Annotated in this window: 52 protein-coding genes and 1 other annotated feature (1 of these 53 running past the window's edge); of the genes, 16 read left to right on the forward strand and 36 right to left on the reverse strand. The window is 53.9% G+C overall.

Translation table 11 applies throughout. From position 1 onward, the window contains the following. The 3 genes from ABLU88_RS24270 to ABLU88_RS24280 all read left to right on the forward strand — a co-directional run. On the forward strand, window positions 1-248 hold a 248-nt coding region (locus tag ABLU88_RS24270; protein WP_348838252.1), incomplete at its 5' end, for a hypothetical protein. Window positions 249-284: 36 nt separating this feature from the next. After that, window positions 285-1,913 (forward strand): sensor histidine kinase, encoded by a 1,629-nt coding sequence (locus tag ABLU88_RS24275; protein ID WP_014227876.1) that lies wholly within the window; start codon window positions 285-287, stop codon window positions 1,911-1,913. Next, on the forward strand, window positions 1,906-2,604 hold the full coding sequence (locus ABLU88_RS24280; protein ID WP_047724537.1) for a response regulator: 699 nt from the start codon (window positions 1,906-1,908) through the stop codon (window positions 2,602-2,604). The genes ABLU88_RS24275 and ABLU88_RS24280 overlap by 8 nt, the downstream gene beginning before the upstream one ends. Before the next feature lie 45 nt (window positions 2,605-2,649). On the opposite strand, the gene ABLU88_RS24285 is transcribed toward ABLU88_RS24280, so the two are convergent. Continuing rightward, window positions 2,650-3,279, reverse strand: coding sequence for an alanyl-tRNA synthetase (locus tag ABLU88_RS24285; RefSeq protein WP_049079152.1), 630 nt, complete (start codon window positions 3,277-3,279; stop codon window positions 2,650-2,652). 92 nt (window positions 3,280-3,371) lie between these two features. Between ABLU88_RS24285 and ABLU88_RS24290 the strand changes: the two genes are divergently transcribed. Further along, on the forward strand, window positions 3,372-4,316 hold the full coding sequence (locus ABLU88_RS24290; RefSeq protein ID WP_048263811.1) for a LysR family transcriptional regulator: 945 nt from the start codon (window positions 3,372-3,374) through the stop codon (window positions 4,314-4,316). A gap of 66 nt (window positions 4,317-4,382) precedes the next feature. Here ABLU88_RS24290 and ABLU88_RS24295 read toward each other — a convergent pair whose 3' ends face one another. The 4 genes from ABLU88_RS24295 to ABLU88_RS24310 form a co-directional block, all read right to left on the reverse strand. Continuing rightward, window positions 4,383-6,671, reverse strand: a complete 2,289-nt coding sequence (locus ABLU88_RS24295) for a hydratase (RefSeq protein WP_348838255.1) — start codon at window positions 6,669-6,671, stop codon at window positions 4,383-4,385. Between the two features lie 69 nt (window positions 6,672-6,740). Next, the gene (locus tag ABLU88_RS24300; RefSeq protein ID WP_025108502.1) at window positions 6,741-8,000 is read right to left on the reverse strand and encodes an SLC13 family permease; all 1,260 of its coding nucleotides are present in this window, start codon (window positions 7,998-8,000) and stop codon (window positions 6,741-6,743) included. 108 nt (window positions 8,001-8,108) lie between these two features. After that, window positions 8,109-9,542, reverse strand: a complete 1,434-nt coding sequence (locus ABLU88_RS24305; RefSeq protein WP_004098491.1) for an anion permease — start codon at window positions 9,540-9,542, stop codon at window positions 8,109-8,111. Between the two features lie 108 nt (window positions 9,543-9,650). Then, entirely contained in the window at window positions 9,651-10,706 is a 1,056-nt protein-coding gene (locus ABLU88_RS24310) for a 4-oxalomesaconate tautomerase (RefSeq protein ID WP_265810918.1), read from the reverse strand. 280 nt (window positions 10,707-10,986) lie between these two features. On the opposite strand from ABLU88_RS24310, the gene ABLU88_RS24315 reads away from it, so the two are divergent. After that, window positions 10,987-11,925: a LysR family transcriptional regulator gene (locus ABLU88_RS24315; protein ID WP_014227868.1), complete on the forward strand. Its 939-nt coding sequence runs from the start codon at window positions 10,987-10,989 to the stop codon at window positions 11,923-11,925. Window positions 11,926-11,953: 28 nt separating this feature from the next. Here the strand turns inward: ABLU88_RS24315 and rihC are convergent, their stop codons facing one another. The 6 genes from rihC to ribF form a co-directional block, all read right to left on the reverse strand. After that, the gene (rihC, locus tag ABLU88_RS24320; protein ID WP_348838259.1) at window positions 11,954-12,868 is read right to left on the reverse strand and encodes a ribonucleoside hydrolase RihC; all 915 of its coding nucleotides are present in this window, start codon (window positions 12,866-12,868) and stop codon (window positions 11,954-11,956) included. A gap of 65 nt (window positions 12,869-12,933) precedes the next feature. Beyond that, window positions 12,934-13,884, reverse strand: coding sequence for a 4-hydroxy-3-methylbut-2-enyl diphosphate reductase (gene ispH, locus ABLU88_RS24325; protein ID WP_014227866.1), 951 nt, complete (start codon window positions 13,882-13,884; stop codon window positions 12,934-12,936). Between the two features lies 1 nt (window position 13,885). Beyond that, entirely contained in the window at window positions 13,886-14,335 is a 450-nt protein-coding gene (gene fkpB / locus ABLU88_RS24330) for an FKBP-type peptidyl-prolyl cis-trans isomerase (protein WP_004098486.1), read from the reverse strand. 51 nt (window positions 14,336-14,386) lie between these two features. Beyond that, window positions 14,387-14,887, reverse strand: a complete 501-nt coding sequence (gene lspA, locus ABLU88_RS24335) for a signal peptidase II (RefSeq protein WP_004098485.1) — start codon at window positions 14,885-14,887, stop codon at window positions 14,387-14,389. Next, entirely contained in the window at window positions 14,887-17,703 is a 2,817-nt protein-coding gene (gene ileS / locus ABLU88_RS24340) for an isoleucine--tRNA ligase (RefSeq protein ID WP_014227864.1), read from the reverse strand. The genes lspA and ileS overlap by 1 nt, the downstream gene beginning before the upstream one ends. A 44-nt stretch (window positions 17,704-17,747) precedes the next feature. Further along, on the reverse strand, window positions 17,748-18,686 hold the full coding sequence (ribF, locus tag ABLU88_RS24345; RefSeq protein WP_004098483.1) for a bifunctional riboflavin kinase/FAD synthetase: 939 nt from the start codon (window positions 18,684-18,686) through the stop codon (window positions 17,748-17,750). A 330-nt stretch (window positions 18,687-19,016) separates the two neighbouring features. Between ribF and rpsT the strand changes: the two genes are divergently transcribed. Then, on the forward strand, window positions 19,017-19,280 hold the full coding sequence (rpsT, locus tag ABLU88_RS24350) for a 30S ribosomal protein S20 (protein ID WP_003018940.1): 264 nt from the start codon (window positions 19,017-19,019) through the stop codon (window positions 19,278-19,280). Between the two features lie 167 nt (window positions 19,281-19,447). On the opposite strand, the gene nhaR is transcribed toward rpsT, so the two are convergent. The 5 genes from nhaR to ABLU88_RS24375 form a co-directional block, all read right to left on the reverse strand. Beyond that, on the reverse strand, window positions 19,448-20,347 hold the full coding sequence (gene nhaR, locus ABLU88_RS24355; protein ID WP_014227863.1) for a transcriptional activator NhaR: 900 nt from the start codon (window positions 20,345-20,347) through the stop codon (window positions 19,448-19,450). A gap of 52 nt (window positions 20,348-20,399) precedes the next feature. Beyond that, window positions 20,400-21,575: a Na+/H+ antiporter NhaA gene (gene nhaA / locus ABLU88_RS24360; protein WP_025108497.1), complete on the reverse strand. Its 1,176-nt coding sequence runs from the start codon at window positions 21,573-21,575 to the stop codon at window positions 20,400-20,402. 466 nt (window positions 21,576-22,041) lie between these two features. Continuing rightward, window positions 22,042-22,734 carry a winged helix-turn-helix transcriptional regulator gene (locus tag ABLU88_RS24365; protein WP_025108496.1) on the reverse strand — a complete coding sequence of 231 codons (693 nt, stop codon included), beginning with the start codon at window positions 22,732-22,734 and terminating at the stop codon, window positions 22,042-22,044. A gap of 328 nt (window positions 22,735-23,062) precedes the next feature. After that, window positions 23,063-26,122, reverse strand: coding sequence for a chitinase (locus ABLU88_RS24370; protein ID WP_348838268.1), 3,060 nt, complete (start codon window positions 26,120-26,122; stop codon window positions 23,063-23,065). A 90-nt stretch (window positions 26,123-26,212) separates the two neighbouring features. Then, the gene (locus ABLU88_RS24375) at window positions 26,213-28,312 is read right to left on the reverse strand and encodes a glycosyl hydrolase family 18 protein (protein ID WP_154916567.1); all 2,100 of its coding nucleotides are present in this window, start codon (window positions 28,310-28,312) and stop codon (window positions 26,213-26,215) included. 385 nt (window positions 28,313-28,697) lie between these two features. On the opposite strand from ABLU88_RS24375, the gene ABLU88_RS24380 reads away from it, so the two are divergent. Further along, window positions 28,698-29,141: a transcriptional regulator gene (locus tag ABLU88_RS24380; RefSeq protein ID WP_014227858.1), complete on the forward strand. Its 444-nt coding sequence runs from the start codon at window positions 28,698-28,700 to the stop codon at window positions 29,139-29,141. A gap of 16 nt (window positions 29,142-29,157) precedes the next feature. Next, the gene (locus ABLU88_RS24385; protein ID WP_032747870.1) at window positions 29,158-29,691 is read left to right on the forward strand and encodes a glycoside hydrolase family 108 protein; all 534 of its coding nucleotides are present in this window, start codon (window positions 29,158-29,160) and stop codon (window positions 29,689-29,691) included. A 77-nt stretch (window positions 29,692-29,768) separates the two neighbouring features. Here ABLU88_RS24385 and ABLU88_RS24390 read toward each other — a convergent pair whose 3' ends face one another. From ABLU88_RS24390 to dnaK, 4 genes are all read right to left on the reverse strand, one after another. Further along, complete coding sequence (locus ABLU88_RS24390) at window positions 29,769-30,116, reverse strand: phage holin family protein (protein ID WP_014227856.1); 348 nt, start codon at window positions 30,114-30,116, stop codon at window positions 29,769-29,771. A gap of 124 nt (window positions 30,117-30,240) precedes the next feature. Beyond that, a complete protein-coding gene (locus ABLU88_RS24395) occupies window positions 30,241-31,188 on the reverse strand; it encodes a LysR family transcriptional regulator (protein ID WP_025106854.1) in 948 nt (315 codons plus the stop codon). Window positions 31,189-31,355: 167 nt separating this feature from the next. Continuing rightward, a complete protein-coding gene (gene dnaJ, locus ABLU88_RS24400) occupies window positions 31,356-32,492 on the reverse strand; it encodes a molecular chaperone DnaJ (protein ID WP_014837364.1) in 1,137 nt (378 codons plus the stop codon). Window positions 32,493-32,579: 87 nt separating this feature from the next. Continuing rightward, a complete protein-coding gene (dnaK, locus tag ABLU88_RS24405; protein ID WP_004128758.1) occupies window positions 32,580-34,496 on the reverse strand; it encodes a molecular chaperone DnaK in 1,917 nt (638 codons plus the stop codon). A 386-nt stretch (window positions 34,497-34,882) separates the two neighbouring features. Between dnaK and ABLU88_RS24410 the strand changes: the two genes are divergently transcribed. From ABLU88_RS24410 to satP, 3 genes are all read left to right on the forward strand, one after another. After that, entirely contained in the window at window positions 34,883-35,287 is a 405-nt protein-coding gene (locus ABLU88_RS24410) for a DUF2541 family protein (RefSeq protein ID WP_348838274.1), read from the forward strand. Window positions 35,288-35,314: 27 nt separating this feature from the next. Next, window positions 35,315-36,064 (forward strand): acidic protein MsyB, encoded by a 750-nt coding sequence (gene msyB, locus ABLU88_RS24415; protein ID WP_049082063.1) that lies wholly within the window; start codon window positions 35,315-35,317, stop codon window positions 36,062-36,064. Between the two features lie 87 nt (window positions 36,065-36,151). Then, complete coding sequence (gene satP / locus ABLU88_RS24420; RefSeq protein ID WP_014227851.1) at window positions 36,152-36,718, forward strand: acetate uptake transporter; 567 nt, start codon at window positions 36,152-36,154, stop codon at window positions 36,716-36,718. Window positions 36,719-36,760: 42 nt separating this feature from the next. Here satP and ABLU88_RS24425 read toward each other — a convergent pair whose 3' ends face one another. The 3 genes from ABLU88_RS24425 to tal form a co-directional block, all read right to left on the reverse strand. Beyond that, a complete protein-coding gene (locus ABLU88_RS24425; RefSeq protein WP_014227850.1) occupies window positions 36,761-38,071 on the reverse strand; it encodes an MFS transporter in 1,311 nt (436 codons plus the stop codon). A 120-nt stretch (window positions 38,072-38,191) separates the two neighbouring features. After that, window positions 38,192-38,779: a molybdopterin adenylyltransferase gene (gene mog, locus ABLU88_RS24430; protein ID WP_004098459.1), complete on the reverse strand. Its 588-nt coding sequence runs from the start codon at window positions 38,777-38,779 to the stop codon at window positions 38,192-38,194. Between the two features lie 99 nt (window positions 38,780-38,878). Then, entirely contained in the window at window positions 38,879-39,832 is a 954-nt protein-coding gene (gene tal / locus ABLU88_RS24435) for a transaldolase (RefSeq protein ID WP_004098458.1), read from the reverse strand. A 203-nt stretch (window positions 39,833-40,035) separates the two neighbouring features. Here tal and ABLU88_RS24440 point away from each other — a divergent pair, with 203 nt between their 5' ends. Both ABLU88_RS24440 and yaaA read left to right on the forward strand, forming a co-directional pair. Next, the gene (locus ABLU88_RS24440) at window positions 40,036-41,466 is read left to right on the forward strand and encodes a sodium:alanine symporter family protein (protein ID WP_032692978.1); all 1,431 of its coding nucleotides are present in this window, start codon (window positions 40,036-40,038) and stop codon (window positions 41,464-41,466) included. A gap of 77 nt (window positions 41,467-41,543) precedes the next feature. Beyond that, entirely contained in the window at window positions 41,544-42,317 is a 774-nt protein-coding gene (yaaA, locus tag ABLU88_RS24445) for a peroxide stress protein YaaA (RefSeq protein WP_004098454.1), read from the forward strand. A gap of 52 nt (window positions 42,318-42,369) precedes the next feature. Here the strand turns inward: yaaA and thrC are convergent, their stop codons facing one another. The 6 genes from thrC to yjjY form a co-directional block, all read right to left on the reverse strand. Next, entirely contained in the window at window positions 42,370-43,650 is a 1,281-nt protein-coding gene (gene thrC, locus ABLU88_RS24450; RefSeq protein ID WP_348838279.1) for a threonine synthase, read from the reverse strand. Window positions 43,651-43,653: 3 nt separating this feature from the next. After that, entirely contained in the window at window positions 43,654-44,583 is a 930-nt protein-coding gene (gene thrB / locus ABLU88_RS24455) for a homoserine kinase (protein WP_348838281.1), read from the reverse strand. A 1-nt stretch (window position 44,584) separates the two neighbouring features. Then, window positions 44,585-47,047, reverse strand: coding sequence for a bifunctional aspartate kinase/homoserine dehydrogenase I (thrA, locus tag ABLU88_RS24460; RefSeq protein WP_014227847.1), 2,463 nt, complete (start codon window positions 47,045-47,047; stop codon window positions 44,585-44,587). 25 nt (window positions 47,048-47,072) lie between these two features. Continuing rightward, window positions 47,073-47,190, reverse strand: a sequence feature (Thr leader region). Beyond that, complete coding sequence (gene thrL / locus ABLU88_RS24465) at window positions 47,129-47,197, reverse strand: thr operon leader peptide (RefSeq protein ID WP_004222578.1); 69 nt, start codon at window positions 47,195-47,197, stop codon at window positions 47,129-47,131. It overlaps the preceding feature by 62 nt. Window positions 47,198-47,409: 212 nt before the next feature. After that, on the reverse strand, window positions 47,410-48,096 hold the full coding sequence (locus ABLU88_RS24470) for a tRNA/rRNA methyltransferase (RefSeq protein WP_032747866.1): 687 nt from the start codon (window positions 48,094-48,096) through the stop codon (window positions 47,410-47,412). Between the two features lie 398 nt (window positions 48,097-48,494). Then, window positions 48,495-48,635 (reverse strand): protein YjjY, encoded by a 141-nt coding sequence (yjjY, locus tag ABLU88_RS24475; RefSeq protein WP_001541509.1) that lies wholly within the window; start codon window positions 48,633-48,635, stop codon window positions 48,495-48,497. Between the two features lie 95 nt (window positions 48,636-48,730). Here yjjY and arcA point away from each other — a divergent pair, with 95 nt between their 5' ends. Further along, entirely contained in the window at window positions 48,731-49,447 is a 717-nt protein-coding gene (gene arcA / locus ABLU88_RS24480; RefSeq protein WP_002887843.1) for a two-component system response regulator ArcA, read from the forward strand. A gap of 54 nt (window positions 49,448-49,501) precedes the next feature. Here the strand turns inward: arcA and creD are convergent, their stop codons facing one another. The 4 genes from creD to creA are packed head-to-tail and all read right to left on the reverse strand — an operon-like array spanning window position 49,502 to window position 53,517. Then, window positions 49,502-50,860: a cell envelope integrity protein CreD gene (gene creD / locus ABLU88_RS24485; protein ID WP_049069365.1), complete on the reverse strand. Its 1,359-nt coding sequence runs from the start codon at window positions 50,858-50,860 to the stop codon at window positions 49,502-49,504. A gap of 57 nt (window positions 50,861-50,917) precedes the next feature. Continuing rightward, entirely contained in the window at window positions 50,918-52,342 is a 1,425-nt protein-coding gene (gene creC, locus ABLU88_RS24490; RefSeq protein ID WP_025106862.1) for a two-component system sensor histidine kinase CreC, read from the reverse strand. After that, a complete protein-coding gene (gene creB / locus ABLU88_RS24495; RefSeq protein WP_004098427.1) occupies window positions 52,342-53,031 on the reverse strand; it encodes a two-component system response regulator CreB in 690 nt (229 codons plus the stop codon). The genes creC and creB overlap by 1 nt, the downstream gene beginning before the upstream one ends. 12 nt (window positions 53,032-53,043) lie before the next feature. Then, complete coding sequence (gene creA / locus ABLU88_RS24500; protein ID WP_004098425.1) at window positions 53,044-53,517, reverse strand: protein CreA; 474 nt, start codon at window positions 53,515-53,517, stop codon at window positions 53,044-53,046. Window positions 53,518-53,726: 209 nt separating this feature from the next. Between creA and robA the strand changes: the two genes are divergently transcribed. Beyond that, window positions 53,727-54,596 carry an MDR efflux pump AcrAB transcriptional activator RobA gene (gene robA / locus ABLU88_RS24505; protein ID WP_181251245.1) on the forward strand — a complete coding sequence of 290 codons (870 nt, stop codon included), beginning with the start codon at window positions 53,727-53,729 and terminating at the stop codon, window positions 54,594-54,596. Here robA and gpmB read toward each other — a convergent pair. Continuing rightward, a complete protein-coding gene (gene gpmB / locus ABLU88_RS24510) occupies window positions 54,593-55,240 on the reverse strand; it encodes a 2,3-diphosphoglycerate-dependent phosphoglycerate mutase GpmB (RefSeq protein ID WP_014227840.1) in 648 nt (215 codons plus the stop codon). The genes robA and gpmB overlap by 4 nt on opposite strands. A gap of 114 nt (window positions 55,241-55,354) precedes the next feature. Between gpmB and yjjX the strand changes: the two genes are divergently transcribed. Then, window positions 55,355-55,870, forward strand: coding sequence for an inosine/xanthosine triphosphatase (yjjX, locus tag ABLU88_RS24515; protein WP_014837357.1), 516 nt, complete (start codon window positions 55,355-55,357; stop codon window positions 55,868-55,870). On the opposite strand, the gene trpR is transcribed toward yjjX, so the two are convergent. Both trpR and sltY read right to left on the reverse strand, forming a co-directional pair. Further along, window positions 55,857-56,189, reverse strand: coding sequence for a trp operon repressor (trpR, locus tag ABLU88_RS24520; RefSeq protein WP_004098417.1), 333 nt, complete (start codon window positions 56,187-56,189; stop codon window positions 55,857-55,859). The two genes, yjjX and trpR, sit on opposite strands and share 14 nt — an antisense overlap. Before the next feature lie 117 nt (window positions 56,190-56,306). Further along, window positions 56,307-57,671, reverse strand: partial view of a murein transglycosylase gene (gene sltY / locus ABLU88_RS24525; RefSeq protein WP_057173130.1) — the 3' portion only. The gene runs 573 nt beyond the window's last position; 1,365 of the gene's 1,938 nt are visible here — the last part of the coding sequence; its start codon lies off the right edge, out of view; it ends in the stop codon at window positions 56,307-56,309.

Raw genomic sequence — 57,671 nt, forward strand, 5'->3', positions numbered from 1 at the left:
ATTGGCTCGGCGATTGCCGCCGGGGTGATGCTCAAGTACGTGCTGGCGATGTAAAAACGTGTTGTTCCCGGCTCGCGCTGCGCTTAGCCGGGCTACCCGCCCGGACGGGCGCCGCGCGCCGCTTCCGGGAAATACCCCAGGCTACGGCGCAAAAGCCCGATCGGGTGGTACGTAAAACGTCGTATTCCTACTGGATGCGTTCTGAAATCAGTAAATCTGTGGGCCGATTCAGCGCCGTCGGCCCCTAAAAAAGAGAAAATGGCCTTTTGATGTCAATTCGCCCAATGTTTGCCCGAAAAATCACGCACTGGTTTGCCCGACGTTCGTTTCAGAACCGCATCTTCCTGTTGATCCTGTTTACCTCGACAATCGTGATGCTGGCCATGTCATGGTATCTCACCAGCATTACGGAGGAACGCCTGCATTACCAGGTGGGACAGCGCGCGCTGATTCAGGCCATGCAGATCTCCGCCATGCCTGAACTGGTTGACGCGGTAGAAAAGCACGATTTACCGCGCATTAAAGAACTTATCGACCCGATGCGATCGTTTTCCGACGCCACCTATATCACCGTCGGAGACGCGAAAGGTCGGCGCCTGTATCACGTGAATCCAGAGGAAATCGGTAAATCGATGGAAGGCGGAGACAGCGACGAGGCGCTGTATAACGCCAAAAGCTACGTGTCGGTGCGTAAAGGATCGCTCGGTTCGTCATTACGCGGCAAGTCGCCGATCCAGGACAGCACCGGGAAGGTGATCGGTATTGTATCGGTGGGCTACACCATCGAACAGTTAGAAAACTGGCTGAGTCTGCAAATCGGATCGCTGATGATCCCGATGGCGATCATGCTACTTCTGCTGCTCTACTGCGCCCGGCGCTTCTCGCTGCATATCAAAAAACAGATGCTGAATATGGAACCACAGCAGCTCTCACAGCTGCTTATCCAGCAGAGCGTCCTGTTTGAATCGGTCTTTGAGGGGCTGATAGCCATTGACTCCCACTACCGAATTACCGCCATCAATCAAACCGCAAGGAGGCTATTAAACCTGAGCCAGCCGGAAACCATTCTGATTGGCAAAAGCATCAGCAGCGTGATCTCTCAGGAGGCATTCTTCTATGACGCGCCGCAGACAAATAAAAAAGACGAAATCGTCACTTTTAATCAGATTAAAGTGATCGCCAGCCGTATGGCCGTCACGCTTAATAACGAGCCCCAGGGCTGGGTCATTAGCTTTCGCAGTAAAGACGATATCAACACTCTGAGCCTGCAGCTCAGCCAGGTCCAGCAGTACGCGGATAACCTGCGCGCCGTACAGCACGAGCATCGCAATCTGATCTCCACCATTGCCGGGCTGCTGTTTTTAAAACGCTACGATAACGCGCTGGATCTTATTCAGCAGCAGTCTGAGAGCCACCAGAAAGTGCTCGATTTTATTGCCCGCAATTTTAAAGTGAACCACCTTGCCGGGCTGCTGATCGGCAAATATTACCGCGCCAAAGAGCTCGGATTAGAGCTGGTCTTCGATCCCGCCTGCCACGTTGAAACTCTCCCCTCTTCGCTGTCGCATAATGAATGGATCTCGATCGTCGGCAATTTGCTGGATAACGCCTACAACGCCGCCCTACGTCAGCCGGCAGGTTCAAAGCAGATCGAATGCCTGATCAACAGCGAGGGCGGCGAAGCGATCGTCGAGATCGCCGACCAGGGCTGCGGGATTGAGGAATCGCTGCGCGATCGTATTTTTGAGCGCGGCGTGACCAGCAGCGACAGCGGCGATCACGGCATCGGACTCTGGCTGGTTCGCAGCTACGTTGAGCAGGCGGGCGGCAATATCGTCGTCGATGACAACATCCCTTTTGGCACTATTTTTACCCTTTATATCCCCCTGACCCGAGATGAACACCATGGATAGCATCACCACTCTCATCGTTGAAGACGAACCTATGCTGGCGGAAATTCTGGTGGATACCATCAAGCAATTTCCCCAGTTCGAAGTCATTGGCATTGCGGATAAACTGGAAAGCGCAAAAAAGATGCTTCGCCTCTATCAGCCCCAGCTCACCCTGCTGGATAACTTCTTACCCGATGGCAAAGGACTCGATTTGATCCGCCACGCCGTCAATACTCATTATAAAGGGCGCATCATTTTCATCACCGCCGACAACCATATGGATACCATCAGCGAAGCCCTGCGGATGGGCGTTTTTGATTACCTGATTAAACCCGTTCACTATCAGCGCCTGCAGCATACGCTTGAGCGTTTTGCCCGCTATCGCAGCTCTCTTCGCTCAAGCGAGCAGGCAAGCCAGACCCATGTTGACGCCCTGTTCAATATCCAGGCAAAAGAGCAGGCGGAAGCCGCAGGCTCTCCGCTGCGGGGTATTGATGAGAGCACTTTTAATCGGGTATTACAGCTCTTTGCCGATCCGGAAACGGTCCATACCGCAGACACCCTGGCCCGTATTCTCGGCAGTAGTAAAACCACCGCCCGCCGCTACCTTGAGCAGGGCGTTAAAAACGATTTCCTTGAGGCTGAAATCAGCTATGGCAAAGTCGGCAGACCGGAGCGGATTTATCACGGTAAACATCCTGCGCATATTTAAGCACCGGGAGATGCCCTGTTGAGTGTGCATCTCCTTTTCACTCGCTTATTCCACCGTGTAGCTGACAATAATTTGCCCTTTTTTCATCTTCACCTGGGAAATGACGACTTTACCCAGTTCGGACAGGCTGGCCACGTGCGTCCCGCCGCAGGGATAGCTCTGCATGTCGCCGAACCCGACCTTGCGCAGGCCATCGGCAAAAGTAAACTGACGCGGTAAATTGTCTGCCTGCCAGGCCTCGACTTTTTCCAGCAGCGCGCTGGCCTCGGGCAGCCCGCCATGCGCGCCTGGGGCAAAAATAATACGGCTTTCTCCCGGCCAGTGATGTCCTTTGATCGGCTGCCAGCCCGACAGCTCCCCGGCCTGGGCAAGCGCGTGCCCGGCGGAGTGCAGACGCGCGTGCAGCCGCCGGCTCTCTGGATCGATGCGGATCGTGACCTCGCCGGCCGGCAGCGGCTGTGAAACGATATGCGCCACGCTATCGCCGCGGCTAACCACGCCCTCGACGGCGAGGCCGGCAATCCAGCCGCGATCCGCCGGCTGCCCGCCGCCCTGCGGGTGAAACAGCGTGCGATCCAGCTCAATGGCATAGCGGCCATCGGCTTCGCTCAGGCAGTTGACGACTTGCGCAAGGCATTCCTCGGCGTCGCTGGTGTAATAAAGGCGTTCAGTCATGGTTGTCCTCCTCTCTGTCAGGACAGTATATTGATATTGCTGGCGGCGATAATCCCGCCTGACATCAACGCAATTTTGCTCCGGAAGCACAAATGAATCTGAGCCTACTGCCCGACCTCGCCCTGTTCGTACAGATTGTGGAACAGGGCAGCTTCTCCGCCGTCGCACGCCAGGCCGGCGCAACGCCTTCGGCGATCAGCCGCAGCGTCTCGCGCCTGGAGCAGGAGATGGGCTGCAAGCTGCTGCACCGCACCACGCGCAAGCTGCGCCTCAGCGATGCCGGGAAAATGGTGTATGAACATGCGCTGGAGATGCTGGAATCGGCGCGTATGGCCATGGACTCCGCCAGCAGTACCCAGGCGGTGGCGCAGGGCAAGCTCACGCTCAGCGTGCCGAAAGCCGTGGGACGGTTTGCCATTCACCCGCTGATGCTGGAATTTTTTAACCGCTACCCGAAGATCGACGTCTGTCTGCGGCTTGAGGATCGGGTTCTCGATTTTATTGATGACGGCATCGATCTGGCGCTGCGTATCACCCCTACCCCCTCGCCGGGGCTGCACGGTAAGCCTTTGATGACCATCAGCCACGTCATCTGCGCGACGCCCGGCTATCTGGAGCACTATGGAACGCCGCAAACGCCGCAGGATCTGCGCGAACATAGCTGTATCAGCCTTGGCGAGACGCCCGCCGATTCGCGCTGGAAGTTCCGCCGCGGGGGGAAAACGGAAACAATTCAGACTCACGGCCGCTACGCCGCCAACCATACGGCCGTGCGCCTCGATGCCGTGAAGCAGAATCTGGGCATCGGCAGCCTGCCGCTGTTTACCGCCCGTGAGGCGCTGGCGCGCGGCGAGATTGTGCAGGTTTTACCGGAGTGGGAGTTTATCAGCCGCTATTCCGGCCAGCTCTGGCTACTGTGGTCGGGCAATAAGCATATGCCCGCCAGAATGCGGGCGATGATTGATTATCTTAGCGAGAAGATGAAGCCGGCTTCAGGTAGCCCAGCTCTAACGCCGCGATCGAAAACCACGGAATAAGCGGCTATGAATAAAAACGGGGATGCAATATCACCCCCGTTGATTCATCTTGATGATCAATATCGTTTACTGATGGTGGGTTGTTAAGCGTAATTTATTATAATTAATCAGGCTTCCCGCCTTAATTATCTCCCGCTCTGCTGAGGTGAGCCCCTCCATGTAAAGAGAGATCTCTTTAATGGGGCGATCGTGGCCGATTACGAACGCGGTAATCTGACGCAGATCGGTTTCCAGGGCTGACCTGATCCCCGGGATATAGATGAAGTCGCCGACCTCAAACTCCGGCAGCGCCTTCATCTGCAATGGCAGCATTCCCCAGTTAATCACGTTCGAACGATAGCGCTTCGTGGCATACTGCTGGGCAATATTTGCCAGGCCACCAAGGACTCTCTGGCAGCTGGCGGCTTGCTCTCGTGCGGAACCATCGCCGGGTTTGACCGCATAAACCATGCTGCCAATCTCCGTCTGCTCAAGCGTGACATTTTCCTGCCCCGGCAGTTGGCGGATCCGGGAAAAAACCGCCTCAAGCTGCGGATCCAGGCGACAAGGATCGTCCCCCTCGATCCGTAATTTTTCCAGCGCCGCAATCTTCTTACTACGGCCGACATAGCCCGGGTCGCGTCGCGAAAGGGTAAACTCAGCCAGCCCTAACGGATTGGAGCGAAATGATGAGGTTTCGCCTGATGGAATCAGTTCATCGGTAGTGGTCACCGGATCCATGATTTTTGAGGTCACGTTTAACAAAATATTGTCCGTCAGCTCACTCATCTCCGGCCAGTCTTTTATATTGGGGCCGTAGATCAGCGATTGCCGGGTCGCTCCTTTAATAAACCCTTGATAAACACGACTCCGATAAGGTGAAGCATCAAATTCATACTGCGGAATGTCTTCCCAGCAATCAAGCGCGGAAGCCGATGTCAGCACGCCCCCATTGGCAGCCGTCGCCGCTATGGAGCGGGCATCCATCAGCGCAACGGCCGACATTTGCCCATTCCCGGGTTTGGACCCTTCCCGGTTGGGAAAATTACGCGTCGTGTGGCGAATGCTCAGTCCATTATGCATGGGCGTGTCGCCCGCACCGAAGCAGGGGCCGCAAAATGCGGTACGCATAATTGCGCCGGCGCTTAATAAATCGGTCGTTATCCCTTTTTTGGTCAGATCCATCAGCACCGGCTGGGATGAGGGATATATCGAGAGAGAGAAAACGTTGTCACCGCAGGCGTGATTTTTTAAGGCATGAGCCGCTTCGACCACGTTAACATAATTTCCGCCAGCGCAGCCGGCGATGATCCCCTGCTGAATCCGCAGCTTCCCATGTTCGACTTTATCCAGCAGGGAGAGCCTGGCGCGTCCCTGGGAAATGTTATCCGCCGCAATCTCAACCTCGTGCAAAATATCCTGCAAATTGTCATTAAGCGTATCAATTTCATATACGTTGGCAGGGTGAAAAGGCAAGGCGATCATCGGCTTGATGGTGCTTAAATTCACTTCTATGCAGCCATCATAGTAGGCCATCTCTTTTGCTGAGAGCGGACAATAGTCTTGTTCCCTGCCGTGAATACGCAGGTAGTTTTTTGTCTCTTCATCCGTTTGCCAGATGGACGATAAACAGGTGGTCTCCGTGGTCATCACATCTACGCTATTCCTGAAGTCGGTAGACATTGTCGCCACCCCAGGCCCCACAAACTCCATAACTTTATTTTTCACATAACCGCGCTCGAACACCGCGCCAATTATCGCCAGGGCAATATCCTGAGGGCCAACGCCGGGCGAGGGTTTCCCTGTCAAATACACGGCGACAATCTCAGGATAATCAATATCCCAGGTCTCTCCGAGCAGTTGCTTAACCAACTCGCCGCCCCCCTCGCCAACCGCCATGGTCCCTAAAGCGCCATAGCGCGTATGGCTGTCTGAGCCCAGGATCATTTTCCCACCGCCGGCCATCATCTCGCGCATATATTGATGAATAACTGAGATATGGGGCGGGACATAAATACCGCCATATTTTTGTGCTGAGGACAAACCAAATATATGATCGTCGCTGTTGATAGTGCCGCCGACAGCGCAAAGCGAATTATGGCAATTCGTCAGAACATAGGGTAATGGAAAACGTTCCATTCCCGAGGCCTTAGCAGTCTGGATGATGCCCACAAAAGTAATATCGTGGGAGGCCATTGAATCAAATTTAATTTTTAACTGCTGTTCATTCCCTGAAGTATTATGGGCGGAGAGGATCGACCACGAGATCGTTCCCTTGCGTGCCTCATGCTTCTCTAACGCGACTGACCCCTTATCAGCAGCAATAATACCGTGCTGATGTGATATATAGACTCCGTGGTCATACAATTTAATCATCACATATATCCTTAGATGTTGAAAAAACACGCCTGACATTAGCCATTCGGTAAAAATGACTGGCCGCGATTAATAAAATGGGAAGAAAACAGGCAGCAAGATAAAGCTGACAATGACCGATATCAAAATAAGCGGCAATCCAACCTTAACGTAATCGACAAACTTATATCCGCCGGCAGAAAAAATCATCATATTAGCCGGGGTGCCCACCGGCGTTGCGTAAGCACATGAACAGCCGATAACAATCGCCATTAACACCGCCCGAGGATCGGCGCCCATAGAATGAGCAATAGACAGGCCAATCGGCATTAATAAAGCGGCGGTTGCCGTATTCGACATGAAATTGGTTAACACGCAGGAGATTATCAATACGGCGCTCAAAAGTAAGAAAGGCGACGCCTGCTGGCCTAATAACGCGATAATTGAGCGCGCCATAATGGCGCCAGCGCCGGTGGTTTCCAGCGCTTTTGCTAATGCCAGAGTGCCGCCGAAGAGGAAAATCGTCTGCGAGTCGATAGCCTGGTAAGCCTGTTTTTCCGTAATGACCCGGGTCACAATCAACGACAATGCGCCAATTGAACCGACGATCGCAATCGGCAAACCTAGCTGTTTTTCAAAAATCATGCCCAGTACGGTCAGGATTAATACCGATAGCGCAATCACCTGCTTATATTTCGGGCATGCCTGCGCTTTAATATTATTAACACTTTGATGCTGGGCCGCATTCGTTTTTGGCAATATGCGATAGCCGATCGTCACAAAATAGAGTATGCCGCAGGCCAGCATCGGAATGCCTAACTTAGCATATTCAAAAAACCCGAAGCGTTGACCAACCTGCTCCAGCGCCGACTGCGCGATCAGATTCCCGGGTGAGCCGATCAGCGATAAATTTCCCCCCAGCGCCGAGGCAAAAGCCAGCGGCATAAGCAAGCGCGACCGGGCATATCCTGATTTCATCGCTGCGCCAATCACCACAGGAATGAGGACCGCCGCCGTGCCGGTATTGGATAGCAGCCCGGAAAGCGTTCCGCAGACCAGCATAATGACGACTATCAGCTGCTTTTCTGTCCTGGCGTAGCGTGTAACCATACTACCAATTTTATCCGTCACCCCGGTTTCGAATAAGGCGCCGCCAACCACAAACATAGCCACAAACAAAATCACATTTTGATTAATAAAACCGGCAAAAGCCGTTTTGACATCAAAAACCCCGGTCACCACCAGAGTAATACAAACAATCATGGCCGTTACCGCTAAAGGTATTTTTTCCCAAACAAACATGACAATAGAAAAAACCAATAACGACAACGTAATCGTAACTGGAGACATAAATATATCGCACCTCACCTTGCTAAAAGGCTATGTTTTCTTAATAAGAGGACTTCCCCCCGGGCATCAGAGGATGCCCGGGCAAACCTTCATCTCCTTAAAGATTATTTAAATTACTCCCCAGGCGATTAACATCTCCCACCACCATACCCCGAGGGTGATTTGCAGAATAAAAGTCAGCAATGCTAATATCCCACCAATAATCCACCATGATTTGATATCATTATAGCCAACGCCAAAAATAACTGGCCCTGCCGCACCGCCGTAGTGGGTTACCATGCCACCATAAGAGTTGCTGAATAATAGCGCGAGCGCGGTGAGCATTATCGGTGCGCCAGAAACATTCGCCAGCATGGCAAAGACCGGTACCATCGCGACAATATAAGCACTCCCTGACGCGAAGAAATAACGAACCAATATGCTCAGTGCGACAATCACAATAAAAGCGACATTGCCGTGGCCATCAAAGGAAATATTATTTTTAAGCGCCTCTGCTAGCCATACGAAAAATCCAACCTTAGAGAGCAATGAGCTTAAACCAATAATGCCCCCGTACCAGATGAGCGTATTCCATCCTCCTTTATTCTTAATCACGTCATCCCAGGTGACGATTTTCAATACCAGCATCAGCGCCATTACGCAGATCGCAACGGTAGACTCATTGACCCCCAGGGCGCTGCTGAATACCCAACCGCCGAGCGCAAGAACAAAAAGGCAAGAGAGCATCTTTTCCCGCACCGTCATGGGCCCCAAAGCGTCTATGCCTGTCTGAGCAATCTTTTTATTATCAACCCGCTTTAATTCTGGCGGATACAGCTTGTAGGTAATCAGCGGCGTCAGCAGCAACATAATAATGCCAGGTAGTCCTGCGGCCAGCGCCCATCCTCCCCAGCTCAATTTTATGTGGCAAATATCTTCGATCATTTTCAGCGCGAGGATATTCCCGGCCATGGCGGTGAAGAACATGTAGCTGGTCGTTTTAGTGACCATATAGATGTTCAGCATGAGGTAGTGGCCCACGCGCTTCGCGCTCCGCTCCGGCTCTGACCCTAAGGCGACGGCGACGCTATTGATTATGGGTAAGACGATGCCGCCGGCGCGGGCCGTATTCGACGGCGTGGCGGGCGCCAGAATCAGGTCAAGAAAAGCGGTAACATAGCCAAGGCCCAACGTCGTGCTGCCAATCTTGCCGATAAGTATATAAGCAATTCTTTTACCCAATCCGGTAATCACAAATGCCGCGCTCAGGGTAAATGCAGAAAAGACTAACCAGGTGGTACCTGATGAATATCCGCTTAATACGCTGGCGGCTTTTATCGAACCGTCACCCAAATTGCCCACAATCACCATTGATGCCGCAACGGCGATCAGCAATACCACGGGTTCAGAAAACGGTTTAATTACTAAACCTACAATCGCTGCCAGATAGATACCGGATAATACCCAGGCAAGTGTTGATAATCCTTCCGGCGCCGGGCATAAACTGATGAGTAACGGTATTGCTATAATAACAAGCAGCTTCCATAATTTATTATTTTGCATTTCCATTCCTTACCTGCACTCAATATTTGAGGATGCTTGCTGAACGTATTCACATGCCTCCCCTCTCCTCTTCTACGGTGGATTGATAGATAATCGGAGGGTGGATATTTATTCGGGGATGTAAACCGTTCCTGAAAGAATTTTCCGCGCGGTACGTATAACCGATGCCCGAATATCCTCCGGGCGCTCAGCTGTATGACTTAAATCGACGTCGATCCCCCCGCTGGGATGTTCGACTGTAATAACGCCATCGCCCGATAGCTTCGTCAGTTCATTCGCAATAGTGCCTGGAATAACACATGCGCTTGCCAGACCGATAGCGCCGGTAATCGCCAGCGATTTATGACAGTTATGCGGCATAAAATAACGTACATTTATCGTTCCGCCGCTTAGCCCCGGAGAAATCAGAACCGGTTTAGGGATAACCATATTGCTCACATCCCCAAACCCCATCGCCTTCCCGGCCTGACGGCGAATAGATTCCAGCGATTTGAGTAAGGCTGTATCCCGATCTAATTCGCTGGCAGATTCATATCCGGTTTTTCCCAGACTCTGGGCCGGGATCACCACCATAGGCATCGCCATATCAATACAGGTCACTCGTACATTATCAAAGACTTCCATACGATTGCCCGTTGGGAAAAGCTGGCCGGATTTTGCGCCCGCGGCATTCAGAAAAGTCAGCGCAACCGGCGCGGCATGGCCTGGAACGCCATCGATTTGCGTATTGCCTTCATAAATAACCTTTCCATCTGGTGTTTGAACGTCAGCGTCAACAAAGGTATTGGTGTTCACATTTCTTATACGCACTCGCGTAACCGGCGACAGCGCCTTAACCAACCCATGTTCAATGGCAAAGCCGCCAACCGCGCACAGCATATTGCCGCAGTTTGGCGTCGTATCCACCCGCCGTTCATTGACGATGACCTGAACAAACAGATAATCGATATCCGCTTTGTCGCTAAGGGATTGGCTAATAATGGCCACTTTACTGGTTTGCGGGCTCCCTCCGCCAATACCGTCAATCTCCAGCTCGTGACCGGATCCCATTATGGTTAACAAGCACTCATCACGTTTCTGAATATCCTTGGGTAAATCATCTGCTAATAGAAAGACACCTTTTGATGTCCCTCCACGCATTAATACACAGGGAATGCTCTTCATAGCATGTTCCTTATCCGCCAGAAATAAATAGAAGAATTGAATAAAACGCCGCGTGAATTTAATTGGTTTTATGTTCTTTAAGGTTTTTATTTACTTAATTAACGGCCAGATAAATCACGCCAGGTATTTTACCAATGCATTCTACTTGCAAGAATTTCGCTGGTTGATAAAATTTTGCCATAAGAGTTATTCCTGCTAAGTATTAATAAAAAAGCATGCCTGCTTAATAATGACTTGTCGTCTACTTAGAACAACGCTTATTAAACCCTACGGAGCAATAATGAAAAATGAACTATCCGGTATGAAAGCTTTCGTCACGGTGGCAGAGCTTGGCTCATTTAGCAAAGCCGCCGAGCAGCTCAGCCTCTCGCAGCCGGCACTCACCAAAAAGATAAAAAAAATAGAGAGTCATCTGAATATTGCGCTGTTCGAACGAACCACGCGAAAACTTGCGCTTACCCAGGCCGGGAAAATACTGCTCCCCAAGGCCAAAGCGTTGATTTCCAGTCTTGATGCGGCAATATTTAACCTCAACGATTCAACGTCTCAATTACATGATACCGTTACGCTATCTTGCATTCCGACCGCCGTATTTTACTTTTTACCGCGCGCTATCGTGCAATTTAATAAAAACTACCCCAACATCAAAGTACGAATTTATGAACAAGGTATAGAAACGTGCATGAACTCGGTACGAAAAGGCGAAGTTGATTTTGGAATAAACATGAACTTCATCACATATCCAGACATCGATTTTATCCCCCTGGTGAATGAACCTTTTGTTCTGGCCTGTCGGCAAGACCACCCTCTGGCGTGTCGAAAATTAGTCGAATGGCGGGAACTGGTGAGCCAGACCTTAATCGGCGTCAGGAAATCAAGCGGCAACCGACAGTTAATAGAGAAATGCCTGGCGGATAAGCCCTGGCGACTGGATTGGTTTTATGAAGTCAGGCATTTGTCGACCTCGCTCGGCCTTGTCGAAGCCGGACTGGGCGTCTCGGCGCTTCCCTGTCTGGCAATGCCCCATAGCGGCAATAGCACCGTCGTGAGCGTTCCGCTCGTGGAGCCGGTTATCCGGCGGACGCTTGGTATGATCCGCGTAAAGAACAGGCCTCTCTCCGCGGCGGCAGAACGATTAGCTTCGCTCTTACTGCTTATGTGGACGGATGAAGCGGGCGCGCTATGGCGCAACGTCGTTGATGCCACTCACAATACCTGAGCGCCGCGCCGGCCGCTTCGTCCCCCGGTTAAGGCGCCAGGGCAATCACCTCGGCCGCCCAGCGCTGAAATCCTTCGACGTCCAGCCCCAGCGCCACCCGTGCATTTGCCGGCTGGCCCAGCCTGCCCTCGATATCAACCACCGTGGTGCCTGAGGTCCATGTGCCCTGGTTTTCTACCGCCACAAAGCACGGTTCAAGGGTAAAGAGCTGCGGGCGAACCAACCACGCAATCGCGCACAGGTCGTGCATACGCAGCCCGCTGCTCATGCTGCCGCTACGGTAGTGGCTAAACAGCGCGTGCAGCATTTTCCCGGTCTGATTCAACGTTGGCAGAGTGGCGAGGTAATCCGGCGCCAGCATCGCCTGATTGGTGACGTCCAGCCCGCACATGACGATATCCAGCCCGCTGTTGAACACTTTAGCCGCCGCTTCCGGGTCGATGGCGATGTTAAATTCCGCATTCGGCGTAAAGTTGCCGCGCCCGGCGGAGCCGCCCATGATAACCAGGCGACGGATGTTAAAGCGGCATTCCGGGTACTGGGTCAGCAGAAGCGCAATGTTGGTTAACGGGCCGATCGCCACCAGCGTCATCGGCTCCGGGGCGTGCATCAGCGCATCGCGGATCGCCTGAAATGCCGGTTTCGCCAGCGGCTGGCGGTGATGTTCAACGAAATCGTAGCCTTCCATACCGGACTCGCCGTGCACCGAGGCGGCGTCGCGCAGAGGGCGAACCAGCGGCATCGACGCGCCCTGGGCCAGGGGAACATCGGCGTTCCAGAAATGCAGAAGCTGAAGGGCGTTGCGGGTCGTTTTCTCCACCGACACGTTGCCCGCCACCGTGGTCATCAGCTGCAGATCAAGCTCGGGGGCGAACAGCGCGGCGGCAATCGCCGCGGCGTCATCAATGCCGGGATCGGTATCCAGAATGATAGGTAAGCGCATCGTTTCTCCATAAAAAATGCCAGACGTTAAGTCTGGCATCTTCTCATACTGCGGCGAAAAAGAACTTACTCTACTTCACGGACATCTACGCGCAGCTCTTTCGGCACCTCGAAAACGATGTTCTCTTCGCGGCCTTCCAGCGGCACCGCTTCGCCGCCGCCCAGCTCCTGCAAACGCGAAATCACGTTCTGTACCAGGATATCCGGCGCCGATGCGCCCGCGGTCACGCCGACGCAATCCGCTTCTTTGACCCAGGCTTCCTGGATATCGGTCGCGTCGTCAATCAGATAGGCCGCTTTCCCCATCCGCTGCGCCAGCTCGGCCAGGCGGTTAGAGTTAGAGGAGTTCTTCGACCCCACCACCAGCACCACGTCGGCCTGCCCGGCCAGCGCGCGGACGGCTTCCTGGCGGTTAGTCGTGGCGTAGCAGATATCATCTTTACGCGGCCCGACGATTTTCGGGAAACGCTCGCGCAGAGCGTCAATCACGTCGGAGGTATCGTCGACGGAGAGCGTCGTCTGGGTCATAAACGACAGCTTAGCGTCGTTTTTCACGTCCAGCGTCCAGACATCGTCCGGCGATTCCACCAGGTACATCCCCCCCTGCGGGTTGCTGTACTGCCCCATGGTGCCTTCAACTTCCGGGTGACCGGCGTGGCCAATCAGAATGGACTCTTCGCCGCGGCGGCTGGCGCGGGCGACTTCCATATGCACTTTAGTCACCAGCGGGCAGGTGGCGTCAAAAACCGTCAAATCGCGGCTTTTCGCCTCGTTGCGAACGGCCTGAGAGACGCCGTGGGCGGAGAAAATCAGGATGGCGCCGTCCGGCACTTCGCTAATCTGCTCGATAAAAATAGCGCCGCGTTGACGCAGGCTGTCGACAACATAGCGGTTGTGCACGACTTCATGACGCACGTAGATCGGCGCGCCGTATAGCGTCAGCGCGTTTTCAACAATGCTGATAGCGCGGTCAACGCCTGCGCAGAAGCCGCGCGGGTTAGCCAACAGAATCTGCATCTTACCCCTCCAGCGCCGGATCGATCTCCAGCACTTCAACATCAAAATGAACGGTACGCCCGGCCAGCGGATGATTGAAATCAACGGTGATCGAATCGCCGTTCACTTCGCGGATCACGCCGGGCATTTCGCTGCCATCCATTGCGGTAAAAAGCATAATCGCGCCGACTTCCGGCTCGCCCGCGTCGATAAACTCCCGGCGCGAGAAATATTGAATCAGGTCCGGGCTCGGTACGCCAAACGCGGCGTCCGGCTCCAGCGAAAAGGTGGTTTTATCCCCTTCTTTCAGCCCCAGCAGATGCTGTTCCAGACCTTCAGAAAGCGAGGTATCGCCCAGGCGAAAGAGCGCGGGTTTACCGTTATTGCGGGTTGACTCTGCGGTGGAGCCATCGTCGAGCTTTAAGGTGAAGTGCACCAGCACCGCACTGTTGCTCTGTACTGATTTAGACATGCAGGTTGCTCACTTGTTTTGCCCGGCGGCGGCGCCGCCGGGCGAGTTTTGTTACGCCTGTTTCTTCGCAGCCGCGTTCGGTAAGAAGCCTTCCAGCACAATCAGCGCCGCGCCGATGCAGATAGCGGTATCGGCGAGGTTGAAGGTGGCGAAGTGCCAGTTCCCAACGTAGAAATCGATCATATCGACGACAAAACCATGCCACAGCCTGTCGAATAAATTCCCCAGCGCGCCGCCAATAATCAGGGCGTAGGCAATATTATTCAGCTTTTGCGTCGCCTTAGAACGATACATCAGCACCGCAAGGATCACGCAGATACCGATAGCGATACCGGCGAAGAACCAGCGCTGCCAGCCGCCGCTGTCGGCGAGGAAGCTAAAAGCCGCGCCATAGTTGCGCGCATAGTGCAGATTAAGCGATGGGAACAGCGATACCGTATCCCCCAGAGCGAAGTTCTGGAGGATCAGGAATTTACTGCCTAAATCGATAATCAGCACGGCTACGACGACCCACAGCCAGCGTAGCCCCGTTGAACAAATCGGTTTACTCATCAGGCAAACTTACGTTTTTCGCCGTCACCGGCGATGTTGCTGACACAGCGTCCGCAGATATCCGCGTGTTCCGCCACCTTGCCGATATCCGTGGTGTAATGCCAGCAGCGCGGGCACTTGTCACCTTCGGCTTTACTCAGCACGACTTTCAGACCTTTGAGCAGTTCACTCTGCCAGGCGTCGGCCGGAGCCTGCGCATAATCGGCAACGTTCGCCCCTGAGGTCAACAGGACAAATCGCAATTCATCGCCCAGCGCGTTCAGCTTCGCCGCGAGATCGGCATCGGCGTACAGCGTTACCGCCGCTTCCAGAGAGCCGCCCACCTGCTTGTCCGTACGAGCCTGTTCGATAACCTTGTTGACTTCGCCACGCACCTTCAGCAGCGCGTCCCAGAAGCCGTCGTTCATCGCTTCGTCAGCGTCCAGGCCAAACAGGCCGGTATACCATTCGCCGGTAAAGACGTATTTCTCGCGGTCGCCCGGCAGGTAACCCCAGATTTCGTCAGCGGTGAAGGACATGATCGGCGCCATCCAGCGCACCAGCGCCTCGGCAATATGGTACAGCGCGGTCTGGCAGCTACGACGCGCGATGCTGTCAGCCTTGGTGGTGTACTGGCGATCTTTAATGATATCGAGCCAGAACGAGCCCATTTCGATGGAGCAGAAGCGCATCAGGCGCTGCACCACTTCGTGGAAGTCATAGGATTCGTAGGCTTTGACGATATCGTCCTGCGCCGCTTGCGCGCAGCCTACTGCCCAGCGGTCCAGCACGACCATCTCTTCCGGTTTCACCATATCTTTTGCCGGATCGAAACCGTTGAGGTTCGCCAGCAGGAAGCGCGCGGTGTTACGGATACGACGATAGCTGTCAGCGGCGCGTTTGAGGATCTCGTCAGAGACCGCCATTTCGCCGGTGTAATCGGTGGAAGCCACCCACAGGCGCAGAATATCCGCGCCCAGCTTGTTCATCACGTCCTGCGGAGAAACGGTGTTGCCGATAGACTTGGACATCTTGCGGCCCTGGCCATCAACGGTAAAGCCGTGGGTCAGTACCTGGCGATAAGGCGCTTTGCCCTTCATCGCGGTAGAGATCATCAGGGATGACATAAACCAGCCGCGGTGCTGGTCGGAGCCTTCCAGATACATATCGGCGGCGTGACCGGCGAATTCAGGACGCACGTCAACGACGGAAGAGTGGGTCGAGCCGGAGTCAAACCAGACGTCCAGCGTATCCGGCACCTTCTCGTAGCTATCCGCGTCGGCGCCGAGGATGTCGCGGGAATCGAGATCCCACCACGCCTGGATGCCGTCGACTTCTACGCGTTTCGCCACTTCTTCCATCAGTTCCAGCGTGCGCGGATGCAGCTCCTGCGTCTCTTTATGCACGAACAGCGACATCGGTACGCCCCAGGTGCGCTGACGGGAGATACACCAGTCAGGGCGGTTGGCGACCATCGATTCGATACGCGCCTGGCCCCAGTCTGGGATCCACTGCACGCCTTTGATTTCGGAAAGCGACTGTTTGCGCAGACCTTTTTGATCCATGCTCACGAACCACTGCGGCGTGGCGCGGAAGATGATCGGCGTTTTGTGACGCCAGCAGCACGGGTAGCTGTGCTGCATTTTTTCAACGTGCAGCAGCGCGCCTTTTTCTGACAGCAGCGCAACGACAACATCGTTGGCTTTAAAGACGTTTACGCCGTCCAGCGTTGGATAGGTTCCCGGCAGATAGGCGCCGTCCGGGCCAACCGGGTTCGCCACTTCCAGGCCATATTTTTGACCGATGACATAGTCATCTGGACCGTGGCCTGGCGCGGTATGCACCGCACCGGTACCCGCGTCCAGCGTGACGTGATCGCCCAGGATCGCCGGGACGTCAAAATCGAGGAACGGGTGCTTAAAGCGCATCAGCTCCAGCTCGGCGCCGTTCACCACCGCCAGGATGGTGTAATCAGCAATGCCGGCGCGCTTCATCACGCTGTCGACCAGGTCTTTTGCCAGGATCAGCGCCTGACCGTCAACCTGCACCAGCGCATAGTCAAACTCCGGGGAGAGCGAGATGGCGCGGTTCGCCGGCAGGGTCCACGGGGTGGTGGTCCAGATAACCAGAGAAACCGGGCCGTTGACATCGGCCACGCCAAATTTCGCCAGCACCGCCGCTTTATCGGCCGCGTGGAACGCCACGTCGATGGACGGAGAGGTTTTGTCGTAATACTCGACTTCCGCTTCAGCCAGCGCGGAGCGGCAGTCTACGCACCAGTGCACCGGCTTAGCGCCTTTGTGCAGGTGGCCGTTGCCGATGATTTTACCCAGCGCGCGGATGATGTTGGCTTCGGTTTTGAAGTCCATGGTCAGGTACGGATGCGACCAGTCGCCCAGCACGCCCAGACGGATAAAGTCTTTACGCTGTCCGTCAACCTGGGTGGCGGCGTATTCACGGCACTTAGCGCGGAACTCGGCGGCGGTGAATTTCTCACCCGGCTTGCCGTACTCCTGCTCCACTTTCAGCTCGATCGGCAGACCGTGGCAGTCCCAGCCCGGTACGTACGGAGAGTCATAGCCCGCCAGCCCTTTGGACTTAACGATAATGTCTTTCAGAATCTTGTTAACCGAGTGACCAATATGAATGCTGCCATTCGCATAAGGAGGGCCATCATGCAGAATGAAGGTTTTTTTGCCTTTTTTGGCTGCACGAATGATGCCGTACAGGTCATCATCGGTCCAACGCGCCAGCATTCCCGGTTCACGCTTGGCGAGGTCGCCGCGCATCGGGAACCCTGTTTCCGGCAAATTCAGGGTCGATTTATAGTCACTCATCAGATTCTCGGTTCCGTATTTCGGTTTGATAAACACCGTCAGGGTTATGCCTGGCCGGTTAGCCCAAAGAAGTCGCGGGCCGTTAACTCATCACGTGCGATTTGCGTTTTCAGCTCATCAAGCGACGCAAATCGCTGCTCGTTACGTATTTTTTTACGCAGTATTACATCTATATGGCGACCGTAGAGGTCCATTACAACATCCAGGAGATGAACTTCCAGCTGCTGACGCACGCCGGAGACCGTTGGACGAGTACCAATGTTGGCGACGCCCATAAAAGGTTTGTCGCCAAGCCCTGTCACTTCTACCGCATAGACCCCTTTTACCGGGGAAACCTGACGGCGCAGCGGTAAATTCGCCGTCGGGAAGCCTATTGTGCGCCCAAGCTCATCGCCGTGCACGACGCGACCGGAGATGGTAAATGGATGCCCCAGCAGCGTCTCCGCGAGGGGCAGATCGTCGTCCGCCAGCGCCTGACGTACCGCCGTGCTGCTGATGCGCACGCCGCCTTCACAGAAGGTTTGGGTACTGGTGACGTCAAAGCCGAACTCCACGCCGGCTTTTTGCAGTAACAAGAAATCCCCCTGGCGACCTGCGCCAAAGCGGAAATCATCGCCAACGGCGAGGAACTGGACGCCCAGCTGGCGCACCAGCAGTTCGCTGATAAAGTCCTGGGCGGTCAATGCCGCAAAGCGCCGATCGAAGCGCACGCACAGTACGTAATCGACGCCGCTTTCGGCCAGATAATTCAGCTTCTCACGCAGGCGCGTTAAACGCGCGGGCGCTTTATCGGCGGCAAAAAGCTCAAGCGGCTGTGGTTCAAAAATCATCACCACCACAGGTAAGCCACGCTGGCGACCTTCTGCGCGCAAACGCTGCAATAATGCCTGGTGCCCGCGATGCACGCCGTCAAAATTTCCAATGGTCAGCACACACCCGTGCGGGGCCTGACTGAGATTATGTATGCCGCGTATCAGCTTCATGTCTGGCTCAAAACAGTGAAAATCGTCCGAGTATACCTTGTACAACTGGCGACGTTAACCAGCGATTGCACCTCTTCACCGAAAGATCCCGGGAATTCATTCACTCAGCGCGAGATTGCGGGAAAATCTCTCCGGGGTCGTCGATTTTTATGGTCCAAAGGCTGTATTCGCCTGCAACAAGCTGGTAGAATCTTGCGCCATCACTACGTAATAAAGCGTTGTTAGTTTAAACGACGCTTATTTGCACAAATCCATTGACAAAAGAAGGCTAAACGGGCATTCTCCTCGGCCTTTGAATTGTCCATATAGAACACATTTGGGAGTTGGACCTTGGCTAATATCAAATCAGCTAAGAAGCGCGCCGTTCAGTCTGAAAAGGCCCGCAAGCACAACGCTAGCCGTCGCTCTATGATGCGTACTTTCATCAAGAAAGTATACGCAGCTATTGAAGCTGGCGACAAAGCTACTGCACTGAAAGCATTTAACGAAATGCAACCAATCGTGGACCGTCAGGCTGCTAAAGGTCTGATCCACAAAAACAAAGCTGCGCGTCATAAAGCAAACCTGACCGCTCAGATCAACAAACTGGCTTAATCGCCTGCTTGTTGTCGCTTTGTAAAAAAACCCGCGAAAGCGGGTTTTTTTATGCCTGTCGTTTATCACGTAATACGTCACGACTCGCGTTCTGGTTATCGCAGCCAGCTCATGCTTCCGCATGAACTGGTGCGGCGTTTTCCCGCGCGGCAAGAAACCGTTCTGGCCTATGCCTGAGGCGGCGTAAAGAGCGCCGAATAGTCGCGATGACAAATACGCTGCACCGCCGGATGCTGGATCATTCGTTCGGCAAAGATGGCGTGATACTCCTCCATGACGTTGTCCATGCGTCCGATCTCGACTATCGACTCATCGCTATAGAAATCATGCGCATAGAGCGTCGGTGCGACAAATATCGCATTGTGCGCCGCGCCGAAGGCCTTCATCAACGCCGCATCATCAAACTCGCCCAGAATTTCCACCTGCAAACCCTGCGAGTTAAACCAGTTCAGCAGCTTGCGCCCTAACATGGAACGGCGACCGGGGATCAGCAGTCGACGTTCTTCCAGACAGCCGGGGAACGGTTTTTCCGGCGGCGGATTCATGCACCAGAAGCTCACGCTGCACTCGCCGATTTTCACCGAAAACAGCCCTTCCTGCTGGGTGGAATCGATGGGGCAGTCGGAGATAATCATATCGAGTTTATGCTGGCTTAGCTGCTCCAGCAGCATTTCGTGGGTCGACTCGAAGCAGCGTAAATGGATCTGTTCATTCTCGACGACCGCGGCATCCAGTACGCCGCTCACCAACCTTTTCGACAGCGCGTCCGCAACGCCAACATCAAACAGCAGATTCGACTCTTTACGGTAGTTAACGATGTCGAGCATCTCCTGGCTCAGCGTAAACATGCGATCCGCATAGCGGAACACCAGTTCACCTAATTCGCTAGGCTCCAGCCCCCTTCCTTTGCGCTTGAACAATTTCCCCTGCAGACGTTCTTCCAGCGCCTTTATTTGCCCGGTAATGGTCTGCGGCGTCAGGAACAGCGCTTCCGCCGCGCCAACAACGGAGCCCTCTTTGTAGACATGCCAGAAGTAGTACAGGTGGTTGTAGTTGATATGCGACATGCTTCTCTCCCTGATAATGTCCAGGAGAGCCGTAGCGGCTCTCCGTGAGATGTTAAGCCGCGTAGCCCGAATCCGTTACGCGCTTACGCAATATTATGTATCCCGTGACGGCCGATAATATCGATCCAATCAGGATGCCAAGCTTGGCCCAGTTGATCAATCCGGGGTCGACGCTACCGAAGGCCAGGGTGGCAATAAAAATCGACATTGTGAAGCCAATCCCACACAGGATGCCGACAGCCATAATTTGCTTACAGGTAGTTCCTTCGGGTAACGAAGCCCATTTCAGCTTCAGCGCCAGCCAGCAGAAGACGCTAATACCCAACGGCTTGCCGATAAACAGCCCGGCAATAATACCCAACGGCAGCAGTGAGGTCAGCCCTTCGACCGTGACGCCCTGCAAAGAAACGCCCGCGTTAGCGAAGGCGAACAGGGGCAGGATCAGGAATGCCACCCACGGATGCAGCACGTGCTCAAGCTGCTTCGCCGGCGATTTGCCGTTCTGCTCTTTTAGCGGGATCATAAAGCCGACAATGACCCCAGCCAGCGTTGCGTGAACCCCCGACTTAAGAACCGCGGTCCAGAGTATGGCGCCCACCAGAATATAGATCCCGGTACGCCGTACGCCGCACAGATTTAACCCCGCCAGCACAGCAATGGCTCCGGCAGCGACAACCAATGAGACGACGGAAAGATCGTGCGTATAGAACAGCGCAATAATAATAATGGCGCCCAGATCGTCGATAATGGCCAGCGCCATCAGGAAAATCTTCAGCGCGGCGGGCACCCGATTCCCCAGCAGCGCCAGTACGCCCAGCGCGAAGGCAATATCGGTGGCGGCCGGAATTGCCCACCCTTCTCTGGCAATCGAATCCTGGCCGTTAAACGCCAGGTAGACCAGCGCCGGCACCACCATGCCGCCCAACGCCGCGACCACCGGAAACACCGCCTGGCGACGGCTGGCCAATGCCCCCTGATTCATTTCACGCTTCACTTCCAGACCGATAAGCAGGAAAAATACCGCCATCAGCGCGTCGTTAATCCACAACAGCATGTTCTTGTTGATCTCTAACGCACCTACGCGCAGCTGGACGGGCGTTTCCAGAAAAGAGCGATACAGGCCGCTGGTCATGCCGGTATTGGCTAATAACATGGCCATGATGGCGGCCAGGATTAAGATAATGCCCCCGGAAGCATCGCTCTGAAAAAAACGCTGCAGATGTTTCACTTTTACCTCACCTTATCCGCAAACAACTCGATAAAAGTATAATACATATGCGGAAACCTCGAAAAAATCAGTTTTAAATTGCCATTAGACTCGATTTTTACGAATTAACCCTCGTTAAGAGATTGGCCGTCCGATCGTCAGTGGGGGCGCTGCGTTGTCCGGACAGGAAGTCAGAGGTACGCCAGCTCCATCCTCAACGGACCATAAGGAAAGGATCCGTATCGCCATCTTCAAGGTTATGCGTATTAGCTTAGCGTGAATGGGATGAAGCATGAGCGATTGCCGCGATCGTCGACGCTTTTTATGCCCCATAAGATATTTAAAAACTATACCAATGGGAAATCTCTCTTTACGTCATTAGCATGATTGACAGGATAATCAATATATGAATATCTCGACGATTGCTGTACCAAGAAAGTTTAAAAGGTGACTACTAATCTAATAAACACCTTTGCCCTGAAAAGTATTAAAAAGCCGTGGGTAATTTTTTCATATCTATTAAACGGCCGCCATCAATAGTTATATAGCCGCCTTTTTTCAGTTCAGAGAGAAGCTTCATGGTACGGCTACGGGATATTCCTGTTCGGCGTTGAATGAAGTTAAGCACATTAATACTTTGTCGATATTCGCTGGCATAAGCCCAAAGCTCGATTAATAACGATCTCACCTTCAGATAAGAGTCCACGCCAACCAGTTCACGATCGCGTACGCTCATGACCATCAGACGATAGGCAAGTATTCGTGCGACATCGTGCCACAGATCGCACTCATCAACAGTCTTGATAAAGTCGGGCAGAGACACTGCGCGCCCGCTGCACTTCGTTTCCGCTATCAGAAAGTGTTCTGGCCGGGTCGGAACATTGTAAGTCACCCCATAACTATCGACTAATCCGATAATGGCGGGAGCAAAAGAGGAATTAACATGAAGTCCGCTGCCACAGCGGCAAAACGAAAATATACCGGACTCCAGCAGCACAATTTTATTTTCCCCGTCTGAATTCAGTAAAAACTCATCTCCGGGAGCCAAATTAAAAGGTTTACCGAAGGGCCATAGCGAGGCGAAGAGAGCATCAAGCGCTGCATGCGGTTTAGCCTGTTGGGAAAAAAGATAGGAATGCAGGGTATTCCCATTATCATTTTCAGCAACGTCTAATTTCATTTTTCATTATTACCATAATCATAGATTACCCCAAGATATACTTAACGGAGGTTATCTTCAATTCATTATAAACATCCTCCCGGAAGTATATTTTTAGCCGCAAGCACGAAAACGCAATACTTAGCACAAAGCGCAAATTCTTAATATAAACTTCAACAACCACAAATAAATCGCAAAACAAAAAATTAACATAACAATAAAATAACTGCTGAAACTATCTCTCCCGAAATAAAAATACACTAAAAAATAGTGATTCAGAAATTAAATATTCTGAATCACTATGAACAGCGATGCATTTTTCAGGCGCTATGGCGGGGTAAATGCGACATTAACTGAAATAGGCCGGTGCGGTATAATACTCAACCATTTTATCTGCAAGCCAACCGCCATCTTCACCATTAGAGTGAATGGTGGTTATGCTTACCGTCGAGCCGCCGCCCCACAGTACTGAGAAAACATGGTAGTCGGGTAGATTCAATGCCTGCATTTGCCCCCAGTCGTAACCCTTATCCTGGCGTAAAAAGTCACCGACGGTCGCCGCGCCGTAAGTTGCGCTATTCACCGTCGTATTGAGCAGATCTGACGCGATGGTATCGAGATCGCAGCCAATACGCGCATCGCCCATGAAGAAGCTTCCGCCCGATGCGTAATGCGCGGCGGCAATTTTACTGTTGCCTTCATCCACGGTTGGCATATGGCCGCCCGGAATTTGCCACAGCATTGCCGGTTTACGCAGAGCTTTAGCCGCGTGTTTTACCATCCCCAGATAATTAAACCAGCAGGTCGCGTTCCAGGCATAGTGCGCTAATGCATCAGGGCTAAAGCAATCGCGCTCAAATTTATCAAAGGCGATAAAGTCTGGCGCATACTCACCGCTATAGACACCCAGCTCATTGATAAAGTTGGCGATAGCGGTCCCCTGCGCGGCCGGATCGGCGTTCGGCCTGAGTACCCAATCTGCCGTTCCTGTCGCCCATACGTTTGTCTGCCAGCCGAATGCCACATCCGGCGCGAACTGCCGCACAAGGTAGTTGATCGCCTGGACATAACCGTAGAGATCGTTAGAGAAAGTCGGCAACACCGGCGCGCTGAATCCCGGAAGCGCAGGCAAAGCGTTAATCGCGGCCGCCAGTTGGACATTAACCTGCATGCTATTCGCTTGACGCACCGCAGCGTAGCCATACGGCTCCTGCTGCATCGCGCCAAGAAAATCGGGGTTCAGCACAAAGGTGGCGGGAACCGGATGCTCGTCATCCTTCCAGGATTGCGCCGCGAGACACTGGGTGATGAAGTTGCCAAAATGGTTACGCAACCGCTGAGCGTCCTGGAGATCGGCGAGCGCACTGCCGCCGCTGGCATTGGCGGTATACACCACCATGACCGGCATTACGCAACGGCCCGCCTCTTTTTCAATCTCACGTACCAGAGGAACGGTTTTGTGAATCGGGAGCGAATCATAATCAAGAAAGCCGTCGCCGTTTTTATCCACTTCCGCAGCCGGGACGGGGTCACCGCCGCCATCAAAACCATCGTATTTAAACAGGGCGCTGAAGGGGACGTCGCGGTATAGCGATACGGTGTCCGCCGCATTCACCGTCACGCCACCGTGGGCGAGATAGTTTGGCCAGCCTTTAACCTGCAAGGGAACGCCCTGAACAAACTCCAGGGTGATATGGTTGACGCTTTGCAACAGCCGCAGCGGCGCGTCCGGTTCACAGCGCCACGGCGTCCCGGAGAGATAAACCTCTGGCGCCTCAACGCTGTACTGGCCAGGAGCCATAGGCATCGCCAGCGTTTGCAGATGGGGAGTGCTCTCCAGCATCAGAGTATATTGATATTGCCCATAGCAGAACCGATAGCGCTGGGGCGAAACGCCCTCAGGCAAGCCCAGTATAGTGGCCTGAACCTCAACAAAACCATGGCTATCAACCTCCGTCTGCCGGAAACCGACGAGCACCTCTTTCGCCACCCCTTGTTCAGGGGTAAAAATAGTCGGCTGGGCGGGAGTCGTCACCATCTGGTTATTGATAACCGCAGGTTGCAAACCCATCTGATAGCGGTGCCCCGCGGTAAGCCGGGTCACCAGCTGCATTTGATTGACGGGCATTGTCAGGGTTCTTTCGCAGACGCCAGATTCCGTCCACAGCTCAACCACCATTTCCGCGCCGATGAACTCAGGGGCATCGACAGTCAGGCGTACCGAAGCCAACGGTACTGGCGATTGATACGCAACCCGGCAGGTCTGGGCGTCATGGCCGGAAACAAGCTTAAGCGGATACGTCGATTCAACAGGCGCGATCCGCATATCATCATTGCACAGCTCCAGCACGGTGATAGCGTAATCGCCGGCGCTAAGATCGCCGATGACTAAAGCCTGTCCCCACTCGCCGGCAAAGCGTTGTGATGTTGCGTCTGGATAGCGCAGATCGATGGTCGGCTTGAGGGTTGTGCTTTCCGCCAACGGTGGAAACTGAATTTCAATCGTCCCCTGACGGCCAGGATCGTGCGCCAGGGTTGCGGTTAAGCCGCTCATCGTGACCGGAGTTTGGGTCGCGGAAAGAAAGAACTGCAGCTCGGCGCTGGCCCCGGCCGTCAGCCAGAACTCGCCATCATGATGAAGGGTAATCGTATTTTTCTCGATGGGCCAACCGCCGTCGCTGCCCAGCGTCACGGGCTTATTGCCGAGCAAAGAACCGCTGAACGGGCTGTAAGGATCGGGATGCCCGCTGGCGGTAAACTCCAGCTTAAGTTGATTAAGATCGATAGAGTGGGAATAGAGATTGGTCAGCGTCAGGGTGACGCGCTGATACCAGCTGGTCGTACTCAGCTGGCTTGCCGCAATAACCATCCCTTCCTCTTCCTCAACCGCATCATCACCCTGCTCTTGAGGTTCCGGAGCAACCTCATCCGTTTCCTCATCAGCAGGGATATTGTCTTCAGGTTCGGGCTTCAGGCTATCAGTATCATCATCGGCGGGAACTTCAGGTTCTGGCTCAACCTCATCTGCAGCGTCATCCGTTGTCTCGTCTTGTGCCGAAGAGGCCAGAGTTAATGTGAAGGTCGAGAGTTTTACCGGAACCTGAGTGGCGGCAAAACTGAAGAATAACGTACCGCTTTCGCCCGGCTGCAGTAACAGCTGCCGGCTGTTATTAATAATGATTTCATTGACGTCAACGGTCCCCTGTGATTTACCGCTTAACGTAAGAGGCATGTCCCCTTTGAGGGTACCGCCAAAATTTCCCCACGGATCCTGATGGCCGGACCCGGTAAAGCTAATGACCGCATGATTCATATCCACGGCACGGTTATTTTCATTGGTGATGGTTAACGTGATTTTTTGATACCAGCTATTCACATCGATCTGGCTGTTTTTAATCGAGACCGTCATTGACAACACTCCTCGTTCCCTGGTGGAAAAAGCCCCGGTTTTCCGGGGCTTGTATTGTTGAACTCAATCCTTTTCCTTTAATGAAAAGGATTAGTAAGCACCAAGGTCAGTCCACGCCTGGCCCGCAGCGCAGTTCAGATCCGGCTGGTCGCCCTGAGACCACCATTTCACCTGGTAGTTATGGCCTTTCCAGCTTACCGTTTCGAATGATCCCCAGTTCCCACCGTACACGGTAGCAGCATCCCACAGCGGGTAAGGCGTAGTCGCGTCATCCCCGGAAGTCTCATCTTCTGCCGGCGTGGTATCTTCTTCCGGCTCTACTGGCACAACGCTATCTTCCTCTTCCGGCTCAGGCTGAATCTGAGACGCAGCCGGAACGGCGACCAGCACGAAACGCTGCTGGGTAGAAGGCTCACCCCAGACATCCCGGACAAACAGGGTGAACTGGAAGTTGGTTTTAACGGAAACGTCCGGAACGACGAACTCGATCACGGGAACGGTTTTGTCAGCCACGGTGATTTCAGACGGAACCCCCCAGCTGAAGGTGATATCGTCTTTATCTTCGTCAGAGGATCCTTCACCGGAAAGCTGTACGGTAGAGCCGCCGACGACGCGCAGTTCAACGGCGGCTTTCGGCGCGTGGTTCACGTCGGTAGTCGCATCTTCTTCATCTGGTTCATCCGCCGGGTCGACGTTGATGCCTTCGAAATAGAACGGCTCCATATCGATAACTTCAGACGCTATTTCATAGCCCAGACCTTCACGGGCGGCGTTAACCAGCACGCCGTTGTCCTGGTCGATTGTCCAGGTGAACAGCGCGCCCAGGCCGAGGCTGGCGGCATATTCGCCCTTGGCTTTCACCGTGCGCGGCGTATCCAGGGACATGAACAGTTTGCTGTCAGGGTTGTAGAGGTAGTCCGCGTCGGCAACCTTGTCGGTGTAGACGTTGAAGCCGTTACGGCCTTTCTGGTTTTCCAGATCCAGGTAGTTATAAATGATGTCGTACCATTCGGTGGTACCCGATTCGAAGGAGCCTACGGTGGTGCCGGTGCCCGGGTTATAGGTGCCTTTCAGCGGGGACAGGGATTCCAGCTCCGCGTTGCGCCCGTTACGGGTGTAGGCAGCGTAACCAATGTTGATGCGCTCTGCCGGGAAGCCTTCGGACAGCAGATGGCCGACAACGGTATCCACCCCCCAGCCGCCTTCTTCCAGCGCCTTCAGGTTGGTGTGGTGGGTCACGCTCTCCGCCCACGGGGTACCGAAGAAGTCATAGGTCATGACGTTGATACCGTACAGGCCCGCTTCCAGCAGCGCATTGACGTTAGAGTAGCCGAGCGTCTTGACCACCGCCGAGCTGGCAATGGAGATTTTGACGTTGCTCAGGCCTGCGGCGTCCAGCTGCTTACGCAGTTCGCCAATCAGCAGGGCGTAGTTCTCGCCGTCTTCCGGGCCGTACGGGTTGCCAGCGCCTTCGGCGTTCGGATATTCCCAGTCGATATCCACTTCGCTGAACATCGGGAACTGTTTGAACAGTTTTACCACGCCTTTGGCAAAGACCTTACGCGCGGCGTCAGACGCGGCGGTTTCATGGAAACCGTTACTCATGCTCCAGCCGCCGATGCTCATGGACAGCACCAGGTCGTGGCCCTGCTGCTTCGCTTTGGCCTGCAGATCGCGCAGGCCGCCGAGCAGGCCTTTAGTATTACTCTGGGTCACGGTCTTCGGATCGACATCCCAGCCGCTGACGGTATGGCCAACGTTAACGTAAGACTGGAAGTCGCCCCACGGGTCGAGAAAGGTGGGCTCGTACTTCACTTTTCCGCACTGATCGGCACCTTCGGCAACCACGTCGCGCCACAGGTTGTCTACTTTGTGGAAGCCGGTCACGCCGACGAAACCGACGATGATTTTGTCGTAGGCGGTAGGAGAAACGTTGGCCAGGTCGTAGCCGCGACCGCGGTTATCTTTTGAATCATCGCCCTGCAGACGACCATCATACTGTGACCAGTCGGTGTAGTAGCCGAAGACTTTGGGTTTGGTGGTGGAAGCTTTGTATTTGTTATAGACCGGTTTAGCGACGCGAGCGGAGGTATAGCTGTATGCGCTCACTTCTGTTGCCGGGTTAAAGCCGTCTGCGGCGTTGCTGGTTTCGGTCAGCGTATCGCCTTGAATCAATTTGCTGGTAGCCATTTTTAATTTCCTTTTAAGTTTGAAAAATTGTCGCAGTTCGTTCTGCCGGGCCAATAATCCAATCCTTACGAGGCGATGGCTAATCACAAAACATCACGTTTTCGAGACAGGCTTCACGCTAATTTATGAGGCCAAAATGATAGTAATAATCTCCGGCTCATCAGCAGGTAAACGCATCTCATCAAAACGGGATTAAAACATCAGCAGCATAGTAAATATCATTAATCATCTAGTTAAATATCATTTAACTTACATGAGATTATGTGATTAAGCTCTCACCATCAAATGACATTACAATAATACGGATGACAAGTAATAGATTAAGACAATTCTCGTACAATATATTTAACGCAAGCAAACAGGATCATATCTAAAGGACGACAATATGAAAACTTATCTCATCAACGACAATTGCGTTTATAATGAAGGAAAGTATGAACTGAGAACCGCTTCCAACTCAAAGGTCATTAAAATGACGGCAATGAGGGCGAAGTGTCTTAGCTTCATCATCGAAAATGCTGATATGGATATTATTGAGCGCCAAAAAATAACCACAGAGTTATGGGGAAGTCGTAGCCATTTTGTCAATGATGCAAATTTAACTCAAATACTCTACCTGATCAGACGAGATCTGAAGTCGCTTGGAATAAACGATCTCTTTATCACCATCCCAAGACAAGGCATTCAAGTTAATAAAGAGATCCCTATTAAAGCAATGGAAAGCAAGAAGAAAGAAAACAAACGACAGGTTTTCAGAAAGACGCTGGCAGCATTAACCACGGTCTTTTCTGTCACCCTCGGTACAGTGATGTATTTGCATATTCATTAATTCAAGGAGAGAAAAAATGAACCCAATCATTGATGGCATTTTGGCGATGGAAGGTGGTTACAGCCTGAACCCGAAAGATAAAGGTGGTGCAACCAACTGGGGAATCACTGAGGCGACAGCCCGGGCCCATGGTTATACCGGTGAGATGATCAACCTGACGCGAACTGAAGCATTTTCTATTCTCGAAGAAGATTATTGGATTAAACCTGGCTTCGAGCAGATATCAACACTCTCCTGGCCCATTTCCTTTGAACTCTGCGATGCCGCAGTCAATATTGGCCCCCACTATCCCTGCGTGTGGCTACAGCGCTGGCTAAATGCACTAAATCGGGAAGAAAGAAGCTACCAGGATATCAAAACCGATGGCAAGATTGGCCCCCGAACGCTCGCGGCCCTCAAGTATTTTCTGACCTTACGTGGTAAGCAGGGGGAGGAGGTATTAGTCAAAGCGCTCAACTGTAGCCAGGGCGCCTACTACCTGGATATCACTGAAAAAAATAGACAAAATGAAGAGTTCATTTTTGGCTGGATGAAAGCCAGAGTCAAATAACACGATTATTTAATTATAGCTAATAAAAGACTCAGGGATGAGCCTTTTATCATGATCGATATACATTAAAGATGTAGTTAATGTATTTTTGCGTCGTCCAGCGCTTTTTTAATTTTCTCGCCAAGAATTTTTAAAATCGGCCCTGCAAATACTCCGCCAAGACCGGCGGCGAGTAGCACCATATTAAAACTAAGCTCTTTTTCAATCGCTACAGCGCTGAGCAAAAAACTGGTAAAACAGGAAACCACCACTTGGGTCAAACAGTGCATGATTCCCTTATGGGAATGATCGTCACCCTCTTGCCTATCACGGCGGATAAGATAGCTAACAAATCCCCCCCAGGCGCCGGTAGCAATAATTGTGAACAATATTTCGACTTCCAGCAAAACGACTTCCGTGGTTTCGAGATGGTTGGGAATAGACATAGTACACTCCTTGATTAACTCATATAAAAAGGCACCACCAGAGTGTAGGTAGGTTGACTATTTTAAAATAATCAAAGAGTATCAAACCAAACCATATTTGATATAGTGTTTGAAAAGATACTCCTCAGCGACGAAATGATGACAGCGTGTGTAACCGGGAGACAACTTCGTTAATGATGGATATATTTTTACTATTTTTGTCCCATGATGCATAAATCTGTATAGATTTGAACGTGAGTTCAGGTGGCGGCTGAACAAACTTAATATCATATTTGCGCTGATTTTTATAAAAAAGTGCCAGCTTTAACGGCATTAATGCGATTAATGAGGTGCGTTCAATCATACTTAACATCCCATTAAGTGAATCGGTGCGATAGCCGATAATGCGCGATCCTTTATAATAAAGATTATCTTTAAAAAGGCCTTTATCATTTATAATCATCGGAGAATACCTACCCAGTTGATACATCGCGTGACGAGAAGAATAGAAATGATGTAATGAGATATGAGGTAAGGTACTCAGGATATGGTTGCTGGCGAAAATGCAAACAAAGCTCCTGAAGCTGTCGATAAGCTGATTATCAATTCCCGGGATATTCAACGGCTCGCTGCTAATCAGAAGATCGCATTCCGCAGTGAGTAGTAAATCAGCCAGCACCTCGCGGGAAAGATTTCGTGATGAATAATGATTTAGTAACACGTGCTCAAAGATATCGTCTGCATAAAGCTGAGAGAGGTAGTAAGTCTCAACGATATCTCCGCCTAAAATAGTCATCCTGGCGTCAGCGTTATCTTTTTTGTCGGAAATAAATGTGCTCTCTACCAATTCCATCACCTGACGGAAATTTTGATAGATTTCAATCGCCTTCGCGGTAGGTAACAAACCATCTTTACCACGAACAAACAACTCTTCCTGATAATACCCTTGTAAACGGCGGAGCGCCAATGACACGGCAGAAGGGGTAATTCCAAGTTTTTTGGCTGCTTTAGCAGCATTTCCAGCCGAAATAACAGCGTCAAGAGTCTTGATTAAATTATAATCAAAATCCTTATTGGCACCTTTCGATCCCATCCGCTGCAGGCCTCTAAAAATGAAAAAAGCAATATAGATAATACTCAAAATAAATCAATTGTTAGCCCTGATAAATAATAGGTTAATTTAAATAGTGTGGAAGCCGGATAGAAAAAAGCCCGGGCACGAAGGCCCGGGCTTGGAGAAAGTCAGGAAATGAATAGCAATTAGCGCGTCAAATCATCGAAAAACTTCTTCACGCCATCGAAGAAACTTTTAGAGCGCGGACTGTTCTTCTCACCCGTTGGTCCACCAAAGCTCTCCTGAAGATCTTTCAGCAGCTGCTTTTGTTTATCGTTAAGACCAACCGGAGTTTCAACCACCACGCGGCACAGCAGATCGCCCTGCGCACCGCCGCGCACGGACTTCACGCCTTTACCGCGCATCCTGAACAGCTTACCTGTCTGCGTCTCGCCCGGCACTTTAAGATTTACACGACCGTCCAGCGTCGGAACCTCAATCTCTCCGCCGAGAGCGGCCATGGTGAAGTTAATCGGGACTTCGCAGTACAGATTATTTCCTTCACGCTCGAAAATGGCGTGCTGCTTAACCTGGACCTGTACATACAGATCGCCAGCCGGTGCGCCATGCTCGCCCGCTTCACCTTCACCTGCCAGACGAATACGGTCGCCGGTATCGACGCCCGCCGGGATTTTAACCGACAGCGTTTTGGTTTTCTCAACGCGACCATGACCGTGGCATTTATTGCACGGATCTTTAATCAGCGTACCGCGCCCCTGGCAATGCGGACAGGTCTGCTGAACGGCGAAGAAACCCTGGCGCATCTGGACCTGGCCCGCACCGTGACAGGTTGGGCAAGTCTGCGGCTGGCTACCCGCTTTGGCTCCGCTGCCGTGGCAAACGTCGCACTCTTCCAGAGTCGGGATACGGATCTCTTTGGTTACGCCGCGAACGGCTTCTTCGAGCGTCAGATCCATGTTATAGCGCAGGTCCGAGCCGCGCGCTGCGCGCTGGCGACCGCGTCCGCCGCCAAAGATATCACCGAAAACATCGCCAAAGATATCGCTGAAATCCGCGCCGCCACCAAAACCACCGCCGCCGCCGCCCATGCCGCCCTGCTCAAATGCGGCGTGACCGTACTGATCGTAGGCTGCACGCTTCTGGGCATCGGTCAGGATTTCATACGCTTCTTTGATTTCTTTGAATTTAGCTTCAGCCTCTTTATCACCCTGGTTACGGTCCGGGTGATACTTCATGGCCAGGCGCTTATACGCCTTTTTGATTTCACGCTCTTCCGCTGTTCTGGAAACGCCTAAAATCTCGTAATAGTCTTGCTTTGCCATTGGTGTTTTTCAGCCCCTTAACATGCGTGCACGGGCGGAGAGGAAACCTCTTCGCCCGTGCCAGTGTTTTACCCGTTCAAAGGGCGATTATTTTTTGTCTTTCACTTCTTCGAACTCAGCGTCAACAACATCGTCGTCCTTCGCGTTGCTCTCGGAAGCGTCAGCGCCGCCAGCCTGCTGCTGAGCGTGCTGCTGCTGAGCGATTTCCATCAGCTTCTGGGAAGCCTGGGCCAGCGCCTGCATTTTCGCTTCAATATCGGCTTTATCTTCACCTTTCAGCGAAGTTTCCAGCGCGGTCAGCGCAGACTCGATAGCGGTTTTATCGTCAGCCGGCAGTTTATCGCCTGCTTCTTCAACCTGCTTACGCGTGCTGTGCAGCAGGTGGTCACCCTGGTTACGGGTCTGTACCAGTTCTTCAAACTTACGGTCAGCTTCTGCGTTAGCTTCAGCATCGCGTACCATTTTCTGAATTTCTTCTTCGTTCAGACCAGAAGAGGCTTTGATAGTGATCTTCTGCTCTTTACCGCTGTTTTTGTCTTTCGCGGACACATGCAGGATACCGTCAGCATCGATGTCGAAAGTCACTTCGATCTGAGGCATACCGCGCGGTGCCGGGTTGATACCATCCAGGTTGAATTGACCCAGAGATTTGTTATCCGATGCGCGTTTACGCTCACCCTGAATAACATGGATGGTTACCGCAGACTGGTTGTCTTCAGCAGTTGAGAACACCTGGCTGTGCTTGGTCGGGATGGTGGTGTTCTTATTGATCAGCGCAGTCATCACGCCGCCCATGGTTTCGATACCCAGAGACAGCGGGGTAACGTCCAGCAGCAGAACGTCTTTCACTTCACCCGTCAGGACGCCGCCCTGAACAGCAGCGCCAATGGCAACGGCTTCGTCCGGGTTAACGTCTTTACGCGGCTCTTTACCGAAGAACTCAGCAACTTTCTTCTGAACCATTGGCATACGGGTCTGACCACCAACCAGGATAACGTCCTGGATATCGGATACGGACAGGCCAGCATCCTGCAGAGCAACTTTCAGCGGCTCGATGGAACGGTTAACCAGATCTTCTACCAGGCTTTCCAGTTTCGCACGGGTCACTTTGATGTTCATATGTTTCGGACCGGTGGCATCTGCGGTGATGTACGGCAGATTCACGTCGGTCTGCTGAGCGGAAGAGAGTTCAATCTTCGCTTTCTCAGCGGCTTCTTTCAGGCGCTGCATCGCCAGCGGGTCGTTACGCAGGTCAATGCCCTGATCTTTCTTAAACTCGTCAACGAGGTAGTTGATCAGACGGGTATCGAAGTCTTCACCGCCCAGGTGGGTATCACCGTTGGTCGCCAGAACTTCGAAGGTTTTTTCGCCATCAACTTCGTCGATTTCGATAATGGAGATATCGAAGGTACCACCACCGAGGTCGTACACCGCGATAGTGCGGTTGCCGACTTCTTTATCCAGACCGTAAGCCAGCGCAGCGGCAGTCGGTTCGTTGATGATACGTTTGACTTCCAGACCTGCAATACGGCCGGCGTCTTTGGTTGCCTGACGCTGAGCATCGTTAAAGTAAGCAGGTACGGTAATAACCGCTTCAGTTACCGGTTCACCCAGGTAATCTTCAGCCGTTTTCTTCATTTTCTTCAGCACTTCGGCAGAGATCTGCGGCGGTGCGGTTTTAGTGCCTTTCACATCAAGCCATGCGTCGCCATTGTCTGCGGCAACGATTTTGTACGGCATGATAGAAACGTCACGCTGGACTTCTTCGTCCTGGAAGCGGCGGCCAATCAGGCGTTTAATCGCAAACAGGGTATTTTGCGGGTTTGTCACTGCCTGACGTTTAGCCGGCTGACCAACCAGAGTTTCACCATCCTGGGTATAGGCAATGATAGAAGGCGTGGTGCGATCGCCTTCGGCGTTCTCCAGCACGCGTGCAGTAGTGCCATCCATAATCGCTACACAAGAGTTGGTAGTACCCAGGTCGATACCAATAATTTTACCCATCTAAACGTCTCCACTAAAAATTCAGTCAACATGTGGTTGTGAACCTGTAATAAGGGCGAAACGTGCGGTTTCAACTACCCAGACATCATTTTTTTTCAGGTTCATTCACTGCGGTTGACTACAAGATGGGGTCGCCCACCGCGGCATCAAGGGGGGATACAAAAAAATTTTTGCCCTGCCCGCGCCGACGGGTGGCAAGCAGGCCTCATAAGCGGTCCGGAAAGCGGGCCTAAAAACGCACAAAATATAATTAATGATAATAATTAAAGTTAAATATATTCATAAAACAATTGACATAATCCGCAATGATTACGTGCTAAAGACAATAAAGTTCCGGTGATAAAATACGCCCCCGCTATGACTCATCCAATATTCAGGAAATCCTCATGAAATCACTGATTCATATATCAGCAGGGTTATTTTTAAGCACCGCCTTAATAACGTCAGCATCCGCTAACGATCATAAAATTTTAGGGGTTGTCGCCATGCCGCGAAATGAGACTAACGATCTCACGCTGAAGCTACCGGTATGCCGGGTGATTAAGCGTATCCAGCTCACTGCCGATCGCGGCGACATCCAGCTCTCCGGCGCGACGGTGTACTTTAAAGCCAGCAATAGCGCCAGCCGGAGCCTCAACGTTCCATCAACCATCAAACAGGGGGCAACCACCGACTGGATTAACATTAATAGCGACAACGATAACAAGCGCTGCGTAAAAAAAATCGCTTTTTCTGGCCACACGATTAACTCTTCTGACATGGCCTCGCTAAAAATCATTGGCGACGATTAATATTACTGTTCACCTTGTCTGGTATTTATGAAAATTAATTATCTGGATGATGAAGACCTCTCTTTTCTTCATCGCTGTAGCGAAGAGCATCTGGAAACATTCACCCGAATTCTGACCCACAATGAGAATGGAAAGCCGCGCCTTTCAAGTACGCTATTACGTAATCAAACTTTCCAGGCGATGGCAGGGCATCCCGAACGCTATCGTCGCAACTGGCAGCTCATTGCCGGCGAGCTCCAGCACTTCGGCGGCGACAGCATCGCCAACACGCTGCGTCGTCACGGAAAGTTCTACCGGGAAATTTTGCTGGATGTTTGCAAGCGGCTAAAAATCAAAGCCGATAAGCACACCTCTACGCCGGAAATAGAACAGCATCTTCTGGAGCACTTCCTTGAACACAGCTGGAAGAAGATGGACGATCGGCAGAAAGCTGACTTCTTCACTGCCGTTGAGTGTCGGGTCAACGACCATAAAGCATTACTTCCCCATCTGCTGCAGACAAATAAGCTGGCGCAGGGCGTCAACCACCTTCTGGAAATCCGGCTGGCGAAGATCCTGCGCACGCACGCCGCGGTTAGCGTCATCGGCCACGGTCTGGTTCGCGGCGCGGGGCTTGGCGGCCCCCTCGGCGCCGCGTTTAATGGCGTCAAAGCCGTGAGCGGCAGCGCTTATCGCGTGACCATCCCGGCCGTACTGCATATTGCCTGTTTACGGCAAATGACCAGTCTTTATCAGGTGAAAAATGAAATTGGTGAAAAATACCCCGCCAGATCATAGACAGTTTCGCAGCGCCTAATTATTATGCCGCGCCCGTCGCTGAGAGACGGGGAATGCTTCCCTTTCTAATCATTATTTTGAGGAATTATGGGCAACACTAAGTTGGCTAATCCGGCACCGCTGGGCCTTATGGGCTTCGGCATGACCACTATTCTGCTTAACCTGGCAAATAGCGGCCTGTTCGCGTTTGATGTAGCTATCCTGGCGATGGGCATTTTTTACGGCGGCATTGCGCAGATTTTTGCCGGCCTGCTGGAGTTTAAAAAAGGCAACACCTTTGGTTTAACCGCATTCACGTCTTACGGCGCTTTTTGGCTGACGCTGGTTGCTATTCTTCTGATGCCGAAAATGGGCCTTGCAGAAGCACCCAACGCGCACTTCCTCGGTATGTACCTGGGACTATGGGGCGTTTTTACCCTGTTTATGTTCTTTGGCACCCTGAAAGCCGCGCGTATGCTGCAGTTTGTTTTCCTCAGTCTGACCGTGCTGTTCGCGCTGCTGGCGATTGGTCACCTGGCTGATAACGAAGGCATCGTTAAGATTGCGGGCTGGGTCGGTCTGGTCTGTGGCGCTAGCGCCATCTATCTGGCGATGGGTGAAGTGCTGAACGAGCAGTTTGGCCGCACCGTTCTGCCAATCGGCGAAAAGCATTAATTAACGTCGCCGCTCGCGAGCGGCGACGTGAGCCCTATCGATTTACGGCAGGCGCTGCAGTTCAGCTTTCGGCGCAGCGACCTGTTGTTCCAGCCCCTGGCGCAGCCAGATCCCCAGCCCCAATCCCATCAACGACAGTGCCAGCACGTACCACGCGGGCGCCATCGGCGAAACGCCCATCAGCATGGTCACCGCAATCGGCGTCAGACCGCCAAAGATGGCGTAAGAGACGTTATAAGAGAATGAGATACCGGTAAAACGCACTTCAGCCGGGAACGCGCGCACCATCACATACGGAACCGCCCCGACCACGCCGACGCACAGCCCCACCGCACCGTAAAGCAGGAACAGGCGCTGCGGGCTATCGCCGGAAAGATGATAGAACGCCCAGCTTGCCGCCGCGAGGAATACGCTGCCGACAATAAACGTGCGGCTGGCGCCAAAACGGTCAGCGGCCAGCCCTGCCAGCAGGCAGCCGATACACAGCATGATAGTGGCAATACTGTTCGCCTGCAGGGTGATTGCGGGGGCAAAACCGTAGTGCTTTTGCAGCCAGACCGGCGACATCAGGATCACCACCACCACGCCGGCGGATAAAAGCCAGGTCAGCAGCATTGAGACCACCACCGCTTTCTGATGCTTCAGCGCGACGGCTTTAACCGGCAGCTCCTGCGCTAACGCTTTACGCTGCTGCATTTCGAGGAAAATCGGCGTCTCCTGGAGCCAACGGCGCAGATACATGGCGACAAGACCAAACGCGCCGCCTAACAGGAACGGAATACGCCAGCCGCCATCGTGGATACCCTGAGGAGTCAGATGAGTATTAATCAGCGTCGCGACGACCGACCCCAGTAATATCCCCACCGTCAGGCCAGCGGTCAGCGTACCGCAGGCGATACCTATTCTTTTTTCCGGTACATGCTCCGCCACAAAGACCCAGGCGCCGGGGACTTCACCGCCAATCGCCGCCCCCTGAAGAATGCGCATAAGCAGCAGCAAAAGCGGCGCCACGATGCCTACCGACGCGTAGGTGGGCAGCAGGCCAATCGCCAGCGTAGGCAGCGCCATCAGTAAAATACTCAGGGTAAACATCTTCTTACGCCCGACCAGATCGCCAAAATGGGCCATAATGATGCCGCCAAGAGGACGAGCTAAATAGCCCGCCGCAAAAATGCCGAAGGTCTGCACCTGGCGCAGCCATTCCGGGATATCGGCCGGGAAAAATAGCTCGCCGACAACGGCGGCGAAGAAGACAAAGATAATGAAATCGTAAAACTCCAGCGCGCCGCCGAGGGCGGCCAGCGTCAGCGTTTTATAATCCTGTCGATTCAGAGGTCGGGTGTAGTGTGACATAACGGGCAATCATCCAGAGGTATGAAGATATTCTACGCACGGTGTAAAGTAAAAAACACTATATCGTAAATAAAACAACACACCACTGGTGATGCAGGTTATATCAGGAATACGGTAAATTCAGGATAATGTTTCACGCCTGGCGCTTTTAGGACGGAAAGCTGCTACTACTTCGCCGTTTGTTTCCACGTAAGGCCCCTCAAGCAGCTGTACACAATACGGTACACTCGCGAAAACGCCGTGCACCAGCACGTTACCTTCCGCATCTTTCACACCTTCCAGCGTTTCCTCAATCGCCTTTGGCTGCCCGGGCAGGTTAAGGATCAGCGCCTGCTTGCGGATAACGCCAACCTGACGAGACAGAATGGCCGTCGGCACAAAGTGCAGGCTCACCTGGCGCATTTGCTCACCAAAGCCGGGCATCACCCGATCGGCAATCGCCAGCGTCGCATCCGGGGTAACATCACGGCGGGCCGGGCCCGTGCCGCCGGTCGTCAGGACCAGGTGGCAGCCCATTTCATCGACCAGTTCACAGAGGGTTTGCTCGATAATAACCTGTTCATCCGGGATCAAGCGGGTTTGCAATTCGAAAGGCGTGGAGAGCGCACGGGCCAGCCACGCTTCAAGCGCGGGAATGCCTTTATCCTGATAGACGCCGCTGGAGGCGCGATCGGAAATGGAAACTAAGCCGATTCGTAAGGTGTTCATGATTATTCCGTTCAAACAGTATTAATAGACAGAATAATACACCGAGGGGAGCAAGGCAGACAGTTTAATGTGGCCGACGGACGCCGGCCACATGGGGGATTACAGCAGATCGCCGATCATTTTTTCCAGTTTTTCCTGGTCGATCGCAAACTTGCGGATGCCTTCCGCCAGTTTATCTACCGCCATCGGATCCTGGTTGTGCTGCCACAGGAATTCAGATTCGGTGATACGCGCCGGACGCGCTTTAACTTCGCCGCTGAAGGCCAGTTTGCGTTCGATGGCGCCTTCGCTTTCCGCCAGCTCTTTCAGCAGCGCAGGAGCGATAGTCAGACGGTCACAGCCGGCCAGTTCGAGGATCTCGCCGAGGTTACGGAAGCTTGCGCCCATAACCACCGTTTCGTAACCGTGCTGTTTGTAGTATTCGTAGATTTCGCTTACGGACACCACGCCCGGATCTTCTGCCGGCGCGTACTCTTTCTTATCGGTGTTGGCTTTGTACCAGTCGAGGATACGGCCAACGAACGGAGAAATCAGGAATACGCCCGCTTCCGCACAGGCACGCGCCTGAGCGAAGGAGAACAGCAGCGTCAGGTTACAGTTGATGCCTTCTTTTTCCAGCTGCTCAGCGGCGCGAATGCCCTGCCAGGTAGAAGCCAGTTTAATCAGAATGCGATCGTTGCCGATGCCAGCATCGTTGTACAGTTTGATGAGGCGCTTAGCTTTGGCGATAGAAGCCTCGGTGTCATAGGACAGGCGAGCATCAACTTCGGTGGAAATACGGCCAGGGATCAGCTTAAGAATTTCGAGACCAATGTTCACCGCCAGCTTATCGGAAGCATCGATAATCTGCTGCGCGCGGTCGCTGCTCTGGCCGCGAGCCCAGGCAACAGCGTCATCAATCAGCTTACGGTACTCAGGGATCTGAGCCGCGCCGAGAATCAAAGAAGGGTTAGTCGTGGCGTCCTGAGGCTGATACAGCTTCATTGCCGCGATATCTCCGGTATCAGCTACGACAGTGGTGTACTGACGCAGAGAAGTCAATTTATCCGTCATGATAGTGTTTCTCTTAAACAGCAGTTAAGGGGATGTAACCGGTCTGCCAAGATGATAACACGCTGCCGGGGCAGCGCAACCGCCTACAATGCATGAGCGCAGAGTGTGATAAACTGGGCCAATTAATTCCCTGAACACTAAAGGATTGTCACTGGATTGGTAGCGCTTACACTCGCGCACCGATATGGGCAAGAGGATGCTTGATGCCTGATTTTCTGTCGTTTATCAATGAAATACTCTGGGGCTCGGTAATGATTTATCTGTTACTGGGCGCTGGCGTCTGGTTTACCTGGCGAACAAAATTTATACAGTTCCGTTATATCCGCCAGTTTAGCAGAAGTCTGAAAAAGAGCCTTCAGCCGCAGCCCGGCGGGTTAACCTCTTTTCAGGCGCTCTGTATGAGTCTGGCGGCGCGCGTGGGCAGCGGCAATATGGCAGGCGTGGCGCTGGCCATTGCCGCAGGTGGCCCCGGCGCCGTTTTCTGGATGTGGGTCTCGGCGCTGCTCGGCATGGCCAGCAGTTTCGCCGAATGTTCTCTCGCGCAGCTTTATAAAGAGCGCGACTCCCGCGGGCACTTTCGCGGTGGCCCGGCCTGGTATATGGCCCGGGGACTCGGCATGCGCTGGATGGGCGTGCTGTTTTCCATTCTTCTCCTGCTGGCCTACGGCGTCATCTTTAATACCGTACAAGCCAACTCCGTTGCCCATGCCATGGAGTATGCGTTTCGTTTACCCGATGTTATCACCGGCGGCGTGCTGGCGGCGCTGACCCTGCTGGTCATCGTTCGCGGGATTCGCGGAGTAGCGCGGCTGATGCAGTGGCTCGTGCCGCTTATGGCTTTACTGTGGGTGCTGACCAGCCTGATTATTGGCCTGTGGCATATCACCGCCCTGCCGACGATTTTTGAAATCATTTTCCGCTGCGCTTTCGGCTGGCAAGAGGCCGCTGCGGGCGCGGTGGGCTACACCATCAGCCAGGCGCTCACCAGCGGCTTTCAGCGCGGGATGTTTTCCAATGAAGCGGGTATGGGTTCGACGCCAAATTCCGCCGCCGCTGCCGCCTCCTGGCCCCCTCATCCCGCGGCGCAGGGGATCGTACAAATGATTGGCGTCTTTATTGATACCATCGTGATCTGTACCGCCAGCGCCGTGATCATCATGCTGGCGCCGCGAGACGGCAACGAAGAAGCGGCAAATGGCATTCAGGCCATCCAGCATTCGATGAGCAACCTCGTCGGCGACTGGGGTTCCAGCTTTGTCGCTTTTATCGTGCTGCTGTTCGCCTTCAGTTCGATCGTCGCAAACTATATCTATGCCGAAAATAATCTCATTTTTCTCCGCATGGATAGCCTGCGTAACATCTGGCTGCTGCGTCTGCTTACGCTGTGTATGGTCGCCACCGGCGCGATGGTCAGCCTACCGGTGGTCTGGCAGATGGCGGATATCATCATGGCGCTGATGGCGATAACTAACCTGACGGCTATCCTGCTGCTGTCGCCGACGGTGCGCATCATTGCCAGCGATTATCTGCGACAGCGGAAGCTGGGCCAGCGGCCGGAATTTGACGTCACCCGCTACCCTGAAATTCATCAGCAGCTGGTACCGGGAACATGGGACAACCTGCCGCGCGAATAGCGCGGCAATCGCAGCTATCGATCCTCTCATGACGTTTTTTTGCTAAAGTCGTCAAAAATTTCCTGTAAGGACTGGATATGCTCATTCTGATTTCACCTGCAAAAACGCTCGATTATCAAAGCCCGCTGGCAACGACGCGTTATACCCAGCCAGAGCTACTGGAACACTCTCAGGAGCTTATCGGCATTGCCCGTCAGCTGTCGGCACCGCAGATTGGTAAACTGATGGGCATCAGCGACAAGCTGGCTGACCTGAACGCGACCCGCTTTCACGACTGGCAGCCAGATTTCACCCCGGACAACGCCCGTCAGGCAATCCTGGCGTTTAAGGGCGATGTCTATACCGGCCTGCGGGCAGAGACCTTTAGCGAAGCCGATTTCGATTTTGCCCAGCAGCATCTGCGGATGCTTTCCGGCCTGTACGGCGTTCTGCGCCCGCTGGATCTGATGCAGCCCTATCGTCTGGAGATGGGGATTAAGCTTGAGAACGCGAAAGGCAAAGATCTGTATCAGTATTGGGGAGACGTTATTACCGATAAGCTGAATCAGGCGTTGAAAGCCCAGGGCGACGATATTGTGGTAAATCTGGCCTCTGATGAGTACTTCAGGTCGGTGAAACCCAAACGGCTTGAGGGCCAGCTGATTAAGCCGGTATTCCTTGATGAGAAAAACGGCAAGTTTAAAGTGATCAGCTTCTACGCTAAAAAAGCGCGCGGCTTGATGAGTCGTTACATCATTGAGAATCGCTTAACGAAGCCGGAGCAGCTGACCCGCTTTGATAGCGAAGGTTATTTCTTTGACGCCGACGCTTCGGGCAACGGAGAGCTGGTCTTTAAACGCCACGAGCAGTAAAAAAACCGCTTCCCTGCCGCCAATCACGCAGCAGGGAAGCGCTGATTCAGACTTAGCCCATCATCAGCTTACGCAGCGCGGCAAAATCGGCCGGCAGATTATGCGACAGCAGCGGCAGATCGGCGCGATCGGCCAGCTCTTTCGGCAGCGGCAGCGTCTCTTGCAGAATCTCTTCCACGCTCTCTTTAAACTTCGCCGGATGCGCCGTGCCGAGGAACAGGCCGTACTCACCCGCCTGCAGCTGGTCGCGCAGCGCGCGATAAGCAATCGCCGCATGCGGTTCTGAGGTATAGCCGATAGCCTTCAGCTCACGCATGGTCTCTTTGGTGGTTTCATCATCCACCGCCGCGTAGCCGAGCTCGTTCAGGCGCCAGGTTTTACGACGGAACAGCTCTTCCACGCGCGGCCAGTTGTTCGGCTGGCTGACGTCCATGGCGTTAGACAGCGTGGCCTGGGTTGCTTTCGGCGACCAGTTACCGTCCTGCAGGAAGCGCGGCACGGTGTCGTTGGCGTTAGTCGCCGCAATAAAGCGTTTGATTGGCAGACCCAGAGATTTGGCCAGCAGGCCGGCGGTCAGATCGCCAAAGTTACCGCTGGGTACCGAGATAACCAATTGGTTACGGGCTTCCTGAGGCAGCTGAGCCACGGCTTCAAAGTAGTAGCAAATCTGCGCCAGCAGGCGGCTGATATTGATTGAGTTAGCCGAGTTAAGACCCAGCGCAGCTTTCAGCTCTTCATCATCAAAGGCCTGTTTAACCAGCGCCTGGCAGGCGTCAAAGTCGCCGTCGATTGCCACAGTTTCAATGTTGCCGCCGAGGGTGCAGAACAGCTTTTCCTGCAGCGGGCTGATTTTGCCGCGCGGATAGAGAATGACCACTTTGACGTTTGGCAGGCCATAAAACGCGTGCGCAACCGCCGCGCCGGTGTCGCCGGAGGTGGCCGTCAGAATAGTGACCGGTTGGTCGCCTGCGATATGGGTGAGCATCTGCGCCATAAAACGGCCGCCGAAGTCTTTAAACGCCAGAGTCGGGCCGTGGAACAGTTCGAGGCAGCCGACGTCGTCCTGCACTTTGCTGACCGGCGCCGGGAAGGTAAAGGCGTTGCCGATGCGCTCTTGCAGAACGCCCTGCGGGATCTCATCGCCGATAAATGCCGACAGGATTTTTGCGCTACGCGACACAAAGTCCTGCTGCAGCATCTCGTCGATTTCAGTCAGGCTGAATTCCGGCAGATCGTGCGGGAAGAACAGCCCCTGATGCTTGCCAAGCCCCTGCGTGACGGCCTGCGCAAAGCTGACCTGTTCGTTATGATCTTTTAAGTTATAGAGTTTCATTGGTTATCCCACTACTCGAGCGCCCGCCGTGTCCAGCCGGCAAATATGAACGAAGCCTTCCTGATTTTGCAGATAGTGCGTAGCCAGCCAGTCGGCGACGCGCTGCGCGGTTTCCGGTTTATCGCATAGTGCAAACAACGTAGGACCGGAACCGGAAATGCCGCACGCCTGCGCGCCAATTTCCATTGCTGCCTGACGCGCTTCGCTGAAGCCCGGCAGTAGTTTGGTACGATACGGTTCGGCAATCACATCTTTCATCAACTTCGCCGCCAACTGAGGCTGGCGGGAATAGCAGGCGTGAATAAAGCCCGCCAGATGACGACCGTGGGCAATACAGTCCTGACGGCGATACTGCGCCGGCAAAATTGCCCGCGCCTCCGCGGTGGAGACCTTAATACCCGGATAGGCCAGCACCCACAGCCACTCGTCGAAGGCCGGAATCTGCTGGCTGATGATGCCGTTTTCCTCAAGCATCAATTGTATCCCGCCCAGATAGCACGGCGCGACGTTATCGTAATGGATACTGCCGGAAATCCGCCCTTCCATCTCGCCCATCAGCGCCAGCATTCGGCTCTCATTGAGCGGCTTGCCGCAGAACACGTTCATCGCGACCAGCGCGGCGACGACGGAACAGGCGCTGGAGCCCAGGCCGGAACCAATCGGCATGTTTTTTTCCAGGGTCATCGCCACCGGTACCTTCTTGCCAATCTCCTGGCAAAAACGCTCCCAGCATTGATAGACGATATTTTCCTGCGGCGCCGTCGGCAGTTTACTGGCGAAGCGACCCACGTTTTGCAGGCTAAAGTTCGTCGCCGCCTCAACCGAGACATTGTCCCCCAGCAGCGTGCCGTCAACCGGCGTTACCGCCGCGCCCAGCACGTCAAACCCGACGCTCATATTAGCACTGGAAGCCGGGGCATATACTTTGACCATCTTAAACTCCTAACTTCCATGACAGGGTACGCAGCAGGTCGGCGAAAACGCCAGCCGCCGTCACATCGTTACCCGCACCATAACCGCGCAGCACCAGCGGCAGCGGCTGGTAATAGTGGCTGTAGAACGCCAGCGCATTCTCGCCGTTTTTCACTTTAAACAGCGGATCGTTGCCATCAACCGCGGCGATTTTCACGCGGCAGGTGCCATCCTCTTCGATATTACCGACATAGCGCAAGACCTTACCTTCATCGCGCGCTTTTGAGACCCGCGAGGCAAACTCGTCATCCAGAGAAGGCAGGCGTGCCATAAAGCTGTCGACATCGCCGCTGGCGTCAAAACCCGCCGGTAGCGCCGGCTCTACGATAATGTCAGACAGCTCCAGTTCGCGCCCGGTTTCACGCGCGAGAATTAGCAGCTTACGCGCAACATCCACGCCGGAAAGATCGTCGCGCGGATCCGGTTCGGTATAGCCCATTTCACGCGCCAGCTTCGTCGCCGCGGAGAAGCTTACGCCTTCGTCCAGCTTACCGAAGATAAATGACAGCGAGCCGGACAGAATACCGGAGAAGCGCAGCAGCTCATCGCCGGCGTTCAGCAAATTTTGCAGGTTTTCGATTACCGGCAGCCCCGCGCCGACGTTGGTATCGTATAAAAACTTACGTCGTGAGCTGCTCGCGGCATGACGCAGCTGATGATAGTAATCCAGCGATGAGGTATTGGCCTTTTTGTTCGGCGTCACCACGTGGAAACCCTCGCGCAGGAAATCGGCGTACTGATCGGCCACCGCCTGGCTGGAGGTACAGTCGACAATCACCGGGTTCAGCAGATGGTACTCTTTCACCAGACGAATAAGTCGCCCCAGGTTGAACGCCTCTTTGGCTTCCGCCAGCTCATCGCGCCAGTGTTCAAGGTTCAGGCCGTGTACGTTGGTCAGCAAGGCGCGCGAGTTAGCCACCCCGCAAACGCGGAGGTCGATATGTTTACTCTTCAACCAGCTCTGCTGGCGCTTGATCTGTTCGATCAACGCGCCGCCGACGCCGCCGATGCCAATGACAAACACTTCAATCACCTGATCGGTATTGAACAGCATCTGGTGGGTCACGCGAACGCCGGTGGTCGCATCATCGTTGCTCACGACAACGGAAATAGAGCGCTCGGAAGAACCTTGGGCAATAGCCACAATGTTGATATTGGCGCGCGCCAGCGCAGCGAAGAATTTAGCGGAAATCCCACGCAGGGTGCGCATACCATCGCCGACAACCGAAATAATCGCCAGGCGTTCCATGATCGACAGCGGCTCAAGCAGCCCCTCTTTCAGCTCCAGATAAAATTCATCTTCCATTACCCGCTTCGCCCGAGCGCAATCGCTCTGCGGCACGCAGAAGCTGATGCTGTATTCGGAAGAGGACTGGGTGATAAGAACAACGGAGATTCCCGCGCGGGACATAGTGGCGAACACGCGCGCCGCCATGCCAACCATCCCCTTCATCCCCGGCCCGGAGACGTTGAACATCGCCATATTGTTGAGATTAGAGATCCCTTTCACCGGCAGATCGTCTTCATCGCTGCTGCCGCCGATAAGCGTACCCGGCGCCTGCGGATTGCCGGTATTTTTGATTAAACAGGGGATCTGGAACTGGGCGATGGGGGCGATAGTACGCGGGTGCAAAACTTTGGCGCCGAAGTAGGAGAGCTCCATCGCTTCCTGATAGGACATCGACTTCAGCAAACGCGCATCCGGCACCTGACGCGGGTCGCAGGTATAAACGCCGTCAACGTCGGTCCAGATTTCACAGCAGTCGGCGCGCAGGCAGGCGGCCAGCACCGCCGCGGAGTAGTCAGAGCCGTTACGGCCCAGCACCACCAGTTCGCCCTTTTCGTTACCGGCGGTAAAGCCCGCCATCAGCACCATATGGTCAGCCGGGATCTGGCTGGCGGCAATGCGGCGGGTCGACTCGGCGATATCCACGGTGGATTCGAGGTAATGGCCAACGGCAAGCAGTTTTTCAACCGGATTAATCACCGTGACGTTATGACCGCGCGCTTCCAGTAAGCCGGCCATAATAGCGATGGAGAGCTTTTCTCCCCGGCAGATCAGAGACGCATTGACGCTATCCGGGCACTGTCCGAGCAGGCTAATACCGTGCAGGACGTGTTTGATTTGCGCAAACTCCTGCTCGACAAACATTTTCAACTGAGCGTGCGGAAAGCCCGGCTGGGCATCGGCGAGGCCTTGCAGAAGTTCGGCGAAAATACGTTCGGCATCAGCGATATTGGTCAGCGCATCCTGCCCGCCAATGGTTTTTTCGATCATCGCAACCAGATGGTTAGTGATCTTCGCCGGGGCAGACAGTACGGTCGCTACCTGCCCCTGCCTGGCATTACTCTCCAGAATATCGGCAACACGCAGAAAACGTTCTGCATTTGCCACTGATGTACCGCCGAACTTCAACACACGCATGGTTATGACCCCTTGATTTTTTATCGAAAAAAAAGCCCGCACTGTTCAGGTGCGGGCTTTTTTCTGTGTTTCCTGTACGCGTCAGCCCGCACCGTTACCTGTGGTAATAGTGGTGGTGATAATCGTGGTGATCATGCCGATGCGATTCATGGATGTTGTGTACTCTGTAATTTTTATCTGTCTGTGTCCTGTGCCTATATTGGTTAAAGTATCTGTCGACTTAAGTCAACGAATTTCTACTTTTAGCCCTTTTTTTCACACCTGGCCAATACGCCATAGCAACCTGACAATTCATCCGGATTTACGCATCCAGACGCCAATAACTAGCACATAAGACCATATGAAAATAATATGACAGCATTTTACCCTGGGAGGTTTTTTTCAATATCGTGCAGTAAACGATGCAGCATGGCGGTGTCTCGCTGCTGCAAAAGTCCTATCCGCTGCTCCAGCCAGTCGGACAGTTTTACATCGTCACCCGCGCCGAGGCGGTTAAGCAGATCGCGCGTTCGCAGGCGTAACGCCTGCAGCTGATTATCATCTGCGTCGGCGGAGGTTGACGGGGCCTGCTGCAGCAATGAGGTCAGCTGGTAGCAATAGACCATCACCGACTGCCCCAGGTTTAGCGAAGGATAGTCAGCCGCCATAGGCACACCGGTCAACACATCGGCAAGGGCCAGCTCTTCATTCGTCAGACCAGAATCTTCCCGGCCAAACACCAGCGCGGCATGATGCATCCACTGCGCTTTTTCTTCCAGCAGCGGCAGGAGCTGCTGCGGCGTCGCGTAGTAGTGGAAACGCGCCCGGCTGCGGGCGGTCGTGGCCACGGTAAAATCAACATCGTGCAGCGCCTGCTCCAGCGTGGCATAAGTGTTGATATTATCGAGGATATCGCCAGAACCGTGCGCGACCCAGCGCGCGGCGGGCTGCAAATGCGCCTCGCTATCGACGATACGCATGTCGCTAAACCCCATGGTTTTCATCGCTCTGGCTGCCGCCCCGACGTTTTCCGCCCGAGCCGGGGACACTAATACAATTGATAAACGCATTCGGTTTCTCTTTTACCTTTTAGGCGGTGGGAATAACGATTTTTTCCCTCATTTTACGCGCCGTGAATTTACAAATTTGCAACAAAAATCACTAAATTTGAGCTTTATCACCCATAAAAAAAACTAAACTATTCCCAAGGCACCATGACACAGAGTATGTTAACAGAACGGCTTTATCCGTATGTTTGGCAATGAAATTTACGTCCGAGTACGTTTTGAGGCTTTGGATTCACCGCGTTTATTATTTTCTCATTGCAACTAATTGAGCGAAGTATGAATTGTGAAGATGAATCCCGTTTAGATGCAATGATTTCACAAGACTGTTAACGTGCTACAATTGAACTTGATATATGTCAACGAAGCGTAGTTTTATTGGGTGTCATGCCTCACTTAGCCTGTTATGTTGCTGTTAAAATGGTTAGGATGACAGCCGTTTTTGACACCGTCGGGTCCAGAGGGAAAGTACCCACGACCAAGCTAATGATGTTGTTGACGTTGATGGAAAGTGCATCAAGAACGCAATTACGTACTTTAGTCATGTTACGCCGGGCATGTTAATTTGCGACATGCACCAGGCAGGTCAGGGACTTTGGTACTTCCTGTTTCGATTTAGTTGGCAATTTAGGTAGCAAACATGCAGACCCCGCACATTCTTATCGTTGAAGACGAGTTGGTAACACGCAACACGTTAAAAAGTATTTTCGAAGCAGAAGGTTATGATGTATTCGAAGCGACCGATGGCGCGGAAATGCATCAGATCCTGTCTGAAAATGATATCAACCTGGTGATCATGGATATCAACCTGCCGGGTAAAAATGGTCTCCTGTTAGCACGCGAACTGCGTGAGCAGGCGGACGTCGCGCTGATGTTCCTCACCGGCCGCGATAACGAAGTGGATAAAATCCTTGGCCTCGAAATTGGCGCCGATGATTATATCACTAAACCGTTCAACCCACGTGAACTGACGATCCGCGCGCGCAACCTGCTCTCCCGTACCATGAACCTGGGTACCGTGAGCGAAGAGCGCCGTAGCGTGGAAAGCTATAAGTTCAACGGCTGGGAGCTGGATATCAATAGCCGCTCGCTGGTAAGCCCCAATGGTGAGCAGTACAAGCTGCCGCGCAGTGAATTCCGCGCCATGCTGCACTTCTGCGAAAATCCGGGCAAAATCCAGTCGCGTGCGGAACTGCTGAAGAAAATGACCGGCCGTGAGCTGAAGCCGCACGACCGTACCGTGGACGTGACCATCCGTCGCATTCGTAAGCATTTTGAATCCACTCCGGACACCCCGGAAATTATCGCCACCATCCATGGCGAGGGGTACCGCTTCTGTGGCGACCTGCAGGAATAACACCGTTTTTCTTGCTGTCATAACGTAAAAACGGCGCAATTCGCGCCGTTTTTTTTATTTCCAGATCCTGAGTTTATCGTCATCCTGACCAGCGTCCGGCAGCTCACCTTTTGCCTTCGGCAGAGATAACGCGTACCAGTCAACGTGGCGGGTCAGGAACATCAGCGCACTTAACGCCAGCAGCAATACGCCGGTCCCCAGCAGCAATGCGCTATCTTCCGATCGCAACAGCATCCACATAACGCCGTCCAGCAGCAGTAGCGCGCAGACGAACAGTAAACTGTTACGCCAACCATTCAATACTGCCTGAAGATACACCCCATTGATAAGCGCGCCTAGCAGGCTGGCGGCAATCCACGATGCCGTAAAACCGATATGTTCGGACAGCGCCAGCAGCACCAGATAGAACATGACCAGCGACAGCCCCACCAGCAGATACTGCATGGGGTGCATGCGATACCGCGTTAAGCTTTCAAAAACAAAAAATGCCATAAACGTCAGCGTTATCAACAGAACGGCATATTTTGTCGCCCGATCGGTCAGCTGATATTGATCGGCGGGCGTGGTGACATTCACGTTGAAAGCGGGCAACTGACGCCACTCAATCTGCCGACCCTCAACAAAAAACTTCGCCATATTGTTGGCAAACCAGGTGCTTTGCCACTGGGCGCTATAGCCTGTTGGGCTGACTTCCCGCTTTGCAGGTAAAAAGTCGCCAAGGAAACCCGGGTGCGGCCAGTTGCCGGCAAGCTGTAAGGTACTGTTGCGCCCAAGCGGAACCACCGAGAAGCTGCCGCTGCCATTCAGATTGAGCGTGAATTCAATATCCAGCGCTTTTTGTTCAGGGAGTAACAGCGGCATCGGCATATGAATGCCCTCCCCGCTGTCGTCGAGACCCGGCCCAGGCTCAACGGGTAGCCTCTCGCCATTGAGCTCTGGTGACTTAATCTCGCCAATACCGCGCGCATCGCTGACGCTGACGACCAGAAACGGTCTGCCCAGCGTAATCGTCTGCTTCCTGAGCGCCTTGATGCGCGAAGGTTCAAAATGCGCTTTGACGCTGAGATTATTGTGCCAGATCTGCCCCTCATAGATACCGATTCTCCGGGATTCAACATCCTGGTTACCGGTGACCGCCAGCGTCTCCGGCAGCCAGTAGTGTACCCATTGGGTTTGATATTCTACCGTTTTAGTTCCCTCAACCCGCGTTAGCGTCTCGGTCACCGGAATGGCAATCAGCGGCCCAGCCAGTTTCTGCGATCCGCTGGTGCTGCTCTCCAGCGCGTCAACCACGTCGCTACGATAGTCCGCGCGTTCAACGATCAGCTGCCGGACCAGCATCAGCGGGATCGACAACAGTAAAATGCACCCCAGCAGGGTGCTCATTTTCCAGAATAGTGGTGATTTCAACATAGCCCTCTCCTTAGTGATGTGCTCACCTTAAAGGGGCCGTGTGGGGAGAGTTTGAAGCTATGTGAAGTGAGCATGAAGTGTCAGCAAAGCGCACGCGCCGCCTTCAGGGCGGTTAACCAGCTGGATATCCCCCTGATGCAGGCGCGCGACTTCACGAACAAACGCCAGCCCCAGGCCACTGCTTTTTTGCCCATTTTCACGAGGCAGAGAATAGAAACGTTCAAAAATACGCCCCAGGGCGTAGTCGGGAATGCCGCATCCCGTATCGCATACAGTTAACAGCACGCCGCCATCACGCTCTTCCGCCCCAAGCAGGATTTCACCTGCGGAAGGCGTGAAATCGATAGCATTATCAACGAGATTACCCAACGCCTGCGCCAGAAGCTCCCGATCGCCTTCAACCATCAGAGGCGTATCCTGCCAGCGCAGCGTCACTTTTTTCGCCGCCAGCGCGATCTCGCGCTCCTCGGCCAGGCGATGAAATAGCTCAGCGACGGGGACGGGACGTCGGGCGATCTCCAGCCGGTTCTCCAGCCGGGCCTGCTGGAGCAAATTTTCCACCAGCGACTGCATTCGCGCGTTCTGCGCCAGAATATTACGCGTAAAACGGGCGGCGACCTCAGGCGGAGGAGCCTCACGGAGAATTTCTGCCGCGCCGCGAATCGCCGCCAGCGGGCTCTTCAGCTCATGGGTCAGCGCATAAATATAGTTTTCAATGGCGTTTTTACCTTCAAGCTTAAGGCGCATACTCTCCAGCGCCTGCGCCAGCTTACGCAGTTCGCTGCCGCCCAGATTCGGCAGCGGAACCGGACGATCGGCGGTCACGGAGTCCGCGTAGCGAACCAGCTTGCCGATGGAAAAGTTAATCCACCATACCATCGCAGCGCCTATCAGGAGCGCGATCCCCAGCAGCGCCCCGCCGGCCCACAGAATACGCCGCTCGCTGCGTTTAATGACCGGCGCCATGGCCAGATTGGGTTTCCCGACGCTTAGCACGCCAATGATTCGGCCGCTGTCAGTCACCGGCGCGGCAATATACATCACCGAGCTGTTATCATCGTTCGGATCGCTGCGCGTGCTGCGCGCGCCGTATTGCCCGCGTAAAGTGAGCCAGACATCGTTCCAGCGCGAGTAGTCTTGCCCCAGCGCACTGCCCGCAGAATCAAACACCACCTTGCCCTGCGCATCGGTCATATAGACGTGATATTCATTGCGAACTTTATTAATGCCGGCAATGTTGGCGTTGATCGGCTGGCGATGCAGCGTTTGAAAAGCCTGGGCCAGGCGCCCGTGCTGGGGATCGGCGGAGAGTAAATCCTCGCGGGCCAGCTCGGCAAGCAGGGTAGCCGTATCAATCAGCGTCCCTTCGGTTGCCCGCCGGACCCCGGGTTTAATCTCCTGAACGAAGATGGAAAGCACAAACCAGGCCGCGATCGCCACAATCAAAAAGTAGCCCATCAGCAGCCGCATACCGATGCGCATCAGAAGCCTCCAAGGCTGTATCCCATGCCGCGGTGCGTATTGATGGGGGAGATGTCAGGGTTCACTTCTCGCAGCTTAGCGCGCAGCGTTTTGATATGAGTATCCACGGTACGATCGAAGCTCTCGTTCGCATCGCCCCATACCTGCTCCATCAGCAGCTGGCGGGAAAAAATGCGCCCCGGAGAGTGCAGTAGCGTTTTTAATAATAAAAACTCATAGCGGGTCAGATTCAGGCTCTGACCGCACCAGGTGACCCGAGCCGCGGCGTCGTTCAATGTGAACTCCCCCACGCGCAAGAGCGGTGGAGGGGCGGCGAACTTCTGCAGCCGCCGCAGAACGGTGCGAACTCTGGCGCAAACTTCACGAGGGGAAAATGGCTTGGCAATATAGTCATCAGCGCCGATTTCCAGGCCAAGCAGCTTATCCACCTCTTCACTGCGGGCCGTCAGGAACAGCACCGGCAGCGCCGGGTAGCGGGCAAGCAGCCGCCGACAGAGCTCAAACCCGCTGATATCCGGCAGCCCGACGTCGAGAATCGCCAGGTCGGGTTGGTGGTGATGTGCCGCATCGAGCGCCGGCAGTCCGCGCTCGAACGCCGTAACGATAAATCCTTCCTGCTGCAGCTGGTAGACGAGCGTATCGGCGATGCTCATCTCATCTTCCACCAACCAGATCCGCGGTTGTTGCATCGGCGTTCCCTGTTATTTATTCCATGGCATAATCGGCACCGCGCTAATCGCGTTCTTCGGCGAGCCATCGACGATTTTATCCGAATAGGTCAGATAGACCAGCGCATTGCGTTTGGCATCGTAAAAGCGCACCACCTGCAGCTTTTTAAATACCAGCGAGGTGCGTTTCTGGAACACGACATCGCCCTGCGTTTTACCGTTTTTGATTTTATCCGTCAGCTCAATCGGCCCCACCTGCTGACAGGAGATCGCGGCATCAGAGGTATCTTCCGCCAGCCCTAACCCGCCTTTAATTCCCCCGGTTTTCGCCCGGCTGATGTAGCACGTCACGTTTTGTACATCCGGGTCGTCAAAGGCCTCTACGACAATTTTATGATCCGGCCCAAGGAACTTAAACACGGTATCCACAGAGCCAATTTGCTCCGCCTGCGCCATCTGAGACCCCGCCAGTAAAAGCATACCTGCCACTAACTTCTTGTATTTCATATTGTTACCATTCTTAAAAATTTAGCTGAGTGATTATCACACATTAAGAAGAAAAGTTTTATAGATCACAGCTTTACAAAATTACCACCGATACTTCTGGAAGAATCGCATTTAAAAGCAAAAAAAACACTGAATGCTAAAACATCAAAAAATGCTATTATCCGCTACCTTTAGTATCAGGCACCTGAGTTTAAGGATGGGGATATTTTATGGATCAAGCAGGGATTATTCGCGATCTCCTTAGCTGGCTGGAAGGTCACCTGGATCAGCCACTCTCACTGGACAATGTGGCAGCGAAGGCGGGCTATTCCAAGTGGCATCTGCAAAGAATGTTCAAGGACGTGACCGGCCATGCCATTGGTGCCTATATTCGCGCCCGTCGCTTATCTAAGTCAGCGGTTGCCCTACGCCTGACCGCGCGTCCGATTCTCGATATTGCGCTGCAGTATCGCTTTGACTCGCAGCAGACTTTTACTCGCGCATTTAAAAAACAGTTCTCGTTGACGCCAGCCCTTTACCGACGCTCCCCCGACTGGAGCTCTTACGGTATGCGTCCTCCGCTGCGTCTGGGCGAGTTCACCATGCCGCAGTACGAATTCGTCACGCTGAACACCACTCAGCTGGTCGGCGTGACCCAGAGCTATACCTGCAAGCTGGAAGAGATCTCCGATTTCCGTAATCAGATGCGCGTGCAGTTCTGGCGTGAATTCCTTGCCAATACGCCGTCGATTCCTCCGACGCTGTACGGCCTGCATGAGCCGCGTCCGAGCCTCGATAAAGACGATGAGCAGGAGGTGTTTTACACCACCGCGCTGACGCCGGAGCTGGCTAACGGCCATCTGCACAACGCCCACCCGGTGATGCTGGAAGGCGGCGAATACGTGATGTTTACCTACGAAGGATTGGGCACCGGGCTACAGGAATTTATTCTGACGGTTTACGGCACCTGCATGCCGATGCTCAATCTCACTCGTCGTAAGGGCCTGGATATCGAACGTTTCTTCCCGGAAGATGAAAACCGGAATCAGGAACCGCCTATTCAGCTGCGCTGCGAATACCTGATTCCGATTCGTCGTTAACGCTGTAGCTCATCCATCGCGGGGGCATCAAGATGCGAGACATCCCCCGCGGTTTCCACGACCCATCCCGACGCCAGCCAGGGGCTTTGCTGATAGTCAACGCGAGAGATAGAGCAGTTGCGCAGACGCAGGCGACGCTCCGCATAGGCGGGCAAGCCAAGAATCGTACTCACCAGACACCCCAGCGCCATGCCGTGGCTCACCAGCAGCGGCCGGCTACCTGCGGGCAGCTCCAGACAAGAGGTCAGCGCCGCGTGCATACGGTCGCTCAGCTCCTGCATTGACTCTCCCTGCGGGATGCGCCCGTCGGGCGTACCGTTAACCAGCTGTCGACGCCAGCCCTCTTCTTCTTCGCTCAGCGAGTCGATATGGCGCTTTTCCAGCACGCCCATATCCAGCTCACGCAAGCGTGAATCGGTCATGACGCTGCATCCGCAGGCTTCAGCGATGATTTCTGCGGTACGCCGCGTCCGGCCTAAATCGCTGGCAATAATATGCGTAATCCCCAACGTTCTGGCGCGCTCGCCTACCTGCCAGGCCTGACGCTCACCGTGGGCGGTAAGCGGACTGTCGGACTGGCCCTGAATACGTCGCTCGGCGTTCCACTGCGTTTCACCGTGGCGAACAAGGTATACCTGTAACATGCTTTATTATCCGTTATGAGCTCTTAACCATTAAGCTACAAGCATAGCCGCCTGCAACAAGAATGATTTGGAGTATACTGCGATGATGTTTAGTATTTCTGAGTTGTTTTGATTATGCACCATGTTGTCTCAGCTACCACTAATCCCGCCAAAATTCAGGCAATTCTGCAGGCTTTTAACGAGATCTTCGGCGAAGGATCCTGCCACATTGAGTCCGTCTCCGTCGAGAGCGGCGTGCCGGAACAGCCTTTCGGCAGCGACGAAACGCGCGCTGGCGCACGAAACCGCGTGGCTAACGCGCGTCGCGCGCAGCCCAATGCTGACTTCTGGGTCGCTATTGAAGCCGGCATCGATGAGGGCAGCACCTTTAGCTGGGTGACGATCGAGGACGGCAGCCTGCGCGGCGAAGCGCGCTCGGCGACCCTGCCGCTGCCGCAGGTCATTCTTGAAAAAGTCCAGGCAGGAGAAGCGCTGGGGCCGGTGATGTCTCAGTATACCGGCATCGATGAAATTGGCCGTAAAGAGGGCGCTATCGGCGTATTTACGGCCGGAAAACTGACGCGCAGCAGCGTTTATCATCAGGCCGTCGTGCTGGCGCTAAGCCCGTTTCATAACGCTATTTATCGTTAACGTTAATCAACGCCTGCTCCAGCCACAGACGCAGCTCCGGCGGGGCTGACTTCAGGCTGTTCGAACCGCGGGTAATGGTGGCGATCCCGGCGCCGAGCTCGTTTTTCAGCTCGCGCTGGCTCATCTCGCCGCGCAGCAGCTCTTCAATAATACGCACCCGCGTGCCCAGCGCCTCGCGCTCGTCGGGCGTCAGCATGAGCTGTAAAAGCGGCAGATGGAGATCGTCGGCGTACGCCTGCTGCAGGAGGGCAACAAATCGCAGCCACTCCTGATGACGCTGTTCGGCCACCGCCGCTGAATAGGGGGATTGTTGGGTCATGTTACGCCACCTGTCGAATGTACTCACTAACGAGTACAAAGCATAACATACTTCTGTCCGGACTCTACGGATTTCGGGCAACATCGCGAAATACGATGTTGCCCGACGACGGCGATATTAATAGCGCAGCTTCCACTCCGCATCGCTCAGCAGCGTCTCTTTCTGGTCCATAAAATAGCGATAGTAGGCGTCATAGGACAAAACGTTTTTCACGTAGCCGCGCGTTTCAGAGAAAGGAATGCTCTCAATAAACGCCACCGCGTCAATGCGGCCACCGCTGCTGCCCCGCCAGGTGCGCACCCGCCCGGGACCGGCGTTATAGGCGGCGGAGGCGAAGATACGGTTATTGCCAAACTGCTGATAAACATACTGCAGATAGCTGGTACCAATGTTGATGTTCATTTCCGGATCGAGCAGCTGCGATGGACCGCTATAGCCGGGAATACTGAACATGCTCACCGTATGCGTTGCCGTCCCCGGCATAATCTGCATCAGACCGCGGGCGCCAACCGGTGAACCGGCTTTCGGGTTCCAGGCGCTCTCCTGACGCGCAATGGCCATCGCGTAGCTTTGCGGAATATCTTTACCGCTGATATAGCGGGTAAAGAGGTCGTTATAGGCCAGCGGGAAACGCTCTTCCAGCTGATCCCACAATTTGCCGGCGATGGTGGCCTGGACGCTGAGATCCCACCAGTTCTGATTAAACGCGTAACGAGCCAGCTGCGCCTGCTGGTCTTTGGTCTTGCTGGTGACCAGATTGGCCCACTCGCTGCGGGCGGTGTTATCCATATTCCAGTACATCAGTTCGCGCACCCGCGCCATTTCCGGCCCCGAGGTCAGCGCCGGATCGAGGTTCGCTGGCGCTTTATCGATGCGGAACCTGTACTCCTCGCCAAGGCGCTGCGCGGCGACCATCGGATAGAAGCCGCGCTGCTGCATCAGCGAGCGGAGAATATCTTTCGCTTCGTCATCGCGCCCGCGCTCCAGCAGCAGATCGGCCTGCCAGTAGCGCCATTCGTCCTTCTCTTTCGCTTCCATCGGCAAGCGCGCCAGCCAGGTGTTCAGGCCCCGGCGGTCCCCAAGGCCCAGCGCCATACGAACCCGGCGCTCCACCAGCGAGGTGGATTGCGAACGCATGATGGCATCGTCGCGCCAGATGGCCTGCTCTTCGGTCACGTCGCTGCCCATCAGGCGCCAGGCGACGATGTCCCGCAGCTCCTGAATCTGATCTTCATTGAGCTGCTGCGCCTGCGCTAATGAGGGGATCATCAGGCGCGCATTTTCCACATCCTGCCGCGCAACGCTGGCAAACGCGACCGCCGCCATCTGGCGGGTAAAATCCGTCGCGCCGGTTGTCCGGGCGAACGTCATCACGCTATTGGGATCGTTAGCCAGCGCGATGACCGCCGTCGAAATCGTTTGATAATCGGCAGGCATCTGCTGGGCCAGGACCCGCACCAGGCTGGTATTGCCCGCTTTCAT

This window comes from Klebsiella sp. GW_Kp182 (assembly GCF_040062275.1).
GTDB lineage: Bacteria > Pseudomonadota > Gammaproteobacteria > Enterobacterales > Enterobacteriaceae > Klebsiella > Klebsiella michiganensis.

Coding starts and splice junctions, on each gene's coding strand:
- ABLU88_RS24385 (WP_032747870.1), top strand. CDS start 29,158: ATGAACCCAATCATTGATGGCATTTTGGCGATGGAAGGTGGTTACAGC.
- creB (WP_004098427.1), bottom strand. CDS start 53,031: ATGCAACAACCGCGGATCTGGTTGGTGGAAGATGAGATGAGCATCGCC.
- ABLU88_RS24410 (WP_348838274.1), top strand. CDS start 34,883: ATGAAATCACTGATTCATATATCAGCAGGGTTATTTTTAAGCACCGCC.
- msyB (WP_049082063.1), top strand. CDS start 35,315: ATGAAAATTAATTATCTGGATGATGAAGACCTCTCTTTTCTTCATCGC.
- fkpB (WP_004098486.1), bottom strand. CDS start 14,335: ATGTCTAAATCAGTACAGAGCAACAGTGCGGTGCTGGTGCACTTCACC.
- dnaK (WP_004128758.1), bottom strand. CDS start 34,496: ATGGGTAAAATTATTGGTATCGACCTGGGTACTACCAACTCTTGTGTA.
- nhaR (WP_014227863.1), bottom strand. CDS start 20,347: ATGTCGCATATCAACTACAACCACCTGTACTACTTCTGGCATGTCTAC.
- robA (WP_181251245.1), top strand. CDS start 53,727: ATGGATCAAGCAGGGATTATTCGCGATCTCCTTAGCTGGCTGGAAGGT.
- ABLU88_RS24275 (WP_014227876.1), top strand. CDS start 285: ATGTTTGCCCGAAAAATCACGCACTGGTTTGCCCGACGTTCGTTTCAG.
- trpR (WP_004098417.1), bottom strand. CDS start 56,189: ATGACCCAACAATCCCCCTATTCAGCGGCGGTGGCCGAACAGCGTCAT.
- creD (WP_049069365.1), bottom strand. CDS start 50,860: ATGTTGAAATCACCACTATTCTGGAAAATGAGCACCCTGCTGGGGTGC.
- ABLU88_RS24310 (WP_265810918.1), bottom strand. CDS start 10,706: ATGAAGAGCATTCCCTGTGTATTAATGCGTGGAGGGACATCAAAAGGT.
- tal (WP_004098458.1), bottom strand. CDS start 39,832: ATGACGGATAAATTGACTTCTCTGCGTCAGTACACCACTGTCGTAGCT.
- ispH (WP_014227866.1), bottom strand. CDS start 13,884: ATGCAGATTCTGTTGGCTAACCCGCGCGGCTTCTGCGCAGGCGTTGAC.
- ABLU88_RS24390 (WP_014227856.1), bottom strand. CDS start 30,116: ATGTCTATTCCCAACCATCTCGAAACCACGGAAGTCGTTTTGCTGGAA.
- mog (WP_004098459.1), bottom strand. CDS start 38,779: ATGAACACCTTACGAATCGGCTTAGTTTCCATTTCCGATCGCGCCTCC.
- thrC (WP_348838279.1), bottom strand. CDS start 43,650: ATGAAACTCTATAACTTAAAAGATCATAACGAACAGGTCAGCTTTGCG.
- ABLU88_RS24370 (WP_348838268.1), bottom strand. CDS start 26,122: ATGACGGTCTCGATTAAAAACAGCCAGATCGATGTGAATAGCTGGTAT.
- ABLU88_RS24285 (WP_049079152.1), bottom strand. CDS start 3,279: ATGACTGAACGCCTTTATTACACCAGCGACGCCGAGGAATGCCTTGCG.
- ABLU88_RS24470 (WP_032747866.1), bottom strand. CDS start 48,096: ATGCGTTTATCAATTGTATTAGTGTCCCCGGCTCGGGCGGAAAACGTC.
- ABLU88_RS24395 (WP_025106854.1), bottom strand. CDS start 31,188: ATGGGATCGAAAGGTGCCAATAAGGATTTTGATTATAATTTAATCAAG.
- ABLU88_RS24300 (WP_025108502.1), bottom strand. CDS start 8,000: ATGTCTCCAGTTACGATTACGTTGTCGTTATTGGTTTTTTCTATTGTC.
- yaaA (WP_004098454.1), top strand. CDS start 41,544: ATGCTCATTCTGATTTCACCTGCAAAAACGCTCGATTATCAAAGCCCG.
- ribF (WP_004098483.1), bottom strand. CDS start 18,686: ATGAAGCTGATACGCGGCATACATAATCTCAGTCAGGCCCCGCACGGG.
- creA (WP_004098425.1), bottom strand. CDS start 53,517: ATGAAATACAAGAAGTTAGTGGCAGGTATGCTTTTACTGGCGGGGTCT.
- ABLU88_RS24380 (WP_014227858.1), top strand. CDS start 28,698: ATGAAAACTTATCTCATCAACGACAATTGCGTTTATAATGAAGGAAAG.
- ileS (WP_014227864.1), bottom strand. CDS start 17,703: ATGAGTGACTATAAATCGACCCTGAATTTGCCGGAAACAGGGTTCCCG.
- ABLU88_RS24315 (WP_014227868.1), top strand. CDS start 10,987: ATGAAAAATGAACTATCCGGTATGAAAGCTTTCGTCACGGTGGCAGAG.
- yjjX (WP_014837357.1), top strand. CDS start 55,355: ATGCACCATGTTGTCTCAGCTACCACTAATCCCGCCAAAATTCAGGCA.
- ABLU88_RS24375 (WP_154916567.1), bottom strand. CDS start 28,312: ATGGCTACCAGCAAATTGATTCAAGGCGATACGCTGACCGAAACCAGC.
- thrA (WP_014227847.1), bottom strand. CDS start 47,047: ATGCGTGTGTTGAAGTTCGGCGGTACATCAGTGGCAAATGCAGAACGT.
- lspA (WP_004098485.1), bottom strand. CDS start 14,887: ATGAGTAAACCGATTTGTTCAACGGGGCTACGCTGGCTGTGGGTCGTC.
- yjjY (WP_001541509.1), bottom strand. CDS start 48,635: ATGACTAAAGTACGTAATTGCGTTCTTGATGCACTTTCCATCAACGTC.
- ABLU88_RS24365 (WP_025108496.1), bottom strand. CDS start 22,734: ATGAAATTAGACGTTGCTGAAAATGATAATGGGAATACCCTGCATTCC.
- ABLU88_RS24440 (WP_032692978.1), top strand. CDS start 40,036: ATGCCTGATTTTCTGTCGTTTATCAATGAAATACTCTGGGGCTCGGTA.
- rihC (WP_348838259.1), bottom strand. CDS start 12,868: ATGCGCTTACCTATCATTCTGGATACCGATCCCGGCATTGATGACGCC.
- creC (WP_025106862.1), bottom strand. CDS start 52,342: ATGCGCATCGGTATGCGGCTGCTGATGGGCTACTTTTTGATTGTGGCG.
- gpmB (WP_014227840.1), bottom strand. CDS start 55,240: ATGTTACAGGTATACCTTGTTCGCCACGGTGAAACGCAGTGGAACGCC.
- ABLU88_RS24425 (WP_014227850.1), bottom strand. CDS start 38,071: ATGTCACACTACACCCGACCTCTGAATCGACAGGATTATAAAACGCTG.
- ABLU88_RS24305 (WP_004098491.1), bottom strand. CDS start 9,542: ATGCAAAATAATAAATTATGGAAGCTGCTTGTTATTATAGCAATACCG.
- satP (WP_014227851.1), top strand. CDS start 36,152: ATGGGCAACACTAAGTTGGCTAATCCGGCACCGCTGGGCCTTATGGGC.
- arcA (WP_002887843.1), top strand. CDS start 48,731: ATGCAGACCCCGCACATTCTTATCGTTGAAGACGAGTTGGTAACACGC.
- ABLU88_RS24280 (WP_047724537.1), top strand. CDS start 1,906: ATGGATAGCATCACCACTCTCATCGTTGAAGACGAACCTATGCTGGCG.
- thrB (WP_348838281.1), bottom strand. CDS start 44,583: ATGGTCAAAGTATATGCCCCGGCTTCCAGTGCTAATATGAGCGTCGGG.
- ABLU88_RS24290 (WP_048263811.1), top strand. CDS start 3,372: ATGAATCTGAGCCTACTGCCCGACCTCGCCCTGTTCGTACAGATTGTG.
- ABLU88_RS24295 (WP_348838255.1), bottom strand. CDS start 6,671: ATGATTAAATTGTATGACCACGGAGTCTATATATCACATCAGCACGGT.
- dnaJ (WP_014837364.1), bottom strand. CDS start 32,492: ATGGCAAAGCAAGACTATTACGAGATTTTAGGCGTTTCCAGAACAGCG.